Consider the following 57671-nt stretch of genomic DNA (forward strand, 5'->3'; position numbering starts at 1 on the left):
ATACAGCAGGTTGGTTTCGTAGTTCATTTCACTGTTCTGGTATTGGCTAAGTCCATAATAATCCTGCTCTAATCCTCCGGTACCCTTCCGGCTATCGGAGTTTCCAACGTTTGAATAGCGCCTTACATAAGCATTCCATTTCAACCCTTTGATCAGTTCTACGTTAATTCCAATATTTGCTGAAAGGCGTTGTCTTTTAGCAGTTTGGTAACTATTAGCTGCTACGAACCAAGGGTTGTCCCAATATTGAGGAGTAGTTATCTCTGTCAGGTCACCCGACCCATTTGGATCACCAATATTCCATGAATTAACACGTCCGTCAGGGGCGTAATAATTATTTTTCATGTCTTTTATATCCAATTGACGCTGAAACCATTGATTCATTCCTTGTAGGATATTCAGACCATCATTTCTGTATGTCTCAAATGGTTGACCTACACGATCATCATATGAAAACTGAATATCGGATGAAAAACTAATTTTTTTACTTAAATCATAAGAGCCGTTCAAACCAACCTGATGCAGCATTCTCTTTGTATTCTGCTGAACAAGAGTGCGGTCCTGATTATTATAAGATAGTCTAACATTATAGTTAGTACCATTGCTGGCTAATGCCACAGAATTACTAATAGTACGCCCTGTTTTGAAGAAATCCTTGATGTTATTGGGGTGAGCTGTTATAGCCTCAGTTTTTCCGAAACGTGGCTCACCTGCGTACCAGCTATACCAAGGGCGATATTGCGTAGTACCATCGATTTTTGGTCCCCAACTTTCATCAGCACCATATTCCAAGATATTTTGACCATCCCATGCAGCCCATTCTGCAGGGTGAATGGTTGGATCGTATACAAATTTGTACCAGCCCGCATTATCCATATAACCGCCTCCATAAGGAGCATTAGCGGCAGAGCTATAACCACCGGCGTACTCATTCTGATATTTTGGTATCATCGAAATATTCTCAAAACTTACACCGGTTTTAACTTCAACAGAAGTACCCTGACCTCTTTTCCCTTTTTTAGAAGTCAGCATGATAACACCGGCGGTTGCTCTCTGACCATAAAGGGCCGTAGCAGCGCCGCCCTTCAGTACCGATACATCTTCGATGTTATCCATATTAATGGTTTCCTGGCCTACAATATTTCCATCAAGAACGAATAATGGATTTGCCAGCCCCAAACCTTTCGGACCACGGATAACGACAGTAGCGTTATCAAAAGAAGAAGAGGGGGAACCATACAATTTAACACCTGCTACTTTACCGGCTAATGCGGAACTTACGTCAACACCATTTGAAAAAGTCAGGTTCTCGCCTGAAACTGATTGCTGGGCAAAACCAAGTGCTTTCTTTTCCCTTTTTACACCAAGGGCAGTAACGACTACTTCATCCAGTACACCTGTTTTTTGCATTGTGATTGCTACAGAATTACCTGATCCGACTGTAGCCTGAGTTGAAGAAACACCAGTGGCAGTAACAACTAATACGTCACCGGTAGCAGCATTGATTTTGTAAAACCCATTTTCATCAGCAACGACACCTTTAGAAGTGCCTTTAATAAGAATTGATGCAAAAGGAATGGGAACTCCTTTATCATCCGTGATTTGGCCGGTAATTACCCGGCTCTGTCCAAACGCTATTGCCGCAAAAAGCAATAGCATCCCAAGCAGTGATGCGAGTTTTCTCATGTTAATTGATTGTTGTTTAGTTTTTTAAAACAGTGAAATTCAATGGAAAATAATGTGATTCCGAAATTGAATCGTTAGAAGAGACATCTTAACCATGAATTTTGCTGCGCCAAAATAACCTTTTTTTTAACAAATCATTACCGCCATTAATAAAAAAATAACTTTTTGATTCAGATTAAAATAGTATCAGTCTTTATATAATCTACAATTCTAATATTACCTGGCATACTATTTTTTCCACAAACCGTATTAAGAGTGTAGTTGAGATATTGGGAAATAAAAACGGCTGTTTTTAAAACAGCCGTTAAAAAAACTAAGCAATTTGTCCTAGCTAAAATTTATCAAACCATAGTTTTGTTTCTTTTTCATCCCCGCCAATTGCATCAGCCGCAGCTTTGTAATTTGTGGTATTTACATTTTGCTCATTTACGGGATAGGGGTAACGTACAGGGATGACCTGGGGATCGGCATCAGCAGCAGGCAGCAGTTGCGGATAATCGAGCCGTCTCCATTCAATCCAGGCTTCAAAACCACGATTATAAAGGGCTATCCATTTTTGCACGCCGATGCTTTCTTTCCAGTTGGCGGGATTAAATATAACTGTGGGTTGTGCCAGGTAGGCGGTTGCCTGGGCCTCTGTACCACCCCAGTCAAGTATTGAAGCAGTAATAGCATTGTTATAATGGGTAACTGCGGTTCCTCCAACTGCAAACCCTCTTTGAATTGCTTCTGCCAACAAGAATTCAACTTCTGCGTAATCCAATAGTGTAGCGGGAAAATCTGGTGCTACAATAGCTTCGTCGGGTTTTGAAAAAGCTGAATAGCTACCTGCCACTCCCGGGTCAAGACCTGAATAAACACCAGATCCGTCCACGGTGAAATATAAAGGAATCCGGGGATCACTCCTGTCTTTCATTTCTTCGACGATAGTAGTGGCAGCGACAAAATCCTGACGCCCGCTTTGAACCAGGTCCACCCAGATCGGATTGGTATTGGGCGGGGCTCCCTGGTATGCAAATTTTGCGTTATCGTCATTTGAAGTAAATACACCCGATGTAACTGCTGACTCAACAACTGTTTTTGCTTTGGCCGCATCCACATCGGCAATGGTCATCCCCATTTTTAATTTCAGGGAATTCCCGAATTTTTTCCATAAAGCAACATCCCCTCCGTATATAATATCCGCTGAGCCGAAACTTTCGCCGGCTACATCCAGGTTGCCAACAGCAGCATCCAGTCTTGTCAACAAGTCGCTATAAGCTGTTGCTGCATCATCATAAACAGGGAATGGATTGTCTATATCCAGGGCCTGGCTGTAAGGAATATTTCCATAAGTAGTAACGAGGTAATAAAAAGCATATATCTGCATAATTTCGGTGATCGCCAATTGATTTTTCTGAAGCGTGGCATCAGGAACATCCGATGGTATTAAGTTTTTTGCTTCCTGGAAGTCACGCAATGCATCCCGGAACAAGGCGTTCCAAACTGCATCATTAATCTCCCTCGTAGCAAGGTCATAATTACTTTCATCAGTATAGGTGGTCTCTTGCCAATACTGTGTAATCAATCTGAATATGTTTAAATTAACATTTGACGAGGTCATTGTATTTGCGAATGCCCTTTGTGCATTGGTAAAAAATGCATAAGAGGGAGAAGTAGATGGATTTTTTGGATCGACATTCAAACTTGTCAGTTCCTTGGTGCAACCCGCTGCCATCAAAAAAATAACAGCAAGGTAGATGAGTATTTTTTTCATGGTCATTTTTTTAAAAATTCAGCTTTAAGTTTAGCGTAAAGGTTCTTATGGTTGGATAAGATCCACTTTGGTACCCTTGTAAATTGCCGGCACTTAAGTTATCTTCAGGGTCCGCATATGGAAGATCTTTATCAATGATCCAGAGATTTCTTCCGATCAAAGACACATCAATACCCTTAAACGGTTTGAGTTTTGATATTAAATCTTTTGGCAGCGAATAATTAATTGTTGCCTCCCGGAGTTTCACATAGCCTGCATCATAAACGAAAGCTTTTGCCGGCATCCTTCTTGGTCCATAACCGCCATAGGTTCCATAATTAGTATTACTAACACGGATATCATTGGGCTTGCCATCTTCTTTCACTCCGGGCAGGATAACACCTCCTCCATCTGCAAGAGGACTGCGTGAAGGATTACCTAAGTCATTTAAACCAGCCGTTTCGGGATAAAGTCCTGAGCCCATTCCGTAATACAAATCAAGAGAGAATACATCTCCGCCTTTTTTCATGTCGATTAGAAAACTCAATGACAAGTTTTTATAGCGAAGTGAATTGTTAATACCTCCTACCCAATCCGGGTTTGGATCTCCAATCACTTCATTGGAAGTAAGCGACTTCACATAACGTCCGTTTGCTCCCACCGTTTTTTGTCCATTTGTATAAACAAAATTTTCTCCACGAATTGTTCCAAAAGCTTCGTTAAGCGTAGCATTCAGCGATATACCACCCTGGAAATCCGCCAACACCAGGTTATCTGCTCCTTCAAAAAGCTCAGTCACTTTGTTTCTGTTCCTCGCCCAGTTAATATTTACATTCCAGGAAAAGTCTTTTGTTGAAACAGGCGATCCGTTCAAGGATACTTCTATCCCCTTATTTTCAATCGTTCCTGCGTTCAGGAATTTTGAGTTATAGCCTGTAGCTGTGGATACCACTACAGCGGTTAACAAGTCAACAGTTTCTGCGTTGTAATAGCTAACGTCAAACCCAACACGATTATTGATAAAAGCCATCTCTAAACCAGCTTCATAGCTATTTGTTCGCTCAGGCACCAGGGCTGCATTGTTTTTTGTTCCCACTACTGAAGACTGAGGGTTGCCGCTAAAAGGTGGTATAAATGCGTATACATCATGAACGGAATACACGGGAGCATCGTTACCTACCTCTGCGTAATTAGCCCGAAGCTTGCCATAGGAAAGCCACTTTGCTGCAGGCAGCAATTTTGAAAATACAAAGCCGATGGAGCCTGATGGATAGTAGTAGACATTATTCCCTTTAGGCAAAGTGGATGAAGCATCCCTTCTTATGGTTCCATCTAACGTGATCATGTCACGCCAGGTAAAAGTAGCGCCGGCAAATACGCCCTGCACTTCTCTCCTTAAGTCAAATTCTTCAGGGGCGTTCGGTGTATTTAATGAATTGGTTAAACTGTACACTTTTGGCACAATCAGTCCACCATTGGTTTCCACCCTGATTGTTGAGGTATGTTCTTTTCTGAGGGCAGCACCCAGCACCCCTTTGATGTTAATATCTGTTGTAATATCCTTGTCTACATTCGCCAACAAATTGTATAGTGCTTCTCTCACCGAACGGTTAAACCTTATATAGCCTGACGGAGCGTCAAGCCTGCTATCAGTAACACTTCCTACAGCCACCCTTTCTTCCTGTATTTCATCATACGCATCTAATGATGCTCTACCGGAAATAGCTAACCAATCGGTTATTTTATAATTGGCATTTACATTTCCAAAATACCGGTTTCGATCATCAGTTGGATAGTTTTCGTTTAGTGTAAAATAAACATTGTTCCAATATATCGGTGTAAGATTACCAGGATCCGACCAGTTCCAGGTTATATTTTTTCTTTCCCTGAAGTAGGCTGCTTTTTGTTCTTTTATGTCGACATTGGTTTGCCACCATTGGCGGAAACTCATCATCTGGTTTACACTTGATTCATAACCGGTACCATACCTGCCCTTTCCTTTGATATTTGAGAAATTTATAGTGGCGCCGGCGGTAAGTTTATCTGTGACTTTATAGGTGCCTCCTAAGTTTATAAGGTTTTTACTGATCTTGCTAAGAGGGATAATTCCCTGGTCGTCGTTTCGGGTGTAACCCAGCTTAAAAGTTCCTTTATCGGAAGCTCCATCTATAAAAATACTCTGGTTGGATGAAAAAGATTTTTCAAAAAACTCAACAGGATCATTGGCTGCTGCTACCCAGGGTCTTTGTTTTCCAAAATTAACAGAGGATGGATCAAAGGCATCCCATTGATATACCATTAAGTTGGGATCAAACCTCCCACCATAAGAGGCGTCTTCGCTTAACGGTGCCACAAGGTCTTCCGTACCATCACCGTCAATATCCCTGAATAAAAACTGGTGAGTAGGATCTTCATAAAACAGGCCATATCCTCCACCATATTCTTTCTGGTATTTTGGAAAAGTTTTTTTATCAACGGCACCTACGGAGAAACCAGAATTAACGGTAATACCCAATCCTCTTACTGCTTTTTTAGTGGTTATCAAAATTACGCCATTGGCACCCTGTGATCCATACAAGGCGCTGGCTGCGGCCCCTTTTAAAACAGTAATTGATTCTATGTCATCAGGATTAATATCCGCGGCGGCGCTACCAAAATCGTAGCCTCCCCTACCTGTACGCTGATTCCGGGTGTTTGTGATGGCATTATTGAAAGGAACACCATCGACTACGAATAAAGCCTGGCTGCTTTGCGTAATAGATTTGGTTCCCCTGATAACAACATTCGTAGATCCTCCCAGCGTATTGTTTTGCTTTACATCCAACCCTGCCACTTTACCGGAAAGATTTTGTACAAAGTTGTTTGTTCGGGTTTTTGATACCTCATCGCCCCTTATTTGCTGGGCGGCAAAGGGAACCTGGTTCCTGGTCCTCCTTAAACCCAATGCTGTTACTACTACTTCCTGTAAACTTCCCTGTGGTTGTAATGTAACCGTTAGCGTAGTAGAAGTTCCCAATTTTACCTCCTGTTCGGCAAAACTGGCAGAACTTACCAGGAGTGATTCACCCGGCTTAACGTCTATTGAAAAATTACCGTTGACATCTGCGGCCACGCCGGTATTGGTTCCTTTAACGGTAATGTTGGCAAATGGGACGGGGTCACCCTTACTATCCTTTACCTGCCCCGTAACTGTTCGTGTTTGAGCAAATGCCAATGCATTAAATAGCATCAACACTGCTATCAGCGATGCAATTTTTCTCATGTGAACTAAATTTTAGGTTTACAACAATTTTAAAAACTCTCATAGGTTACGGAGAGCGTAGTCGTGTGTACGGGTTGTTGTAATTCCAAGTGATGAGAAAGGCCAGTACTAAATAATATAATACCTTTTAATATGCTAATTGAAGGTGGACAATTAGGTCAGCGGAAAGCCGGTTATTGAATGATAAGACCGCTAATTAGACAGGAGCGAAACTGGGATTGCTGCATCAGAAATTGACGCATTTTTAACATCTGCCCAAAATTGCAGTTTCTAAAGCCTTTAAAATGAATTAAAACAGATACCTGGCCTGCACCTTAATTTCAGTTTTTCTGTTGCCGGAAATCTCATCCAGACCGGTTCCAATAGATTCTTTGTCAGGATAAATAGTTTGGGCGAAACGGAGCCAAAAGGATAGCTTTTTGGTCAGGTCATGGCTTAAGGCCAGGTAGTACCTGTAACCTTTGTCGTAAAAAACAGGAATAGAATAGCTATACAAAACATCATTTTCATAAGCGTATAATCTTGCGTTATAACTATCTGTTTCAAAGTATTGCAACCGAATTATTCCTGAAAAAGGTTTCATCATGGGCCTGTAAATAGCATCCAGGAATGTCAGAAACCCTCTTTCTTTCCCGCTTTTCTGATTGTACCAGATCACTTCAACCCTGCTCCTAAGTGCAAATGACGGGTTTAGCTTAAAACTCATTTGCGTTCGCCAATTCTTCTTCGGTATACTGACCAGGAAATTGGTTACAGTACTATTATCTGGTTGATTCAATTGGCGGGTTTCATTTCTAAATCTCGAATAGATTTCCAACTGTTTATTGGGCGTGTAAGTTATTTGCGCTAAAAAATCTTTTCCGGAACTAGATGCATCTACCAAATATTTAAGCCAGGGAAATTTATACAGGTCGGCGTAAGCATCCAGGCGCCAGGCCGAAGACGGCCGGATAGTAATGCCCATATATAATCCATTTTCATTTGTCGGATAAACATTTTCTGTAAATGCGTTAGCATTCACAGCCTGGTAGTCTTTTGCAATAAGCCTATGTACCAAAGAAAGATCAACCCGTGAATCAACGCTTATCAACGCCCCGTTCAAAAAAGCTTTATGAAAGTTTTTATCGACGGCCGCTTCCCCGAAAAAATGAATGTTGTGCCAGGTGTAACTATAATCGATACTTACGTTACTCCAGTTGTCGCCATTAATTGCATACAAATTGTACGGCTCATCTCTTTTTTGCAGAGGCAGAGAAAATTGATAACGAACAGCATTGACGCCAATATGCCAGCGATTACCAATATATTTTAAGTTACCCCCAAAGGAAGTTTGCCGTACGCTGTTTTTATCCGCCACTTCCGCCTCGGTCCGGTGATATCCTGACATTTGAAAAGACGAAATATAATTGCCAAAACCGACCGTGTCGTTAACAAAGTTGGCACTTAACTTTCGCATGGAAGCAAATACTGTTGCTTCGACATTATTTTTTCGAATGGTAACGCCGGCGCCACGTTGAAAATTAAATTCACCCGCCGAACTATAGGGTCGTAAAACAGCCGATTGCCGTTTCACGCCCATTACATCCACACTTTTTTTGAAAGCGAGGCTTTGCCATTGAATTAATCCTTGTCCCATATTAACGGTAAAATCTCCCAGCGCTAATGACTGTATAATTCCAATTTTTCGGGCAAATAAATGAATGGAATAAAAATCAAATCCTTTGTTTTGGGAACCTCTGAAAAATTGTTCACCAGCATCCTTATCACCGACAATACCATACTGCAAAAGATTTTTATAGTTGTAGCGATATCGAACGAATAGCCGGCTACGATCACCCTGGTATTTTGTTCCGGTGCCAGCTTCATCAAAGCCTTTTGCTTTCTCCATTGTTTGTGAATAGCGGAAAAGAAAACTATTTTTTCCATTTTTGAAGCGATCCTTAACATCATCCTTAAAGGGCACAATGGATGTCACCGTGACAAAAGGCAATAATTTCCGGATAGTATTTATATCCCAGGTGGGGATGGCTTGTAATTCATAAATATTCACGAACCTTCCAAATACTCTTCTATAGGAGAGCAGATTGTCGATTTGCAGATCCGTTAAAATTCTTAAATCTCTTAAGTCAATCATCCCCGCATCATTCAGGTTGAGCGGGTTTTTTCTAAAATGTTCCAATTGTTGCAGATAAGAATCATCTTCTGGTTCAGTTTGTTCGGCATCAGCCAGGTTTTCTAATTGTTGTTCGGCAGAAGGCGGAATATCCTGGGCAAGGCAAGTGAAAAGTGAAAAGTGAAAAGCAACCAGTATGACACAAACCTTTTTCAATTTTCATTCTTTTTAAAATTGAATAACAGTAATAAACCGGGAGAAATTCCCAATTGAGGATGATAAGCAGTTGTAACATCCACCCGAAATAGTTTCCATGATAATCCGACTCCCATCCACGCAGCAGATGTTGCCGTCGAAGCTCCTAATCTCGCTAGTAACTGCGGTATGAATTTATATTGCACTCCGGCATTGACATTGACAGGCTGGTCTTCTTCTTTTTCAATAGCTGCACTGAAAAAAAACTTATCAGATGCATCATAGCCGAAGCCAATGGTGTAAACCGACGCCAGTTTCTCCTGTTGATCCTTGCCGAACTTCCCACCAACAGGATTGTTGATATGAATGCCGGCATTCAGTCTTTCTGAGACATGCAGTATTGTTCCTATTTCAAAACTTATAGCTGAAGCATTGCCATAACCGGCGATGTTCAAGCCGTTATAATTAAACTGGGCGCCAATATCAATTTTACTTCCTAACTGCCTGGCATATGCTAAGCCAACTTGTGATTCATTATAGACAGTTGATCCAAAGTAGCTTGCTTTCACGCCAAAATTGCCCGATACAGTTGGCAAACCGGCCGCAGCGACATAATTACTCAATTCATTTAACAAAAATCTTTTTTCACCATATACTCCTGCCGCTCCCGATTTTAGTTGGGCTAGTGAAGCCTGGTTGGCTGTAAAAGAGAAAACATCATGATTATTTTGACTATAAGCGCCCAATCCAACATAGCTCGCAGCAACCGGACGCCGCAATGTTTGACTATTGCTCTTAAGTATGATAAACAACGAGAACAGGAACAGGCAGGTGGATGGAATTTTCATCTGTAAGATTTGGTATTAGAAAAATACTAAATCAAAATAATCCAAACAATCCTCAGGCATAATTTAAAGCCGGTGTTTATTTGAGTGAATTAAGGTTCGGACTGAAACTTTGTGTAGGTTTGCGCCATGCAAATTTTAGACGGGAAAAAAGCCGCCCAGGCCATAAAAAATGATCTCAAAATTGATGTCGCTCAACGGGCAAATGAAGGGAAAAAAGTCCCCCACCTTGCCGCAATTTTAGTAGGAAATAATGGCGCCAGTGAAACCTATGTAGCCGCCAAAGTGAAAGCCTGTGAAGAAACTGGTTTTAAATCAACTCTCATTCGGTTTGAAGACGGTATTTCTGAAAACAAACTGTTGGAAAAAATTGAAGAATTGAACTCAGACCCGGATATTGATGGCATATTGGTGCAACTTCCTTTACCAAAACATATTTCCGATGAAAATGTGATTAATGCAATCAATCCCGATAAGGACGTCGATGGTTTTCACCCGGCAAATGTTGGAAAAATGGTGCAGGGCTTGGCGTCATTTATACCTGCAACGCCCTATGGCATCATGCTGTTGCTGGACTACTACAAAATTCACACAAAGGGGAAACATGCTATTGTGATAGGCCGTAGCAACATCGTGGGGAGACCCATGAGTATTTTATTAAGTGGTAACAGCAATCCAGGAAATTGTACAGTTACAATTTGTCACTCTCAAACAAAAAATCTGCAGGAACTTTGCCTGCAAGGCGACATTATTGTAGCTGCGTTGGGAAGACCCGAATTTGTAAAAGCTGATATGGTGAAGGATGGTGCTGTCGTAATTGATGTGGGAATAACCCGGGTAGAAGACAGTTCCCGGAAGAGCGGGTTTAAGCTGAAAGGTGATGTGGACTATGAGGCAGTAGCACCCAAGTGCTCGTGGATTACTCCTGTACCCGGAGGTGTTGGTCCCATGACAATAGCGGCATTGATGAAGAATACCTACCAGTCCTGTATACGTAAGAACTAGTGCAAATGATGGAAGTGGTGGATAATATTAAAACAAAGACCCTATCGTTACCGGTAATGGAGCATTTCTATACCCTGCAGGGTGAGGGATATTACCAGGGCAGGGCAGCCTATTTTATCCGGCTGGGTGGATGTGATGTAGGTTGCGTATGGTGTGATGTAAAAGAAAGCTGGGATGCGGATAAGCATCCGGTTATTGAAATCGATTTTCTTATAAAGGAAATAAAAAAGACACCCGCACAAATAGTGGTAATAACAGGCGGGGAGCCGTTGTTGCATAACCTGGACGCATTAACCAGCGAATTAAAAAATGCAGGATTACAAACGAATATAGAAACCTCGGGGTCATCGCCATTGAGTGGAAAATGGGATTGGATCTGTTTATCTCCGAAAAAATTTAAGGGACCGTTATCCGAAGTCATAAATGTCGCCAGCGAATTGAAAATCATTGTCTATAACAAATCCGACTTTGCGTGGGCCGAAAAATATGCAGCAATAGTACCGGCTGCCTGTAAACTATACCTGCAACCCGAATGGACCAAAGCCGATCAAATGACTCCATTGATTGTCGATTACATTAAGGCGCATCCCCAATGGGAACTAAGTTTGCAGATACACAAGTATATTAATGTGCCGTAATATAGCCACAATCAAACGTCCCGCTGCAGCAACACTATTGATTCTCAATCCAATAATAATTGAGTAGATTCGTTATTCCTTTGAAGAATTCGACTATGCAAAAACTGATCACATTTATCTTCATCTCCTTTTTGTTTTTCACAGCGTCAGCTCAATACAATCCTGATAAAGTAAATAAAAAAGCCATTGTCCTTTATAACCAGGCGATGCAAAGAGCCCAGGATGGCAACCTGACCCATGCAGCAGGATTATTGTTACAATGCATAGAAATAGATAATAAATACCTGGATGCCTATTTATCCCTGGCAGGCGTATATGGCCAGCTAAGAAATTATAAAGCTAGTGTTGAATATTACGAGAAAGCCTTCCCCCAGGATACGAACTATACTATCGAATATAAACTCCCTTACTCTATTAATCTTGCGGGCCTCGGTGAATTTGAAAAGGCATTAAATGCCATCAACGAGTTATTAGAAAAAGATCCACCCAAAAATTCTACTTCCTTAAAAGCGGCAGAATACCGGAAGCGTTGCTTTCAATTTGCAGTTGACTATGCACGAAAAAATGCAAATAAAAACTATGTATTTGCTCCGCAAAATATGGGTACCTCTATTAATACTTCGGAATCCGAGTATTTTCCTTCGATGACCATTGATGGTAAAGAATTTGTTTTTACCAGGAGGCTGAATGGAGCCAATGAAGATTTTTTTACCAGTAAAAAGGATAGCGCCGACTGGCAAAAAGCGAAATCAATGGAAGGAAATGTCAACACAGGTCAGAATGAAGGCGCACAAAATATTTCGCAGGATGGACAATGGCTGGTGTTTACCGGTTGCAATCGCCCTGATGGTTTTGGCAGTTGCGATATCTATATTTCTTATCTCGAAAAAGGAGGTTGGAGCGAAGCGATCAACCTGGGTGGCTGGCTAAATTCCGATCAATGGGAATCACAACCCTGCTTATCCCCTGACAAACGTGATCTTTATTTTGCCAGTCGCAGGCAGGGCGGATTTGGCGGTAGCGATATTTATGTTTCGCATTTACAAGCCGATGGAAAATGGGGTGAACCCGAAAACCTGGGTGAAGGGATCAACACAAGCGGCGACGAACAATGTCCCTTCATGCATGCTGATAACCAAACTTTGTACTTCACTTCTAACTATTGGCCCGGCTATGGCGATGATGATCTTTTTTATGTACGGAAAGGACCAGGCGGTGACTGGAGCAAACCTATAAACCTTGGTTATCCCATTAATACTATCAGTCGTGAGGGAACATTGTTTATTGACGCCAATGGAAAAACTGCTTATTATGCCAGCGACCGGAACGACAGCAAAGGTGGCCTTGATATTTACAGTTTTGAATTGCGTGAAGATGTTCGTCCCCATAAAACGCTTTGGGTAAAGGGCAATGTCTTCGACAAAAAAACGACAAAAGGTTTGCCTTCGACAGTTGAACTGATTGATATCGCTACTAAACAGACCATTTCGAAAGTGCAAACAGATGAACAGGGAAATTATCTTGTTACCTTACCCGTAGGAAAAGATTATGCTTTTAACGTTAACCGGAAAGGTTATTTGTTTTACTCAGACAATTTCTTTTTAAGTCAACGACCGGTTGACTCCATTTATCAAAAAAATATTCCTCTTCAGCCAATTGAAGTAAATGCGTCAGTTGTGTTAAACAATATTTTCTTTGATGTAAACAAATTTGATCTTAAACCAGAATCCCAGGCTGAGCTGGACAAGATCATACAATTAATGAACGATAATCCAACACTAAAAATCCAGATTTCGGGGCATACTGATAATGTTGGAAAACCGGCTGAGAATATCACACTATCAAACAACCGGGCCAAAACAGTGGTCGCTTACCTCATTAACAAACGAATCAGCCCTCAGCGACTTACTTTCAAAGGTTTTGGAGAATCACAGCCAGTGGCTGATAATAAAACGGAAGAAGGAAGAGCAAAGAACAGGCGAACAGAAATGAAAGTAGTGGCTCAGTAATTTTTCAAATCAAAAGCAATTGTTTTGATTAATGATTATTGTCGCAAAAAATTATATTTGATGCAGACAATAACATTATGGCTGAATTGCTTTTCCAACTTGCATTAACACTTGTTCCAAATATCGGACCTGTACAGGCCAAGATCCTGTTGCAGCATTTTGATGTGCAGGAAATTTTCAAAGCAAAAAAATCCCAGTTAGAGAAACTGGAAGGTATCGGCTCCGTCAGAGCCGAATCCATCAAATCATTTGCTGATTTTTCGAAGGCGGAAGAAGAAATAGCTTTTATTGAAAAATACAAGATCAAAGCACTTTTTATTGCTGACAAAGGTTACCCGGAAAGATTGTTGAATTGTTACGACTCTCCCACTCTTTTATTCTATAAGGGCGAAGCCGATCTAAATCATAAAAAAATTATTTCCATTATCGGCACAAGAAACCATACTGATTATGGAAAGCAAATAACAGAAACATTAATCGAAGAATTGATCGAACAGGATGTGATGGTCATTAGTGGCCTTGCTTATGGCATTGATGCGATTGCGCATAAGGCAGCACTAAAAAATAATCTCCGAACCATCGGTGTGCTGGCGCATGGTTTAGACCAGGTTTATCCATTGCAACATACCGGTCTTGCGAAGGAAATGATTAAAGCTGGCGGCGGTTTGCTGACTGAATTCAGAAGTAAAACCAAACCTGACAAGCATAATTTTCCTACCCGCAATCGTATTGTAGCCGGGCTTAGTGATGCAACAATTGTAATTGAAACCGGGGCAAAAGGCGGAAGTATGATAACGGCTGAATTGGCGAATAATTATAACAAAGATGTGTTTGCATTTCCCGGCAAAGTAACCGATGCAAAGAGTGCTGGCTGTAACTATCTTATCAAAAATAACAAAGCTATCCTGCTTACCGATGCGCTGGAACTGATTGAATTGATGGGCTGGGATGAAGTATCATCCCGGTCTGCAAAGCCCAAAAAACAGAAGGAACTATTTATTGAGCTGAACGATGATGAAAAAGTAATCATTGGCATTTTGCGGGAAAAAGAACAAGTTCATATTGATGAAATAAACCTGAAAAGCGGCTTGAGCAGCAGTTCGGTCGCTGCCGCCATCCTCAATCTTGAATTGCAAAACGTGGTACTGTCTTTACCAGGCAAAGTGTATCAGATTGCCTGAAAGTTTTTCTGGAGGCAACGTAATTAGCTGTTTTATTGTCAATACATAAGCCCGATTTTTACTATTTTACGCCTCTCAATTATGCCAGTGAAGCCAGGACATGTACTGCTTACAATCATTATCCTTTGTCTCTATGGATCTACCGCCTTAGGACAAGATTGTACTACCCTGGGACAAACTCCCAAAACCGCTTTCCCGGTCTGCGGTACCACGACTTTTGAACAGAATAATGTGCCTATCTGCAGCACGGCCAGTTTATTTGTTCCGGGTTGCTCGGGAAGCGGAGGTGCCAATTATGCAAATAAAAATCCGTTCTGGTATAAATTTACTTGTTATGCATCCGGCACTTTGGGCTTTATCATAACTCCGAAAGACCTGGCAGACGACTACGACTGGCAACTTTATGATGTAACTGGTCTGGACCCTGACGAAGTTTTTAGCAATCAAACCATAATTGTTAGCGGTAACTGGGCTGGCAATCCCGGTACAACAGGTACTTCAACAAACGGCAGCGCCACCATTCAATGTGCATCATCTTATACAGGCAATGAACCGAGATTTGCCAAAATGCCAAACCTCATTGCGGGACATGAATATATTTTATTGGTAAGCCACTTTACAGATTCACAAAGTGGTTATTCATTATCATTTGGCGGTGGCACTGCGGTTATAACAGATCCCACAGAACCCCACTTACAAAAGGCAACACCTTCTTGTGATGGTAGCAAGATCGTTCTTAAGTTAAACAAAAAAATGCGCTGTAATAGCCTCACCGCTTCTGGCAGTGAATTCAGTATTGTACCTGCCGTGACCACGGTGGTTTCTGCTGTTGCAGCCAACTGTTCATCATCATTTGACTTTGATGAAATAACACTCACCCTGGCTGGGCCGCTCACCACCGGCGACTATAAACTCGTTATCAATGACGGGCCTGATGATAATACTCTCCTTGACAACTGTGAAAGAGCAATTCCTGTTGCCGAACCAACACCGTTTAGTTTTTTCATCCCACAACCGATCCCCATTGACAGCGTTGGTGCTGCAGGTTGTGCACCGAATTCCATCAAATTGCATTTCAGCAAAAAAATTGATTGCAGCACAATTGCAGCTGATGGAACAAACTTTTCAATAACCGGCCCAACCCCAGTCAATATTACTGGTGCTATGGGCAATAATTGCACAGACGGATTAAGTGATATTATCATCGTCACATTTGATCAACCCATTTACACACAAGGATCATATACAGTAATACCGAAACTAAGTGTTAATGGAGGCGCTGTAAGAGATGAATGCGGCAAGATCATTCAGCCACTTCCGGTTTCATTCACCACAGCTGATACAGTATCCGCTGCATTTACCTATATCAATGAAATGGGATGCAGGAAGGATACACTGACATTTTCACATGATGGCGCACATGGGGTAACAAAATGGAATTGGTTATTTAATGGCACCGAAACCGCCACTAGCCGTTCGCACAGTTTAATTTTTCCGGCTACCAGTACAAACACCATCCAACTGATTGTTACAAATAATATTTGCAGCGATACTTCTGCTATTACACTCACTTTAGACAATGAAGTGACAGCTAACTTTCAGATGCCTGACATCATTTGTCCTGAAGATCCGTTGATCATGGAAAATACAAGCACGGGGCTTATTGATACCTGGAGATGGAATTTTGGTCTGTTAAGAACAAGTAATTTGCAAACACCCGATCCATATTATTTTCCCAATACCAATATTGAAACTACATATATAATTAAACTAGTTGCATCCAATACCCCGATAGGATGCAGTGACAGTATCAGTAAACCGATCAGGGTACTTAACAATTGCTTCATAGCCGTTCCCACTGCCTTCACACCAAACGGTGATGGTTTGAATGACTTTCTTTATCCTACCAATGCCATCAAAGCAGATAATCTGCAGTTCAAAGTTTATAACCGGTGGGGACAATTGGTATTTTCTTCACGAAACTGGCAGGAAAAATGGAACGGAAAGATCGGAGGCCTGCTACAGGCTACCGGCGTATATGTTTGGTTTTTGGAATATACTCATCGCGACACGGGGAAAAAAGTTTTTCAGAAAGGAACAACAACACTCATCAGGTAAGGTGAGTAGTGTAATGCATTTACTATCTATTTCCAATTATTGATTGTAATTAATTTTCGGGAAGAAAAACGCTCCAATTGACTTTTGCTCATGGGATTTACAACCTCACAATTCAGTGCTTACTACAAAAATTTGGCATGTAATCGGCCACTGCCCTATCTTTGCACATGGCAACAAGAATTTCCCCCGCTCAGAAGAGCAAATCCCCTAAATTTTTTGGTGAAGGTCTAACGTTCGATGATGTATTGTTGATGCCCGGCTATAGCCAGGTACTACCCCGTGATGTAGAAATAAAAACCCGTCTGACAAAAGAGATCTCGTTAAATGTTCCTCTCTTATCCGCAGCAATGGATACAGTAACAGAGGCTTCCCTGGCTACTGCATTGGCCCGTGAAGGAGGTCTTGGAATTTTGCATAAAAACATGAGCATCGAGAAGCAGGCAGGCCAGGTGAGAAAAGTAAAGCGAAGCGAAAGTGGTTTGATATTGGATCCAATCACCTTACTGGAGAACGCAACGATCGGCGATGCCCTGAAGCTGATGCGTGAAAATAAAATCGGCGGTATCCCCATTATTGATGCAACAGGCAAACTCACGGGTATCTTAACCAACCGGGATCTGCGTTTTGAAACAGATGCGAAGATGAAGGTAAGCGAGGTAATGACCTCAGAAAATTTGATCACCGCTCCCGAAGGAACTGACCTGAAAAAAGCTGAAAAAATATTACGCCAATATAAAATTGAAAAGCTGCCTGTTGTTGATAAAACAGGAAAGCTCATTGGTCTTATTACCTATCGTGACATACTGCAACTTTATAGCTTTCCCAATGCATTAAAGGATCAGTTTGGAAGGTTGCTGGTTGGCGCCGGTGTAGGTATCACTAAAGACTTTTTAGATCGTGTGGCTGCATTACAGCAAGTGGGTGCTGACATCATCGCATTGGATAGTGCACACGGGCACAGTAAAGGGGTAATCGATGCATTAAAAATGGTAAAAAAGAATTTTAAAAAAATAAATGTAATAGCTGGAAATGTGGGAACTGCTGCCGGTGCAAAAGCATTAGCTGATGCTGGTGCAGATGCGGTGAAAGTTGGTATTGGACCCGGCTCAATTTGTACCACGCGGATCGTTGCCGGCGCAGGTGTGCCGCAGTTGACGGCTATCATGGAAGCACATTCTGTGCTCAAACAAAAAAACATTCCATTGATTGCAGACGGTGGTATTCGCTATACAGGTGATATGGTAAAAGCCCTGGCAGCAGGGGCCGATTGTATAATGATGGGAAGTATTTTTGCCGGTACGGAAGAAAGTCCGGGTGAAACAATTATCTACGAAGGAAGAAAATTCAAAGAATACCGTGGCATGGGTTCATTGGGCGCTATGGCAACCGGTAGCAGCGATCGTTACTTCCAGGATCCTGAAGATGATGTAAAAAAATTCGTACCGGAAGGTATAGAAGGACGTGTGGCTTATAAAGGAACGCTGAAGGAAGTAGTATATCAGTATGTAGGTGGTCTTCGGGCCGGTATGGGTTATTGCGGTGCTAATAGCATTACCGATTTAAAGAATGCAACCTTTGTAAAGATCACCAACGCCGGTATGCGTGAAAGTCATGCACACGATATAGAAATTACAAAAGAAGCTCCCAACTACAGCAGGAAATAAGTTTAAAGTTTAAAAGTTCACAAGTTCATGCAAAGAATAGCGGTCGACATGGATGGTGTTTTATCCGACACTGTTGAGCAATTTATCACATGGGAAGAAAGAGAAAGCGGCATCAGGAAGACGGTAGAAGAAATAATGGGTATTCCCGAACTCGCCGCTTTCCCCAATTCAAAAAAGCACCTGCATACCAGGGATTTTTTCCGTACCGCTTTAGTAATTAAAGACAGCCAGAATGTATTGACGCGGCTGAATGAAAAGTATGAAGTTTTTATAGTATCGGCTGCGACTGAATTTCCATTGAGCCTCACTGAAAAACAAGCCTGGTTAAATGAGCACTTTCCCTTTATCACCTGGCAGCAAATGGTTTTCTGCGGATCAAAAGAAATTGTGAAAGCTGATATAATGATCGATGATCATTTTAAGAATCTTGATTTTTTCAAAGGCCACACCAGCATACTATTTACACAGCCGCACAATGCACATGCAGACAATGGACGTCACAGACGGGTGTATAGCTGGCAGGAAATAGCGCAAATGTTATTATAAAGGCATAAGCCTTTGATTTATTTGCACTGCAAGTCACAAAAACTATTTTTACAGAAATAAACTTTTGTGAAACGTTTTTCCAATTCCCTTACCGCTCTTTCAGGAAGTCTTCTATTGTGGGCTGCATGGCCCACGTCGCCGGTGACAATTTTAATCTTCGTTGCGTGGGTGCCACTATTATGGATTGAAGATAATAGCGACAATTGGAAAAAATTCTTTGGTCTTACTTACCTTCAAATGCTCATCTGGAATATTACTACGACCTGGTGGATATGGTATGCCAGTCCAGCCGGCGCCATTGGAGCATTTATTGCCAATAGTCTTATCATGTGCGTGCCCTGGTTGCTATTCTATTTCAGCAAGAGACAATTTGGCCAATGGATAGGATATGGTTCATTAATTATTTTCTGGCTGACATTTGAGTATATTCATCACAACTGGGATTTAAGCTGGCCCTGGCTCACATTAGGTAATTCATTTTCTACTCATCCCGAATGGGTGCAATGGTATCAATACACCGGCACTACCGGTGGTAGTCTCTGGATATTGCTCACCAATATCATTGCCTACTCCATTCTTTCGCAATACAGTAAAGGAGGAAAAACAAAGGGCTATTATATCACCCTGGCATTTTGGATTGTCTTAATAACTGTACCTATACTATTTTCAAGAATTATTCTGAGCAAGGAGAAAAAAATTGCGGGCGAAGAAATAGCGTCCGCTAAAAAAAATGTGGTGATTGTCCAACCTAATATTGATCCTTATACTGAAAAATTCACGGGTTCCATCGAATCGCAGATCCAGAAACTGGTGGTCCTATCTGAAAAACAAATTGATAAAAATACTTCCCTGGTTGTTTGGCCCGAAACGGCGATCCCGGCACAAGTGTGGGAAGACCAGATAAAGACTAATTTCTTTTATTATCCTGTGTGGTCCTTTCTTCACCGGCATCCATTTGTAAGTTTACTAACGGGCATTGATAGTTATAAAAATTATGGCCCTGATAAAAAGAAAGCGCCAAAGACAGCAAGGTTTGAACCTACCAGCCAAACCTATTACGATGCCTTTAATACGGCTGCCTTCTTTGAAGAAGATACCAGTATCCAGTTATACCATAAAGCAAAACTGGTTCCGGGGGTAGAAACGCTGCCCTCCTTTCTAAATTTCATGGGCAAATGGTTTGAAGATTTTGGCGGCATAAGTGGTACGCTTGGCAGAGATTCAGAAAGAAAAGTTTTTGTGCCGTGGGATAATCATTTTAAAGCCGCACCTATTATTTGTTACGAAAGTATCTATAGCGATTACATCACAGAATATGTACGGAAGGGCGCTAATATTTTAACGATCATTACCAACGATGGATGGTGGCGCAACACACCGGGTTACAAACAACATATGAGTTACGCCAGGCTGCGTGCCATTGAAACAAGAAAATGGATAGCGAGAAGTGCCAATACCGGCATCAGTTGCTTTATTGACCCGCTGGGCAATGTTATCAACCCTCAGCCATGGGATACAGAAGCCTCCATAAAAATGACAATCCCTGTTGATAGCAGGCAAACATTTTTTGTAAGACATGGAGATATTCTTTCACGTGCGGCAACCGTTGTTGCAATTTTGTTATTGTTGTTGACGATAGCCGTACCCATTTTCAGCAGGATTAAAAAATAAGTGGCCATTACTTCAAATCATCTTTTATGAACAAAGAAATAATCGTCCGTGATAAAAAAGTCTTTTATAGATTATTTGGTAAAGGACAGCCAGTGGTGTTGATCCATGGCTTTGGTGAACACGGTGACGTATGGCAGCGCCAGGTTGATTTTTTAAAAGATGAATTTTTATTAATTGTTCCGGACCTGCCAGGCAGCGGCCAGTCAGGTATGCTTGAGGATATGAGTATGGAAGGACTGGCAGAAATTGTCAAACTTGTTATCGACGCAGAAGCGTTAGATCTGCCCCTGGTAATGATCGGCCATAGCATGGGTGGATACATTACTTTAGCGTTTGCAAAGAAGTTCCCCCAATACCTGAAAGCTTTTGGATTGTTTCATTCAACGGCCTATGCTGATAGCGAAGAAAAAAAGGCCACCCGCAAAAAAGGAATTGAGTTCATTAATAAAAATGGGGCATTTACTTTTCTCCAAAGCACCACACCTAATCTATTTTCGCCCTTTACCAAAGACCAAACACCGCAAATAGTCGACGAATTTATAGGTGGCCTGAACAACTTTTCTGCCCCTGCACTCGTTTCTTACTACGAAGCCATGATGGACAGACCGGACACAACAGACTTATTGAAAACCACATCATTGCCGGTGCTATTTGTCATCGGTGAGCACGACAATGCCATTCCCTTCCAGGATAGCCTGGCACTAACACACCTTCCCGAAAAATCGTATATTCATATTTTGCATCAATCGGGGCATATGGGCATGCTGGAAGAAACCACAAAAAGCAATATTATACTTAAGGAGTTCTTACATGATATGAACCGCCCCTGATCCAATCCATGAAACGTCTACTACTTATATTAGCCACCTTTTTTTTATCCAAAATTTCATGGGCGGAGCATATTACCGGTGGTGAAATGTATTACAGCTTTACCGGTATGACAGCAGATGGGCTGTATCGTTATCATGTTACTTTAAAGTTATACAGGGATTGCTTTTCAGCGGGAGCGCAACTTGATGATAATGCCGCTATCGGTATTTTCAACAGGACGACCAATACTCTTGTATATAATCAACGTATTCCGAAGGCCAAAACGGAAAGGCTTCAGCTTAAGACGCCCGGACCGTGTATTACCAATGCGCCAACAGTTTGTTATGAAGTTGGATATTATGAGTTTGACATTTCCCTCCCCGCATCCGAAAGAGGTTATACCATTGCTTATCAGCGTTGCTGCCGGATTAACGGCATCAGCAACCTGACTTCATCAGGGGGCCAGGGTGCTACTTATACGGCTGACATACCAGGTACAAATGTTGTAGTCGATGCCCCAAAAAATAATAGTGCAAAATTTATCGGAGAGGATACTGTTATTGTTTGCGGTGGCTATCCTTTCACCTATAGTTTTGCGGCGGTAGATGAAGATCCGAGTGATGTGCTTCGTTACGAATTTTGTAATGCTTACCTGGGTGGCGGCCAAACCGGAAATGATGGGGGTCCTAATACGCCAGCACCCAATCCACCGGTTGGACCTCCCTATTCATCAGTCAGGTATAGCTTTCCCTTTAGTAGTACGGCTCCGTTGGGGCAAAGTGTTACCATTGACCCTAACACTGGTCTGATCTCCGGAAAATCTCCCGTCGAAGGAATCTACGTTGTGACGGTTTGTGTAAGTGAAATAAGGGACGGAAAAGTTATAGCTGTTCAGCGAAAAGATCTGCAAATAAAAGCCGGTGGATGTGATATTGCCAAAGCACAATTGAATCCTGAATACATTTCCTGCGATGGCTTCACACTCACTTTTAATAATCTTAGCAGTAGTCCTATGATCAATTCGTATTACTGGGAATTTGGAGACCCTGGAAGCGGAGCAGCTAATAACTCATCAACTTTAAAAACCCCGACACATACTTACTCCACAGCTGGCGATTATACAATTAAATTAGTCACGAATCGTAACCAGGAATGTTCGGATTCCACTACGGCCATCGTGCGGGTATGGCCCGGCTTTTTCCCTGCATTTAATTCTGATGGGATCTGTCTTACTAACCCTGTGTTGTTTACTGACCGAACCACCACTAATTACGGTGTTGTAGACAAATGGAACTGGAATTTTGGTGACAATACAACCAATGCTGACACATCTACGACAAAAAATCCAAACTGGACTTTTGCGGACACCGGCACCAAGAATGTTCAACTGATAGTCGGTAATAGCAAAGGTTGTCTCGATACTTTAATAAAAACAATGCGGGTGATAACGAAGCCACCCATTACACTGGCTTTTCGCGATACACTGATATGCGTGCCTGATAATTTGCAGTTACAGGCATCCGGCACAGGTGTTTTTAGCTGGACACCGGCAACGTCAATGATTAATTCCAATACAGCTACGCCGACTGTTAACCCTACCACCACCACTACCTATACGGTAGAATTGAATGAACAGGGATGTATTAACACGGACACCGTCCGGGTACGTGTGGTAAGGTTCGTTACACTTAATCCTATGCCGGACACGGTTATCTGCCGAACTGATTCAGTGAAGCTAAATGTTATGAGCGACGGTCTTCAGTACCAATGGACGTCCACACCTGCATCTGGCATCAGTGATCCAACAACACAAAATCCAACTGTATTACCAGTTACCGCCTCAACAAGCTATGAAGTGTTGGCAAGAATTGGAAGCTGTTCCGAAACGGCAAATATTATTGTCAGAACGGTGCCATACCCGGTTGCTAATGCGGGGCCTGATTCAATTATCTGCTATAATACCCCGGCTTACCTCCACGGCTCGCATGATGGTACTTCATTCACGTGGTCTCCCGTCAACTCTTTATCTAATCCGAATAGTTTAAATCCGATTGCTTATCCTTTCGGTACAACAGCCTATATACTTTCTTCCCATGATAACAAAGGTTGTCCTAAACCCGGATATGATACCGTGTTGATAAATGTATTACCTAAAATAGTTCCTTTCGCAGGCAATGACACCATGGTGGTGATCGGCCAACCATTACAGTTAAATGCAGAGGGAGGTGCCCGGTATCTATGGTCACCGTCAACCGGACTTAACAGCAACTCTATAAAAAATCCTGTTGCCACCTATGAACAGGTTGATACAATCCGGTATACCGTCGAGGTTTTTAATGAAGCAGGCTGTTCCGATTCTGCGTTCGTAACAGTAAAAATTTTTAAAACAATCCCCTACGTTTTTGTTCCCACCGCCTTTACGCCTAACGGGGATGGATTAAATGACGTGATCCGGCCTATTGCAGTAGGTGTTCAGCAAATCAAATACTTCCGCATCTTCAATCGCTGGGGACAAATGATATTTAGTACTACTACCAATGAACAGGGATGGGATGGAAAAATTAGCGGCGTACTCCAGGGCAGCAATGTATTCGTATGGATGGTAAGTGCTATCGATTATCTCGGCAAACCCATATTTCTAAAAGGCACGGTTACACTTATCAGGTAAAGCTTTAAGAAGTTTCAGCAGTTCAATTGGTTTAAGACGTTCAATGTTCACTCCTGCTGCCCCATTAAACCCTTAAACTTTCTTAACTTGCCGCATGCCAAAGATTGTTTTTATCACGGGAGCTACCTCTGGTTTTGGAAAAGCCTGCGCTGAAAAATTTGCTGCAAATGGTTATGACCTGATACTAAACGGCCGGCGTGAAGATCGCTTGCAGGAGCTGTGCAATTCTCTCGAAAGAAAATATAATATCGCCGGGCTGCTTCTGCCTTTCGATGTCAGAAATGAAAAAGAAGTTTTCGATGCTATTGCGGGACTTCCCGTAGAATGGAAAAAAATTGACGTTTTGGTTAACAATGCCGGCCTGGCCCTTGGCCGCGATTATTTTGAAGAAGCTGATTTGGAAGATTGGAATACCATGGTAGATACCAACGTAAAAGGTTTCATGTATGTGGCAAAAGCGGTTTCCCAATTGATGGCGTCACACAAAGAGGGACATATCATCAACATGGGCTCTGTTGCCGGTAAACAGGTGTATGAAAAAGGAAATGTGTATTGTGCTACCAAATATGCGGTAGATGCACTCAACCAGGCGATGCGAATTGATTTGCTGCGGCATAACATAAAGGTAACTGCCATTCACCCGGGAGCTGCGGAAACAGAATTTGCGATGGTTCGTTTTAAAGGTGACCAGCCTACAGCAAAAAGTGTTTACGACGGAATAAAACCTTTATCTGCCAATGATGTGGCCGATGTAATTTACTATTGCACAACGCTGCCGCCGCATGTTTGTATAAACGACCTGGTGATCACCTGTACACAACAGGCCGACGCTCTTTATTTCTTCAGAAACAAACCTGTTTAGGGGAATCCACTGATTTAAGAATTTATTAGGAACATTACTACTGATCTTTCCGTCGCTGCCTGATTACTGGTCTCAAATTTGCCGTGGTTTTACGAGGAAAATGCCCTTAAATGAGATCATTTCTACTCACAAATTATTAACTCCTGAAATTGCATTGTATTTTTATTGCAATCCAATTTCCCTATGCATCCCACTATGATTAAGACATTTTCCTTAGCACTGATAGCCACCATTTGCAGCCTGTTTTCATTTGCCCAGGATATAAAACTGCAATCTTGTGAAGATGGCCTGATAAGCAAACAGGTTGATAGTCTCAAAACTCTTTATGGAAAAGATGGCTTTGTTTTATTGAAAGAAGCATCCATTGCTATGGAAAGTGAATTTGAAATGCCTGTTATTGTTCCCCTTACGCAAGGCAGCTGGTATCAATTTGTTTTTATTGGCGACTACACATCCAGGTTATATGAAGTGAGGATGTTTGACTGGGACGAAAAGCAGGTAGTGTTTCAACAAAAAAGATGGGGCGATGTAGATGGCAACGTTATATCTTACTCATATATCCCCAAGTTGTCTGAATTTCATATGATGAAACCGGTGCAGGTCAACAAGAAGAAAAAGAAAAATCTTTGTGGCTATGTTATGTTGTTTCGTAAAAATGTGCCGGCAAACGACAGCGCCAGCATAGGACAAAAACTTTAATAGTCCTTACGACTCATCCTATCATTAATGGCCTATTCCAAAATATAGGACCCCGGCATCTTCAACTTTCTTCTTATCGACTCTATTTCTGCCATCCACGAAAAATTTAGTCCCGGATTTTGACAACTTCGCAAAATTAATTTCTCTGTACGCGGCATGCATGGTGACCAGGAACACCACTTCCACATTGTTGTCGTAAATATCAACGGCAGGTCTTAAGCCTTTTGCTTTAATTTCTTCCGGTGAAAATTCAGTATCGTGTACCCAAACTTCGAAACCGTCTCTGAGCAAGGTTTCATGAAGGAGGTAGGTAGTACTCAATGCATCCTCTTTTACATTGGGCCGAAACCCCAGGCCGAGAATCAGCGCCTTTTTGCTCTGGACTTTCCCTTTGACCAATGAGACTGCATAGTCAGCCATCCCGTTATTAATCAAACGCGACTGCTTAGCCAGTGTAAAATCCAAACCGGTCTTACTAAAATTATCAATCAAAAAATAGGGATACACCGGTGTGCAATGACCACCTACTCCGATACCCGGTTGTAATAAATTTGCTTCGCCATCTGTATTGATCAATGGCAGCAGTTTTACAAAGTCAATGCCAGCTGCATCAGCAAATCCCGCCAGTTGATTAGATAAGGCAATATTGACGTCACGATAAATCATGCCGGCCAGTTTAAGCATTTCTGCGGATTCAACCGTCTCAAGCTTTTGGAGCAATGCTTTATCAAAAAAATGTAAGTACGCATTATAGGCGCCTTCAGTCGCCTCCTGGTTAACGCCCGCAATAACCTTGGGAACTCTTTTTAATTGTTCCATCATAGTGCCGCTTTTGATTCTTTCCGGGCTATGTGCCAATAAAAAATCCTCTCCGTGTTTTTTTCCTTTTGACTCTATAACGGGTAATACATTTTGACGGGTGAATCCTACAGGAACGGAGGTCTCAATAATTATTGGAAGTTTTTGTCCGGCGTAACTAGCTATTTTGCCAATGGCTTCCAAAAAAGGGGCATCCTGGATTTTTTGGCGTTCATCAATAAGAAGCGGAATGGTAATGATGATACAATCACTGCCTTTTATGATTGAATAATCATGACTAAGGATGAGATCATTTTTTTTATGCGCCGCTGTCAGAATATCTTTTAAACCCGGCTCCTTGGTTTCATAGGTGTTGTGTTGAAATGTTTCCAACAGCTCCGGGTTGATGTCTATGGCAATAACACGAATATGATGTTGCAGAATATTAGCCGCAATAGCCTGTCCTATTTTCCCAAATCCAATTACAGCGATTGTCTTCATTTTTCAGCAGCAGGATTTTTAAAATTGCCTTACAATTTTAGCAGGGTTACCTATGACCAATGTGTTGGCGGGCACATCTTTCGTAACCACCGATCCCGCACCAATCATAGCATTCTCACCAATAGTGATGCCGCAAAGAATGGTAGCATTGCTTCCAATGGATGCGCCTTTTTTCACAAAGGTGTCTATAACCTGCCAGTCAGCGGCAGCTTTTTGTTTTCCGTCTTCTGTAGTTGCCCGTGGATACCGATCGTTAACAAACATCACACCATGCCCGATAAAAACATTATCCCCAATATGAACACCTTCACACAAAAAACTATGACTTGAAATTTTACAATTCTTTCCGATGTCTACTCCTTTTTGAATCTCGACAAAAGCTCCAACCTTAGTTTGATCGCCGATAGTGCAACCATATGCATTTACAAAGTCAAATATCCGCACATTCTCACCTACTGTAATATCCACTAAACTTTGCTTATCATTATTTATTGTAATTTTTTTCATCTGTACATCTCCTATTGCTTTTCTGCTCGAAAATTTTTATGGCTCATTTCATTATTGGTTTATTTTAACTTCTTTTCCCTTTCCCTTTATGGACTGTTGCGACGCTTCTAAAATTTTTACTACTTCCAATCCCAGCATTGCATTTGAAACAGGTTCTTTTTTACTAACTATTGACTGAATGAAATCACGGGCAACACCTACTAACGCTTCTTCACCGGAAAGCTTCGGAATATAAATATCCCCGGCACGATAATCAACCAGGATTCTATTTTTATCTTCATCGGTTTTGTATTCATAGCCTGTGTCATATACTCTTACTTTTTCCGATGGTTCAATATCATTGTATAAAATCATTTTCTTATCTCCCCCAATCAATGTTTGTCGCACCTTAACAGGCGAGGTCCAGGAAGAATTGATGTGAGCAATAAAGTTGGAACTATAGTTGATAGTCATGTAGGCAATGTTCTCCACGCCGTTATGAGTATGAGAAATGCCCGTGGCGTTTACACTTTCCGGAGTTTCATTGATCAGGTAAAGAAGCATTGAAATATCATGTGCCGCAAGATCCCACAATACATTTATATCGAACTGAAATAATCCGAGGTTTATGCGGGATGAATCAAAATAACGGGGCTGCCCCAACACACCTGAATCAATCAACTCTTTTATTTTTTTAACGGCACCTGTATAAAGAAACGTGTGATCCACCATTATACTAAGATCCTTTTGCTTAGCAATGTCAATCAATTCATGCGCCTCTGCAGCTGTTGCTGTCATTGGCTTTTCTATCAGCACATGCTTACCACTCTGCAAAGCTTTTTTTGCCAGCTCAAAATGGGTAGAGACAGGGGTAGCAATTACTATTGCATTGATAGACGTGTCATTGATAATATCTTCAGACCGGCCTGTACAATGAACCGAGGGAAACATCTTCCTGGCAACACCTAATCTTTCAATACGGCTGTCGGCAATAGCCTTCACCATACAATCACTCAAAAAGAAATTTCTTACAATGTTAGGTCCCCAATAACCATATCCTATAACGCCAATATTTATACTTGCCATTGTATTGCTTACCAGAAGGTTAAAATTGGAGCTAAAAATAAGCCGAAACCTCTTATTCCGCCTTTAAAAATCACTGAAGATTATTGTGCCAACGATATCCTTACCTGCAAGCCGCCCCTGGTATTGGTGATCGGGAATGCATTACTGATCTTGGGAATGTTGCGGGTTTGATCAAAGTAGAACTTCAGACTTACCCGATTATTTAAAATATAGTCAATAGACGGTCTAATACTTATCACTTTCTGCCCGGCTGTTCCAAAAGAAGTTCCCTGGTCCAGCTTACTATTTGCAGTAGCATCATCACGCAAGCTGAAGTCGAAACGGAAGGTTACATCATTATCGAGCTTCATTCCTTTTTTACCAATCTTGACATTTTTCAGCAACGGTAAACCCTTCTTCCGATAGTTGAACCCGAAGGTCATTTCTGTCGAGCGATTTTCTGCTAATTGATAATCGATCAGGCTCAAACTCAATGTTCTTGATTTCCTGAATTCCGTACGGATGGATAACTGGTTGGTAAAAGTCAGGTCTACCTCGATCAATGGATCAAAGCTTTCCTGGATGGTAATATTAGGGACAAGGAAATAAGGCACATAACCCGTTAACGTATCAAAGAAATAAGGATAGCCAACTCTAAACGGATCCTGGAATAAAAGAGCCGTATTAAAGCTATTCATACTTAAAGTGCTATGATACCCGTGTTTAATATTAACGTTGGAAAATATCTTGTCAAGGCCCGCTATTCTTGATAAACCATTATAGCTTACTGTCCAGTTAGGTTTCGGCATCAGTGATTTAAATGGATTTGACCGGATATTCGGATTATTGTTTTTAAATAATGAAACTGTATTGGGATCTTTCTTTCCATAAGCAGCGAGGAAAGATGGGATCACTACTTCCTGCGCATAGCGGCCATAACCTTCGTAGTAACCATTAGCATCGGTATTACCACTTTGATAAGGATTGAGCTTCGCCAGGCGTTGTGAAAGCAACAGCCTGTTTGCCTCAAACTGTTTAAATGTTTCGGATGTTACGTTCGGATCAAACTTGGTAAACATCGTTTGGTAAGAAATATAGCTGATGCTAAAGCTTCCTAATGCATAAGGATTTAGCCTTGCCAGACCTGCACTGCCTGTTGTATCCTTATAAAGCTCAGAATAGTTCTTGCTGAATGATTTATCCAGGTTTAAATCGATATTAAGGTCACGGAATGGACTTACCTGGGCAGTTATGTTCAGTCGCTGGCTATAACGTTGCTGGATCATCGCTGATACCAACGAATCTCTTGACAACAATCCCTTCGCTCCAAAACGATTGATCCAGTTGGTATCGGGTTGGTATCCGAAAATAAATCCAAAACCAGGTTCGCCGCTCTTCAGATTTTGACCCAATACTTTGGTACTATCCATATAGCCCGGCAGCGTTGTTCCAAAATCTTCGTTGTATTGTATACCCACTCTCTTTAATGAAGTAGCGATTCCTCCCACTGCTCTGACAATTCCGTTTAATTCCGGAAGTTCATTTCTTCTTTGTTCTTTTAGCTTTCTTCTTTCTTCTCTTTCCTTTCTGCGGGCTTCACGTTTTGCCTTTCTCAATTCTTTAGCAGACATATTAGCCTTTAACGAATCCGGTATTTCGAATTTAGGTTTTACGGGCTTGTTATCGACCTTTTTTGTGTCCTTCAGACCTGCGGTATCCTTTGATTTTTTATTACCTGTTGGCGCTGTGTTCACGGCTCTTAAGAACCTTGACTTACTATACAATTGTTCAAAGTTCAGCTCACTGGCAATGGTTCTTGTTTGTGTATTGGCAAGTGTGTTACCAAGACTCTTGGCCAGCAATGACGCCGCTAACCAGTTATATTGAGTAGTGTAGGTAACTCTTAAAGTTGTCCAGTCAAGCAAAGGAATTTTTTGTGTAGGCACGGTATAAGATAAACTTGCCTGCTGCGCATATTGGGTATTACGACCGCCGTTGAATACATTTTTCCTAACAGAGTCTTTTTTCTCTTTTGTATCAATGCGACCAAAAGGTTCATCGATGCGGGCATAATTGGTAGCCGTAAAATCGAGAGTGATCGATTTGGTAAGACCCCATTGCAAAATATAGTACCGGTCGAAAGTGAAGTATTTGTCGTAAGTCTCAGGTATTTTATATGGACCACCACCTACATTACGCGGCCTTGTAGCACCAAACTGGCGGAAAATATCGGCCCTGAACGATAACTGTGAAGGCACATAGTTGAAGTTAATGTCTTTTACCAATGCCATCCATTTCGATCTTGATTTCAGATTTTTAAATGGCTCCAGGTACTTTGGCTGCGGTGCATAGTTATAACCCACTGCACCACGGGTGCGCCGCATTTCATAATTATCAATAAGTGGGTTTTGCTGCTGGGTTTCTATATAAGAATAGTTAAGATCAAAATTGGTGACACTCCAAATCTTAGGTTGTTTACCATCTGTCTTTACTTTTTTGACATTGGTGAAGTTCACTGTCTTGATAGTAGTGATATCCTGCGCATCCCTCCGGATAGAATCTTGATCAGCTTTGTCTGGCGTAGCATTGATTTTATCCTTGAGTTTTATATCCAGGTCATAGGGATCATACTCCGGTGTGCTGGTGATGCGGCTAATACCCGCATATACGGGTATCTGGATGCCTAATTGTTTAGGCAATAATTTACCAGCATCGATGTTAGCGGAAAGGTCAAAAGTATAAAGGTCTTCACGGCTGCGCTGATTCACTCTTTGTTCCAATGTACCAAATCCTCGACTGCGGGCTGTACCGGCTAATGTCAGGCTACCAAGATCAGCCAACTTTAAATCAACACGACCTAATGCCGCCCATCCACCTTTTTCGTCAAGATTGGAAAAACGAAGTTCATTAAACCAAACTTCAGCGCAGGCTGTCGGAAGATTGGTGTTTTCAACAGCCAGCATCATGCCTTTTACTTCACCCAGGTTGGGGTTGCCGATCACTGCATATGTTCTACCATCGGCCAAAACTTCACTATAATGAACTGAAGGGGGCGCACCTTGTTGATTGCGGCGTGATTTAAGCCGGCTCAATTCCTGCAGATCAAAATCAAGGTTATTTTGCTCGGGCCAAATTCTCAAGCTATCCGTTTCACCCCAGGCTGTTTTTTTCAATGGAATTCTTACTTCGTAATAGTTGCCCTGGAAATCATTTCCTATCCTGACGATTGCCGTCAATGAATTATCCTGTATAGCCGCGTCACTGCCACTTCCCTCAGCATGAACGAACATCCGCATTTTTCCATATTGGCGCATATCCATATTCATGGTCTTGAATACAGCACGGGATTCTTTATTAGGTAAGTTGCACAGTTGCATGCTTAGGGCCTGCTCATTCAAAAACAACTGAACATTGTTATTGCTCAACTGTTGCTGTCTTTCAATACCGGGCGGACTTACATATCTTATCGGTTCACGTTGATCATTCTCCTCCAGGTTAACAGCCAGGGTATTTACAACCACGGGATCGTTTGATGGAAGATTTACGTATTGACCCGTTGTATCAATTTTATACTGGAACTGACGCCATTGATTTCTTACCAATTCGATCTTTCCAAAACGCATAACCACCGAATCATCAAAATCAGTTAAGAACATTCGAATAAAGCGTATTGACTTGAAATCTGGAATATTACCAACCTTGGTTTCAAATTCAGAAACCGGGATACGGAACAGGTACCATCTTTCTGTTCTGCTGGACTGATCAGGCAGAGTCACCTGCACATTTCTTACATCGGTAATAAAATTAGTACCGGGTGTCATGAAAGGTTTGATGTCAACTTTATATTGGAAATATTCTTCTGCTTCATTCAATGTATTATCACGATTCAATTCCTCTGCATCGGGATACTGCGTAAAGGCATTTACAAACTGGCTATTGTTATTAGATATCGGCGAGTTGCCATTCGGATTGTTGATGTCTTTATACCTTGCAAGAATGCCCGCATTTGCTGCGTCATAGCTGGCATCACGATAAGGTTTGAAATTATCAGCCGATGGATCGTTCAATGCTTTGGCATAAGCCGTCGGTGCAGTCGCCTGCAGGTTGCTTAAATAAGTACTGAATTTTGTTTTTTCCTCATCATCGGTCAATCCATCAAACCCGACATCCTGGTATTGCCTGTCGCTGGGTTCATTGCTGAACGCATTGGTTATTTGCAAAGGATTGGAAGGCACTTTACCCCAAACTGTATTGTTATCTACCTGCGCATTGTTGGTAGGCGTTGGTAAGCCATTTTCATATTGACGCTTCCCATCTTTTAATACATCCTCAGAAATGGTACCGAGGTTGAAATATAGTTTACCACCACTGCTCGCTGTATTTAAAATATAAGGATCCTGCATCCAGAATTCGATATACTCGATGTTGCTGGTCTCAAAGTCCGTTTGATCTATATTACGCATGATACCACCCCAAGCTTGTTTAGGATTGACCAAACGGCCTTCCGCATTGATGCGGCCTCCCCTGTACTCATAGTTATAGGGACCTTTCTCTTTGGGGTAATAAGCGAGGTCAAAGGTGGTTAACAATCCTTGGCCAAAATCGGTAGTTCGTTGCGGAAAAATTTCTCTTTGCAAAACCTGTCTTGTTTCAGGCTTCGATAATTCAGCAGGATTGTTGCGTAGCGGATTATTGGTATTGTTCCTTTCCTGTAAAACAGGTTCAATATTATACCAGGCTAGTTTCGCCCGGTTGTAACCACTGGCCAAATCATTGGTCAATCCAGATTCCGGAAATAGCGGCGACACTCCACCTGGTCCATTATTACCCTGAGGTACCGATGCCAGGTTCCAACTGATGAGCGGAAAACGAAGATCAATGCCTGAACGGGTGCCTTCAAAGTCATCAATAAACACCTGCCCTGCACTTCCCTTTCCAATCTGTGGAGCATGCCCCGGTTGCAGCATTGCTGCTTCTGCATAGGCCGATACTGATGACGTTTCCTGTGAGTTGTAAAAAGGTAATTTATTCAACCATTTGGTAAGTCTTGGCCAATCACTTTTATAATCTACATCCAAACCATACATGGTGTTGCGAATCGGATCATCACCATACGATTGTTTTACAAAAAATGGTCTTTCACCTAATCTTGCAATCGTTCCACCGAGGGTTAATTTTTTATTGGCAAAATAATCAAGGCGCAGGCCCATATAATTTCGCTGCTGTATACCAAAGGCTGCCTGGTTTTCATATTGGATGTTAACCGGCACACCTGAACTAATGATAGATTGGTTGATAACCCTTAGCGTTCCAAGGTCATAGTTGATTTCATAATCAATATTTTCCTGTAGCAGCTGGCCGCCTGCTGTCACAGTAACGGAGCCACGCGGTATATTAAATCCTAACTGGAAGTCACCGGTCGAAGAAGTTTTTGATTTACCATTTATTTCAAAGCGATTTAGGTTAGCGTAGGTTTGGGCAATGGCTTTGATGGTATCGTATAGCGGGTAATACAAATATTTGCTGCGTTCTACCTGCGATGGATACACATAATCGAGATCGTGACCGAAAGGTTCCAGCACCGGGAAGATAATCCGGCTCATGGATGATAAAATGGTGAAGCCTTCTATAAAGTCGAATATACCATCGGGTTGGGGATCATTCTGATTGTTTAACCGATCAAGATTTACCTGCGAGATCAATGGCTGTCCCTGGTACTGCGGCAATACATCAGCTGGTGGCAAATATCTTTTTTCACCCAGGCTTGGCTCTTCATATAAAACGTCCAGTTTGAAATCCGTTCGTTCCAATTGGCCATAACCAACGGAATAAACGTTTTTCATCATCAGGTCCCAAATGGGAAGATTGGTACGTTGTGAAGTCGCTTTTAATAGTTTTAAGAATAATACTTTTTGTGTTGTTCCGGAGACATCAGGCGGAATATCCTGTGAAAACTCACCCACCTGGTACACTCTACCATTATAGGTGTACTGAAATGCCACACCCAATACCTCATCGGGTTGCAAAGGTTGTTGCAGAGAAAGAAAACCAATTTGCGGGTTGTAGTAATACTCGGATGGTGAGAGTTTACGGGCAAAGGTTTTTTCGAAATCCTGCACCGGCAAAAAGCCCATGCCTGTTAAAACACCCTGCACCAAAGTAGAGTTACGGGAGTTGGGATTAGAAAGGATGTTATCATAAATATTATTCGCCCGGTTCTGAGGCAGGGCATTCGGATTACCCGGAGGACCATGAAAGGGGTTGCCCTCACCTAAGTCCATTAAGGCAACAATATCTCTTACATTTGTATCGGCCCGGTTACGATTGGTCACCCACACTTCCATTCTTAATATTTGCACAGCTGAATTCACAACCGGCAAATTGCTCATGGCTTTGTTGTAATTATTGCGGAAATATTGAGCCAACAGGAAGTGCCGGTTTTCTTCGTATTCATCAGCCTTTAATGAAAATGCCTGCATAGCTGAACCGCCCTGCATATCCAGTGATTGGCGTTGTGCTCTTTGATTGGCCAACACACCGGTAACGAAAAGTTTTCCAAACTGCAATTGAGTTTTGATACCAAACAATGATTGTGCACCAGGGATCAATGTCCCTTTGGAGGTAAAGTTTACATTTCCCAACTGAAACTGCTTGATGATCTCATCGTCCTTACCCTGGTAGTTAAGGTTGAGCTGGTTTTCAAATTCAAAATTCGCCAGTGTGTTATAGTTAATCGGCAATTTTAATTTGTCCCCAATATTTGCATCCACCTGCAACTGAGCATTCATATTAAAATCAAGCCCGCCGTTTCTTCTTGCCCGCTCAGGCAGAGTGGGGTTTTTAATATTCTGTCCCTGGTAGCCTGCAAGCAGATCAACATAACCGGAAGGTTTAATATCGATCTTTCCAACACCGACTATCCGGTTAAACCATCCTTTCTGCGTAGTAAATTTTGGTTTGAAAAGGCGGCGGTTCATCTCGGAGAGCATATCCGCTCTTTTTCTGAAATAAGCATTTTCGTCTTTCTTGCCTTGCAAGCGCAAAAACTCGTCACGACCAAAAGAAACAGGTGTGCGATAGTTCTTACCACCGATTTTTTCAATGACATAATACTCCCCGGTCAACGGATCATATTCAACATTTCTTTTAATGAAGGCCGTGTCCTTTAAGTCGAAAGTATTGCGATTGGGATTAGTATACGGATCGCCATATCGATCCGTCAGCGGATAACGCAACGTGTCTTTACGGGATGTGTCCTGCACATTGGAAACAGGGTTTTGAAAATAACGGGCATTCGCATGACCCGATACAATCAATAGGATGATGGCAGACACTATCACCTTACGGAAGATATGAACAGTATTGGCGTTCAAGTTTTTCTCAGAATCAATTAGTCCAGAAAATAATAGGTTATCAGAGGTTACGCAACGCCTTTTTGATCAACTCCTCTACTGGCAAGCCTGGTTCAGATGCCAGCACTTTTTTTACAGCCTGTTCGGCAGCTGAACGGGTGATTCCCAAAGCCGTCAGTGCATTAAACGCATCCTGATGCAAAGTATTGCTTTTCAATGGTGAAATATTTGCTTCAATCGGATGCTTGGCTAGCTTATCTTTTAGTTCCAATACTATTCTTTCAGCGGATTTTTTGCCAATGCCTTTTATACTTTCCAGGGTCCTGATATCGGATTGTACAATGGCCGTGGCCAATTCATCTGGTTTCATGTACGACAGCATCATCCGGGCAGTAGAAGCACCAATGCCCGACACACTGGTGAGTTGCTGAAACATTTCCTTTTCAGCCATTTCAAAAAATCCGAATAATAAATGCGCATCCTCCCTAATAATAAGGATAGTATGCAATAAACCTTTTTCTAAATCCTGGATGCGGGTATAGGTGTTAAGGGTAACCTGCACTTCGTATCCAACGCCGTTTACTTCAATATAAACTTGGGAGGGAGTTTTGCGTACAAATTCACCTTTCAGGTAAGCTATCATGGCTGCGAAAATAAGAGAATTAACAATAAGCAATATGCAATTGGCAATCAACACTTGACGGCCGGGAAGCTAGACCTTTGCCTATTGCTAATTGCCTGTTGCCCCGTACCTTTGAGCACTTTTAGTTGAAAAACTCACTACATGACAAGCAAAAAGATTACTGCTGCAATTACCGCTGTCGGCGGCTATGTTCCCGAAGATAAACTCACCAATTTCGACCTGGAAAAAATGGTAGACACCAATGATGAATGGATACGTACAAGAACAGGCATTGTGGAACGAAGAATATTAAAAGGAGAAGGAAAAGCTACTTCTGATATGGTGGTGCCGGCTGTAAAACAACTTTTGGAAAAACGAGGCATCAGCCCGATGGAAATAGATTGCCTGATAGTGGCTACCGTTACACCTGATATGGTTTTTCCTGCCACGGCCAATATAGCCTGCGATAAATTGGGCGCTAAAAATGCATGGGGTTTTGACGTATCGGCAGCATGCTCCGGATTTTTATATGCACTTACACTGGGTGCATCATTAATCGAAAGTGGCCGATATAAAAAAGTGATAGTGGTAGGCGCCGATAAGATGAGTGCTATCATTGATTATACAGATCGAAATACCTGTGTTTTGTTTGGCGATGGCGCCGGCGCCGTATTGCTGGAACCCAACCATGAAGGTTACGGAATATTGGACAGTTTATTAAAAAGTGACGGTTCAGGTGCTGAGTTTTTACACATGAAAGCGGGGGGCTCTTTAAAACCTGCGAGCATTGAAACCGTAAATAACCGGGAACATTTTGCCTACCAGGACGGTCAACCCGTTTTCAAGGCGGCGGTAAAAGGAATGGCTGATGTAAGTGCTGAATTATTAGAAAGAAATAAACTTACCGGAGACGACATTGCCTGGCTGGTGCCACACCAGGCTAACCTGCGCATCATTGACGCTACAGCCAATCGGATTGGTTTATCCAGGGAAAAAGTAATGATCAACATACAGAAATACGGCAACACCACGGCCGCTACTATACCACTCTGCCTTTGGGACTGGAAACATGAAATAAATAAGGGCGACAATATTGTATTAGCTGCATTTGGTGGTGGGTTTACCTGGGGGGCAACGCTGGTGAAGTGGGAGTATTAATAACTTTCACATTCGACCATTTCATATTTTTAGTGTTGCATTAATTGATTTACAAGTATTAGTTATAAAATCAAAACAGCCGAAATTACTTCCGGCTGTTTTGATTCTTCCTTATAAAGTGTCGTGCCTATTTTGCCACAATCATCTTTTTGCTTATTACAAAAGGCTTACCATTTGCATCTATCGCCAGCAGGCGATATAGATAAATACCCGCCGCTAGTTTTGTCGCATCAACCCTTGCCTGGTGGTAACCGGCACTCATATTTCCTTCCGTTAGCTGTGCCACTTTTTGACCAAGTTGATTGTATACTGAAAGACTTACATGTGCATCCACAGGAAGCTCGTAACGGATGGTACTAATCGTACTGAAAGGGTTCGGATAATTTTGCGCCATTATGTACTCTTTTACCTCCGTATTTTTCGTTATCAGTTGAGAAGACGACGACCTGGTAGCAATCTGGCATGGGCCTGATTCAGTATATACCGGCCCGTTATCAACAGCTGTCACACCACTCTGGCTGATAGGCGCTACGGCTTTAACCGTCGCCGTGGCCGTATTACCATTAACATCTGTTACCTTCAAATGTATGGTATATACCCTGCCATTACCACCGTCCATTCGTTCACGTCGCAACTCAACAGACTTGCAATTGGATGCAATCTTCATATCATCTGTCGTATTGCCGTCCGCATTACCCGGCGCATTTTCGGCTTCATCACTGGTAACATGAGTGATGACCACATTCGCAACAAGGATGTTTCCGCAATTATCGGTTACCGAGCTAACACATTGCGATACCGTTATCTTCTGGTATTTATGATTAGGCGACCACAAAAGAACAATTGGGTTAGGATTAGTATTAATAACCGGCGCCTGGTCATCAGTAACAGTCACGGTAAATGAACAATTGTCGGTTCCTTCGCTATTTGTCGCTGTGCAATTCACCGTCGTTGTTCCAACCGGGAAGGTATAAGGAGAGGTAATTGTTGTTGATCCGATTTTGTATACAATTGTTGGTGATGGAATACCTGTTGCGGTTGCAGCAAACGAAACCGACGCATCACACTCACCTGACGCTGCTGCTGTCGTGATATTGGAAGGACAGGTTATAACCGGCGGCTCAGTGCATCCTGTTGCAGCAATGATGCTCACCGGGTTTGAGCTGTAAATGCTTACACAACTTGAATTTTGATACCTTACATAGATATTATAATCACCCGGGGCCAACAGGTCAAATGTATTGGATGTTCCCCACTCGCCGGCATTAAGCCTATACTCTAAAGTTCCCGAAGAACCTGTAGCATTTACCACGATAGTTCCGGTTGGTACGGCACAGGTTGGTTGTGTAACTGTTGGTGCGGTGACTACCGGGAAAGTGCTCACCGTTATCGAGCCAGTTGTTGATACATTTCCACAGCCCCCTGTAAGCGTTACCGTATAGTTAAACGTTCCTCCTACCGTTGGACTGCCGCTGATCGTTACCACATTGGCCAGCCATGAGCCGTTTACACCTGCTGGCAAACCAGTAACGCTGGCACCTGTGGCGCCGGTGGTAGCATAAGTAATATCGGTAATTGTAGCATTGTCACATACCGCCTGCGCATCGGTGCCTGCAGCAGAAGTAAGTGAAATGGAATTATTCGATGCGATGGATACCGTTACCTCTGCACAAGTGGTGGTGTTACAGGTGCCACTATACCGTACATAATAGGTGGTCGTACTTGTTGGAGAAACAGTGATGGCATCACCCGTTCCTGCCGGAGTGCCATCACATGAACCGGTGAACCATTCTGTTGTGGCGCCAGTTCCTTTGGTTCCGCCAGCTACAGTTAAAATAGTGCTGCCTCCATTACAGATGGTTGTAGTACCGGTGGCGCCGGTTGGTGCAACGGATAGTTGATTAACTGTCACAACCTGGGTTGGCCCATCAGTACTTGCGGGGCAAGGTGCAGTCGTATTCTCAATCCGCACCCAATAAGTGGTGGTGCTCGTTGGTGATACTGTAAGCGTTGAAGAAGTTTCTCCTGTTAATGGCGAAGTTCCCACTATACTGCCTGTGCCCCACTGGTAATTGGCACCGGCTCCTAAAGTACCTCCTATAGCTGTTAATATAGTGGAGCTTCCATTACATATTGTTGTTGTTCCGGCAATGCTGGTTGGTGCAACGGAAGGCTGGTTAACCGCTACCTCTTGTGTAACACCACCAGTGTTGGCAGTACAGGGTGCTGCCGTATTCTCAATCCGCACCCAATAAGTGGTAGTGCTGGTTGGTGACACTGTGAGCGTTGAAGAGGTTTCCCCAACTAATGGTGAAGTGCCCACTATGCTGCCTGTTCCCCATTGGTAGTTTGCTCCTGTACCTAAAGTGCCTCCTACAGCTGTTAAAGTAGTGGAGCTTCCATTACATATCGTGCTTGTTCCGGTAATACTGGTTGGTGCAACGGAAGGCTGGTTAACTGTTACCACCTGGGTAACTCCGCTGGTGTTTGGATCACAAGGAGCAGCCGTGTTTTCAATCCGCACCCAATAAGTGGTAGTGATGGTTGGTGACACTGTAAGCGTTGAAGAGGTTTCCCCCGCTAATGGCGAAGTTCCCACCACACTGCCTGTTCCCCACTGGTAATTTGCACCTGTGCCTAAAGTTCCTCCTACGGCTGTTAATGTGGTTGAGCCCGGATTACAATAAATTGTTGTCCCGGAAATGCTGGATGGTGCAATTGATGGAATATTCACTGTTAGCGTTGCACTACTGGAATTTGCTGTTCCGCAATGATTGCTGGCTTCTACATTATAGTTGGTCAAAGCATCGCCTAATTGAACATTAGTGATGGTTAAAGTGGCGGTATTAGCGCCTGAAACGGTAGAGCCGGAAGCCTGGAGACCATCCACCAATGCTGTTGTACCGATACGCCAATGAATAGTTGGCGGAGGCGTCCCTGTAATAGTTGACGTAAATGTAGCTGTACCGCCAACGCAAGCAGTCGTATTGACGGGGTTGGTAACTATTGGTAATGTATTGACGGTAATATTTGCCCTGGCGGGTGAGGTTTCTGATGCGGGCACATTGTCCACCTGGGTGTTTACTGTTGCAGTACCCCCTGTTCCGTTTGAAGTAAACAGAGCAGTTGCAGTTCCGCTCGCCTGAATAGTTGATTGTTGGGACGAAAGACTTCCCAGTGTTTGGCTCCAGGTAACAGGTAATCCAATTAACACCGGCAGGTTTGCCAATAGAATGGCTTCGCCTGCTGAATTGGAAAGGAAACTGGTGGTAACGGTCGTGGTATTACCCAGCCCGGCCGTTGTATTACAAATTGGATTAGGGGAGGCTGTGGTCTTCAATTGTAGCCATTTGGTGAGCGTCATTGTACCGCCTGCTGCCAGGGCTGTTGCATCATTCGTACCCGGGCCGGTATTTACACCCCACCAGTTATTATCTGCTATCGTTGTATTAACAGTAGATCCACCGGTTTGAGCAATAACATTCGCCAAAGGCGGATTGCTGGTATTAGCACAAGTATTACCAATAAACCGGTTGTATCGTAATGTTAAAGCACCGTTGGTATTAAGAACAGCCCCGGCATGGCTGGTGGGATTTAATGCCTGGTTATTTAAAAAGGTATTTTTCTCTACTGTATATGTTCCTCCGTTACCACCTCCTGTCGTGCTTAATGCTCCGCCATCACCACCGGTAATAGTAGTCTTGTTACTTGTAAAAATAGAGCCTGTAATTAAAACGATACCCAGCCCATTATAGCTAACAGCGCCGCCCGCACCACCTGCAGTATTATTGGTAAACGTGCAATTGGTAATCGTAAGATTATGGGAAGCGAGACCGGAACTTTGTGAAATGGCACCACCATTAGCAGTTGCGGAATTTAAATCAAACAAACAATTTGTTAATGTAGTTACATCGCTCGGTCTGCCCGCAAGAATAGCACCGCCGCTTACAGGTGCTGAGGCAACACCACCGGTTATTTTTACACCTGAAATGTTTAAGGTGATATTCCCCCCACCTGCAACAGTAGAATTCGGATGAGCATCTATAATTCTGTCCGCACCGGTTGTCTGGGAAATAATAGTACTAGCTGGTCCGGCGCCGTTTATACTTACAGTCTTGGTACCCGTTGCAGGAGCAAGCAGATCCAAATCGCCAATAGCAGCGTTAGGGGCACCAGCTGTTTCTCCGGTACCGGCAATACTCAGAATTAATATTGCAGCCGGAAGTGAAATGGTAATATTCGAACCGGATGGTTCCCCATTTGTAGCCATGACTGCTTCCCGTAAACTGATCAACCCATCCGCTCCAGGAGCACCTGTCAACGTCGCGATGTTGGTGGTATTTCCATCCACCACATCATTGGTAGTGGTAACAACAATGGTTTGCGAAAAAACGGTCTGGCTTATTATACAAAAAATTAAGCCAATTATATTTTTAACAGCCCACGATTTCTTTTGCCTGTTAGTTTTAGCGTTGTAAATCTGAAACATAATTTATACCTGTTTTAGTTCGGTGATGAATTGTTTTGTGTTGATTTCAGCAAAACGGCAATTAACAGATTTGGATTCCTATGCGTGAGAAGTATTGTTTCCATTTTTCCATTATGTTCTTGGCGGGAATACTCCCTGCAAAGCGATACAATAATAAAAGGTCAGGTACGGCATCATATTATTATGCGGTTGGAAGCTCCCGGTAATACCGGCAGCGCCGGGGTTCATGACAGCATTGGGAGTACCTGCCTTGTACCAAAATATATCCCTGTCTGCACCCGGGCCCGATGATACATTACTGGCAGGAGAAGCTAAAGAACCATCACCGTTATTTGCTCTCATGGTATGGCTATGGGAAGGAATCTCCGATTCAAGTAATGTTACCGTTTCCGATCCTCCCGTTTCACCAAGATCGTGCAAGGATAAACCAGGCCCCTGCCCGGGGTGCATAGGTGCGCTGCCCTGCAAGTTGGGAAGGGCAAAATTGCTTTTCCCGTCACCACCATACGTGGTACCCAGCAAAGAAAACAACGCCGTATTCTGTGATAGGGGCATTAACTGTCCATCACACCATGCCCAGCCCTTGGGAGGGAAGTTGAAAGGAAAGATTCTGATTTCTGCTACAAATGGATCCGCCATATGCTTAAAAATTTATTAGTTAGGAGAAGGAAATATTCCCTGCAGGGCAATACAAAAATTTAATGTTAAAAAAGGTTGCATGTTCAGGTGAGCTTGGCTACCCCCAACCGGTAACACAATTCCGGGGTCCATCGTTGTATTGGCACTTTGATGAAACCCGGCAAAGGAGCCGCCACTTGCCCAATAGTTGGTGGCAGAAACATATTGCTCATCTGCCGTTGTATTAGCTATTACGTTAACATTATGGGAATGAGAGGGCAGTTCCGCAATAGTTAAAGTATGTGCCTGTTCACCCGCCCGTTCACCAAGTGTATGACCGTTGCCAACATGAATAGGTACGCGGCCACGTAAATCTGGCAATGCAAAGTTTACCCTGCCATCCCCGCCAAAAGTTGTTCCGAGTAAGGAAAACAATGCCTGGTTCTGATTTATTGGTAATAACTGCCCATTACAGAATGCCCATCCTTTTGGTGGGAAATTGAAAGACATGATTCTTATTTCAGATAAAAAAGGTTCGGCCATTGTATGAAAATTTATTTTATAATAGTTGTGTATTCAATTTAGCTGGATCAGGTCTGTGATGGAAAAATTCCAAAGAGTGAAATGATAAAGTCCACACAGAGATAAGGCTGAAAATTTGTATGCGGCTGATTTCCCCCGGTTGCTGCCAGGGTATTTGCCGCTAAATTAGTATTGGCTGTTCCCGGACCTGAATATTGTAAAAGTGATGTTTGTGCAGCCCAAAAATTATTGGCGGGGTCTGTACTGCTGGCATTGCCGGAATTGGCCGCGGGCACATGGACATGTGAAGGGATCTGTTGAACGGTTAATGTAATTTCTTCAGCCCCTCCCGTTTCTGCTAGAATAAAACCATTGCCCTGGTGAATTGGCACCCTGCCTCTTAAATCAGGCAAAGCAAAAGTGGATTGCCCATCACCACCATAAGTAGTACCAATTAACTGGAAGAGAGTTTCATTTTCAGAAATAGCAAGCAATTGCCCGTCACAAAACATCCATCCTGCGGGCGCAAAATTGCCTGCAAACATTCTTATTTCACCAACGTAGGGTTGTGCCATAAAAATAAAGCGGTTATTTATTAATTAATAGAATGCACGTTCTATTGCTATACGTGTAAAATGATTCCAGGCGATGGCATAATATGCCCGCATGATCACAACTAAACTGTTAATCCCATCACTTGCCTAACAGAGGGGGTGCGGAAAAATACAAGCTGCACAGAATGCTGAAGATTTTTATTAGGTAACGGTTTGCAAAACCAGAGCTGTATAACCAAATAAGTTGAGTAACCAGAGAAGGAGTTTCTTAAAGGATAATTAACTATACTACTTAAAATAGTTTTTAAATCTACTTTTTCTATTTAATAATTACAAATTTTATTTTATCATTTTTTCTTTTTCATGCTTTATACATTTTTTGTCAAAAATATAAGCATGAAATGAATTAAAGGTTTTCACTTAAGCTATTTCAAAACGGTTACCAGGCAAAATGCCTAACTGATTCAAACGGCTGGCCATCAAAAAGCCTTCGACAGCATATATCATTTTTACAATAATTGCTTCGCCATGAAGAGTGGAAACAATCATCCCATTTTCTTCAAACGCAATAATATAACCAGGTTCCTTATAAAGAGATGGATTTGCCGTTAATTTTTCTGCTTCGAGCAATCGAATTACCTGGTTATTTATTTTGGTAACGGCGCCCTTATTCCAGGGGTTGCACGCATTGATCAATGCAATAATGGATGAGGCATCCATGTCTTCCCAGTCAATTGTGATATCTGCTTCAGTCTGTTTTTCAAAATACCTGACCTTTCCTTCATCCTGCTTTTTTGAATGGATGTTTACATCCATATTCATCATTTTTATCAAAATATCAATTTGTGCCACCGCAAGATGCGACAGTTTAGTGGTTAACATTCCATGTGTATCTGTTATAGCTAGTGGCACTCTTTCTTTCATCACGATGGGCCCGGTGTCTATGCCTTCATCCAATTGATGAATAGTTACACCTGCAAACTTTTCCTGGTTTTTTATTTGCTGAAAAATAGGATCTACTCCCCCGTACCCCGGCAGTAGTCCCGGATGAACATTGTAAAATCCTCTTCCCGCTAAAGAATATACAGATGCCGGAATTTTATAACTAAAAGTCATTACTAACCCAAGATTAATCCGATTTTGCCCGATGGCATCTTCCAGTTGCCCCGCAAACCTTTCTTTTGTCAATATTAAAATCGGAATCCCTGTATTTTTTAATACCTCCTGCGTTTGCTCAATCATTTCTTCGCAGTGGGCAGGGATAGCCACGGCTTTTAATTGGTTAAAAAAAAATAATTGCTGCATAACTGGTAATGCAAACCGGTTTGCGCAAAGGAGTATGACCCGTAGTTCATTCATTAATAACAGAGATAGGTATTAGTCCAGCCTGATGTAGCTCCTTCAATCGGCTCCTTTACAAATGTTTCCCACTCTGGCTGTGAATGTTCAACGCTTTGAATTTCTATTTTATCTGAATGTGGGTTGACAGAGCATTTAATAGCCGGTGCTACAAAATAATTTGTTTCATCATCGAGTCGCATCTCACCTCTTGGGCTATTTATTTTCATTTTTTTTAGTTCTCCGGCAATGGATGCGCCGTCGATAAAATTGTTTTGACAATGCTGAAAAACCTGTTGCAATATCAATGCAGTCTCCCAACCCAATAGAGAAAAGACAGTAGGGGATCTTTTTGTTTGCTGAAGGTAGCTTTCAATGAAAACCTGGTTGCCTTTATTTTCCAACAAGGGATGCCAGGGTATATATCCCTCTATAGCAAACTCAAACCCCTTCCCTATCCGCTCAAGAGCTTTTGATTCCAGCATCATGGGAGAAACCAAAAGATGTAAACTTCCGGCATCAGCAAAATTATTTAACAGGGAATAAAAAAGGGAAGCGGGCAATGAATCAAATACACAAAGCAAAATGTTTGTCGTTGTATCTGATGATAAATAATCTGTCAATTGTTTTATCTCAAATGAATCATCGTAGCGCTGGTTGTTGACATAGTTAAAAGTGATGTTGCCACCTGATTTTACGAAGCTCTTCACCATGGCTGTGGTATGAAGGTAACCACAATCATAAAATGCAGTAGCCATCAGCGCATTTCTTTTGTTTAATTGTTCAGTCCGTTTACCACTTAACCAGCATAAAAAACCATGTTGTAGTGTAAGGTTTATAATATTGGGCTGGGGCACCCAGTTCAGCGGATAATTGGCGCCCGGATTAACGATTATGACCAACCTACCCGACGTATATAACAAAGGTTTTAGTATTTCCAAAACCCGCAGGTCAACATAGGCTACCAGCACATCCGTCTCTTCCAGTATCAATAGCTTTTCCGCTTTTTCATAGACTTCTTTTTCATTGCCTCCAAACCCGATGCTTTCAGAAAAAAGCTGTATACCATCAGTCAATTGGTGTTGTTTCAGCGCTGTTTTTATCCCTTCCATAAAATCCTGCATCATACCGGGATGTGCTTTTGAACGCGGATACAGAATTCCAATTTTCATCAATAAAAAGTATTTAACGGAAAAATGATTTTGAACAGTAACCCGTATTTATCAAATGATACGGTCTTTAAAAAAAAGAATAATTTTTCATATTTAATAAAATACTTTTCGTACTATTATAGTAGCATCCGTCTTTCCCCGTGTTAATATCATACCTCACTTTCGTTCCCTCATAAGAATTATCTCTATTTTTTTAACGACTGAATTAAATCAGAAAACCTTTGATATGAAAAGCAGAAGATACTTTTTGAAACAGGGTACTTTAGCTACTACGGCTATGCTGGTGGCAAAACCATTTATGTCGTTTGGCGAGACAGGCTCGTTCCTTTTTTCTGAAAGAGGATCAGGCGGCAATGTGATGTTGTTGCATACCAATGACCTTCACAATCATCTGGCGCCGTTGAACCATGATGTCTATTCCGGTTTGGGCGGCTTTGAAAAAACAGCCAGTGTTATTTCCAGCATAAAGCAAGAGCATAAGAATGTCCTGCTGCTGGATGCCGGTGATATTTTTTGCGGCAACAGCCATCACCAAACCGAGCAGGAGACAACCTTGCAAATGATGGGGTCTGCGGGATATGATGCAGTATTACTTGGTAACCGGGATTATGAAACCGGCATAGATTATTTACAGGAAAAATTGGCTAAAAATAATATCCCTCTTGTTGCAAGCAATTATTCTTACAAGGCCGGCTGGTTAAAAAACACTCAGCAGCCTTATAAAATCGTTAGGAAAGGAAACATAAAAATTGGCATTGTTGGGGCAGGTATTGATATGAAAGGATTGGCCCCTGTAAGCGGTTCTGTACAATATAACGACCCGTTAAAAAAAGTTAGCGCCATTGCGACAATGCTTAAGCAGGAAGAAAAGTGTCAATTGGTCGTATGCCTTTCACATCTTGGTTATAAAAACAAAAATGCCGTTGATGATATTACGCTGGCAGCCCAATCAGAAAATATCGACATAATTATTGGTGGGCACTCCCACACTTTTATGCAGGCTCCTCAAATCGTTTTGAACAAGCAGCAGCAAGAGGTAATCATCAATCATGCGGGTTATGGAGGAACGGTATTGGGCACTATGACCATTTCTTTTGATGAACATGGAATTAAAAGCAAGGTCAGCTTTAATAACCTTATGGTTGGTACGGAAAATAATAAATGGATTCAAAAAATCCTCTTCCCTGTTGAGCTAAGAAAAGCCGATAAAAATATAAAAATATTTCACCCGTTGGCAGGTTTTGTTAACGGGCTTTTTTATCCAGCCGGTTTTCTTTCCATATAATAATGGCGGCCATTGGTTTTAATATGCACAAATCCTAAACGCCGGTAAAGTTGTAATGCGGGATTCCCTGGTTCTACGTGAAGGGATATCTTTTTTTGAACGGCTCCTGATCTTTTTATTAATTCATGCAACAGGTATGTTCCGATGCCTTTGTTCCTGAATGATGGGAGCACTATAATATCAATCAAGCGTATTTCATTCTCGTTTTCCCAAACAAAAAACCTGCCGGCGGGTTTTCTTTTCCAAATGATTATTTGATAGGACGCTCCCGGGTAGTTTTTTTTATATTCGGCTAGCTGAGCCGTTGACTGCATGCTGACAAATGCCTGCTTCTGGGATTCCGGCCAGTTGGTTAAATTCAACTCGTCTTCCCGTGTAGTTCGATAAATTGTTTCAATAAGCAATTTGTCCTTTTCTTCTACCAACTTTAATTGCAGCATTTATAAAAAATGTTCGTTCGAAAAGACGATAATTATATCTAAAATATATAAAAGAGTGTTGCTAAGTTCGTAATATTCTAAAGTTTCCCTTTCCCTAAAAAATTGTTGCTTTCATTCGCTACATTAAGTATCAAATCTTAAACTGCTTGCAACGCACAACCTTTTTCCAGTGACATTGTTAACGAGATTAGATTACTTATTTTTGAAATCCAATTTCATCTTTTAATACCGGGTCAAAAAATTATAATGAACAAAAAACCTCCGTTAACCGGCTTCAGCTCCCTCTCCATTCATGCTGGTCACCAACAAGATCCTACCTATTCTCATCTTGTCCCTATTTATGCAACCAGCACTTTTGTTTATGATGATGCGGAACAAGGCATGCGTCGTTTTAGCGGACAGGAAGAAGGTTATATTTACAGCCGATGGGGCAATCCTACGTTTACCGAAGCGGAACTTAAAATAGCCGCAATGGAAAGTTTTGGGATAAAGGATAAAAATGGAGAACCCCTACAGCTAAAAGCTTTGTTACACGCTTCGGGTATGGCAGCCATCTCCACCCTTTTTCTTATGAACCTAAAAGCGGGTGACAAAGTACTTACTCATTATTCTTTGTATGGCGGTACTGAAGAAATTCTCCGTAACGTTCTTCCTTCATTTGGAGTAGAACCGATAATCGCCGATTTGCGGGACAGCAATAAAGCCGCTGAAGCATTAAAAGCAGATCCTGCTATAAAAATGCTATACATTGAAACACCTGCTAATCCTACTATTCAATGCGTAGATATTGAAGTCCTTTCCAATATCGCAAAACAATACAACTGCATTGTGGCCTGCGATAATACATTTGCCACGCCTTACCTGCAACAACCTTTTCGTTATAATATAGATTTTGTCGTTCATTCTACTACTAAATTTTTAAACGGCCACGGCACTGCTATCGGTGGAGTATTACTAGGAAAAGATCTGGCATTGATGAAGTCAAAGGGTAATACAATGCGTAAAACACTGGGTGGCAGTAGCAATCCTTTTGATACATTTTTGCTTATTAATGGCATGAAAACGCTGGAAATACGAATGGATCGGCATTGCAGCAATGCGATGGAAGTAGCCAATTTTCTCGATAAACATCCGGCTGTTGCCAAAGTGAATTATAACGGATTAAAACATCACCCCGATCATGCCGTTGCCGTAAAACAGATGAAGCATCCCGGCGCCATGATGAGTTTCGAGCTAAAAAAAGGTTTCCAGGGCGGCGTGGACTTCATGAATAAATTACAAATGTGTACCCGCACGGTATCATTAGGTACCTGCGATACCTTGCTTTGTCATCCTGCTTCGATGACTCATTTCAGTGTGCCAAAAGAAGCAAGAGAGAAATATGGTATTACCGACGGATTGATACGGATGAGTGTTGGCATTGAAAACCTGGAGGATATTATAGCCGATCTTGATCAGGCATTCTGAGAACCACAGATTAGTTGGATTAAAAAGATTTTTAGGAAAAAAAGATTCTTATCATTAATAAATAAGACAAGAGTAAAATGGAAGTCACAATTCGAAGAGCAGTTAAACAGGATTGCCCGAGATTACTGGAATTGGTGCATGAACTAGCCGTGTATGAAAAAGCACCAAATGAAGTCACTGTAACACTGGAGCATTTTGAAGAAAGCGGATTTGGAAAAAATCCTGTATGGTGGGCTTTTGTAGCTGAAGAAGATGGGATCATCCAGGGCTTTGCACTTTATTATATTCGCTATTCTACCTGGAAGGGCCAGCGAATGTATTTGGAAGATATTTTGGTTACCGAAAAAATGCGTGGGAAGGGATTGGGCAAGTTGTTATTTGATCGGCTGATTGAAGAAGCGAAAGAAAAAAACCTATCAGCCATTGTTTGGCAGGTGCTGGAGTGGAATGAACCAGCGATCAATTTTTACAAAAAGTATAATGCGAGCTTTGATGCTGAATGGGTAAATTGCTCTATCAATGTCTGATTATCGATTTAATTGGGTGTAATCGCCCGATTAATCTCCAGGAGCATTATCTAACTCACCCCGTCAGTTGTCATTGTCTTATCTATTTTCATCACCAACCCCTGCAATACTTTTCCCGGCCCCGCTTCGGTGAATTTTGAAGCTCCGTCTGCAATCATTGATTGAACACTTTGCGTCCATCTGACAGGACCAGTGAGTTGATCGATCAGGTTTCGCTTTATTTCTTCTTTGTCAAATACAGCCCGAGCCGCCACATTTTGATAAACCGAACAGGTTGGGTTGTGAAAATCAGTTGATTCAATAGCTGCTTGTAATTCTTCTTTTGCAGGCTCCATCAACGAGGAATGAAACGCACCGCCAACAGGCAAAACCAATGCTCTTTTTGCTCCTGCTGTTTTCAATCTTTCGCAGGCTATTTCTACTCCCCTTATTGAACCGCTTATTACCAACTGACCAGGGCAATTATAATTTGCGGCAACAACCACCTCGCCAGTTTCTTTTTGAACTTCCGCACAAATCGTTTCTACTTTATCATCAGCAAGCCCGAGTATAGCGGCCATTGTAGAAGGATTTAACTCACAAGCCCTTTGCATGGCTTTAGCCCGGATAGCTACCAATTGTAAGGCGTTATCAAAACTTAAAACACCATTAGCCACCAACGCAGAAAACTCTCCCAACGAATGACCAGCTACCATGTCCGGCTTCGCATTATCAATACTTTTAAAAGCAATAATTGAATGTAAAAAAACTGCCGGCTGGGTTACGTTTGTTTGTTTCAGATCTTCCTCGCTACCATTAAACATGATATCAGAAATGCGAAAGCCCAACACTTCATTAGCCTGTTCAAACAATTTTTTAGCAAAAACACTGTTGTTATAATGCTCCCTGGCCATTCCTGGAAACTGTGAGCCCTGACCGGGAAAAACATATGCATGCTTCATATTAAGGTAGTTATTAAAACAAAAATGCCACAAAGGTTTTAAGAAAAAAAATCTTTGTAGCACAATAACCAAGTATTTCCAATAAAACTATTAAACCTGAAGTCATCCTTTTATCTGCGACTGAGATCGGATGAAATAAGCTTCAAAAATTCTGTTCGGGTTGAATTTTTTTGAAATTCCCCATCAAATGCCGAAGTAGTTGTCACAGAATTCTGTTTTTGAACTCCTCTCATCATCATGCACAAATGCTGGGCCTCAATAACAACGGCCACCCCCAACGGGTTAAGCGTTTCCTTGATCGCATTCATGACCTCAACCGTGAGCCGTTCCTGTACCTGCAACCGTCGTGCATATACATCCACTACCCTTGCCACCTTGCTCAGCCCCGTGATCCATCCATTGGGTATATAGGCCACATGCGCCCTTCCAAAAAAAGGAAGCATATGATGTTCGCACATGCTGTATATCTCAATATCCTTAACCACAATCATCTCGCTAATCTGCTCATGAAATTTAGCCGAGTTGAGAATAGCACGGGCATCGGACTGATAACCCTGGGTCATATACTGCATGGCCTTGGCCAATCGTTCGGGAGTTTTATGAAGACCTTCACGCTGGGGATCTTCACCAAGAAACCCTAAAACTTTGCGATAGCTATCTATCAAACCTGAAGTTGTTTCCTCATCGTAATGTTCTGTTCTTTTATATGCCATATTGCTGGTTTGAACTTATTTTATGAAAATACAGCAACATTATTTATACCGGGTATTCAACAAAATTCCTGGGAGTTTCGTATAACCTTACCTGCAAGTCCATTTTTTTATCAATATGCGGACGCAATAACCGGTAAATAATAATTACAATATTTTCAGCTGTTGGATTTAGATTTTTGAATTCTTCTGTATCGAGGTTAAGGTTTTTGTGATCAAAACGGGAATGTATTTCTCTTTTTATCAGGTCAGAAAGTGTTTTCATGTCCATCACATAGCCAGTATCAGTGTCCGGCTCCCCCACTACTTTTACTTCCAGTTCGTAGTTATGGCCATGATAATTGGGCAACGCACATTTTCCAAACACTTCGTCATTTTTCGCATCGTCCCAGCCGGGATTATATAGCCGATGCGCCGCATTAAAATGCTCCCTTCGGAAAACAGCTACCTTGTTGCTCATACTTTCAATTTACGAAATTACATATAGGGTAACGTTTCAACTATGCAAAGGTTGAGTTATTCATTAACCCCCGAAATACTCGACATAAATACGTGGGGTTTCATACAGCCGTATGCAATGAAGTTTTATTGTCTGTGGCAGATGCGGGGTTAATTGCTCCCAAATTGCAATGGCGAGGTTTTCAGTACTGCACATTTTTCCCTGCATAAACTCCACATCTACATTTAGGTTGCGATGATCCACTTTTTCTATCACATGTTCCTTAATGATATTGCTGAGTTTTTTTACATCAAACACGAAACCGGTATCCGGATCCGGATCGCCTTTAACCGTTACATGCAAATCATAATTGTGACCATGCCAGTTTTCGTTGGCACATTTGCCAAACACCTCCTCATTCTTCTCATAACTCCAGGTTGGATTATACAGTTTGTGTGCGGCGTTGAAATGTTCGTTTCTTGTTAAGTAAACCATGCTTCACTTATTATTTTCCTCTCAGCATTGGGCGGAGGAGTGGATGAGGCCATGCCATTTGGCAGGCAGGCGCAAAGGTAAGCGAATTTGACTTTCAGAAAGTTCGATTAGAAAGCTTGAGTTTATCCTAATTTGGCAGTATAAAAATACCTTGTATATGAAAAAGACCTGCTTACTGCTTATCCTGCTACTCATCATGGCAGGCATTACTACTGCTCAAAATATGGTGATGAAGATAGACGGTGTTCCCGGAGAAAGCCCGGCTGCTAAGTTCAAAGATAAAACAGAGCTATTAGCGTTTATACTGGAAGGCACTTCTCCGCAAGCAATCGCAACAGGTGGTGGAATGGCCGCAGGCAAACGCAGCTACAAACCTGTGATAATACTTAAGCAATCGGGAGCTGCCAGTCCTGTACTTTTTCAAAACTTCTATATGGGCCGGGTGATCAAAGATGTGGCTATTGAGTTTTATAAACAGGACAGAACAGGCGTTCAAACATTAGATTATGTTATTACTTTAAGGAACGTAAATATCAGCGGCTTCAAACAATTCTCAAGCCTCGTTAAGAATGAAAAATTTAATGTTCCTGGAAATGCCATACTCTATGATGAAATAGAATTTAGTTTCCGGGAAATCGTAGTTGACCATAAAAGATCGGGAGTAATCGTGCAGGATAATTTGCTACGCTAAGCATATTAATTTATCAATACCTTTGCCCTGCCAGTTGAATCAAACTGGCATTTTTGTTATCATGACCTGTCTATTGGTAGCCGCCACGAGTTTTGAGATTTCGCCTTTTATCGAATCTTACAGGAATTCAACCAATCAATTTCCCGGCAAACATGAACTGGACATTTTAATAACGGGTATAGGCTTGACTGCAAGTACCTACTCAACTACAAAACAAATAAACCTTAAAAGACCTGATCTTGTTATACAAGCAGGTATTGCCGGCTGTTTTGACAGAAACGTTCCTTTGGCTTCTGTTTTTATTGTCAGGCAAGACAGGATTGCTGATCTCGGGGTGGTGGAAAAAAATGAATTCAGAAGTTTGTTTGATTCAGGTCTTATACCCGCCAATCACTATCCATATACAAATGGGTGGCTCGTTAATAAAAGTGAGGCTTTAAAAAAAACAAAGCTGAAGAAAGTAAAAGCGATTTCAGTAAATGAAATAAGTACCCAAAAAAGGCGAATTAAATTTTTTGAAGAAAGTTTTGATCCGGTATTGGAATCTATGGAGGGAGCGGCTCTCCATCATGTGTGCTTGATGGAAAAAATTGAATTCGTTCAACTCAGGAGTGTGTCCAACTATGTCGGTGAAAGGAATAAAAAAAACTGGAAGTTTGAGGCCTCTATTAACACCCTCAACGTTGAATTAGCAGATCTATTAAAAATATCCGGTGTGCTCTGATTAACATTGATGAAAAATTACAACTTAGAATAACTATGAAACTGACGCTTGGTTTTTCTCCCTGTCCGAATGATACTTTTATTTTTGATGCCTTAGTTAATAACAAAATTGATACGGAAGGCCTGGAATTTGAAGTGGTATTGGAAGATGTTGAAACACTCAATCAATGGGCTTTAGAAGGAAAACTGGATATTACTAAATTGAGTTTCCCCGCTTTTTTTCAGTCGTTAGATAATTACACACTACTTAGTTCCGGTAGTGCGTTGGGAAAGGGAGTTGGCCCCCTTCTGATTTCAAAAAAACAAACGGAAATCGATAGCAAACAGGTTGCGACCAGTTCAATAGCCATACCTGGCTTAAATACTACGGCCAATTTACTATTGAGTTTCGCTTTCCCTGATGCTACAAATAAAAGGCCCATGATTTTCTCCGCTATTGAAAACGCTGTTCTGACGGGAGAGGCAGACCTCGGAGTTATAATTCATGAAAACAGGTTTACCTACCATGAAAAAGGCCTGCATAAAGTGCTGGATCTTGGAAATTATTGGGAAGAAAAAATTAAAATGCCAATTCCATTAGGTGGCATTGCCATTAGTCAATCTATAAAAAGGTCAATAGCCCTGCAAATAAATAAGCTGATCAGACAAAGCCTTGAATATGCCTTTTCAAATTATCCGTTTGTAAGTGATTTTGTAAAACAACATTCACAGGAGATGAGCGAAGAAGTCATGAGAAAACATATTGACTTGTATGTAAACAACTATTCATTGGACCTGGGTAATGATGGCAGGGAAGCGATCCGGACGCTTTTTAATGTTTACCAAAAAACAAATGGCATTGTCGGAAGCAGCGGTGAAGAAGTACTATTTCTTTGATGCCAGAATTATCTATTTCAAAATTGCTCCCAGGTGTTTCTGAAAAATACCGGAAGAAATTTTATTAGTATAGGTTTTATCTCTAAATCGCTTTACCCATTTGATCCCGGAAATAGCATTCGTTAAAAAAACTTCATCTGCCGAGGAAAGATCTTCAACTGACAGGCCGGCTTCTTCAATAACCAGGTTCACCCCGCTTCCCTTAAAATTATCAAGCAAAAATTTTCGCATCACACCGTTTACACATCCCTCACTTAATGAAGGTGTCTTTAATTTGTCACCTTTTACAATAAAGATGTTGGCGACAGAGCTATCAGCGATGCGGTCGTGTACATTCAAAACGATTGCATCATTCAACTGATTCTCTTTTGCATGCAGGGCCGCCATAACATAGGGCAAAAAATTGGCTGACTTAATAGTTGAAAACTTGTCACAACTCTTTCTAATATCAGGACATATATCGATGACCAATCCATTTTCATTTAAGTAATTGAACGAATTATTTAATGGCCAGCATTCAATAAGATACTGTAAATCGTCGAGGCTTTCGTTTATACCTCCATTTCCCCGAAAAACCGAAAATCTCACCCGGGCCAACTCATCACATCTGTTTTTTGCACACAGCGAAACTACCTCTTGCCTTATTTTATCCCGTGTAAACAATGATGGGATTTTAAAGTGCATCATTGCCAAACTTTGAAATAATCTTTCAAAGTGATAAGCCTCTAAGGAAATTTTTTTATTGACCACTTTGATTGTCTCAAATAAACCATCTCCATATCGGTAGCTTCTGTTATCAGCCAGCAGTAAAGGGTCTGAGCCTGTCACCATTTTCCCATTCAGGCATATATAGTTCATGGGCTGAAAGTAAAATAAAAATGGTCATCCCGCAAAAGAGATGACCTATAAGCAATTAGTCAGAGATGCAATTATGCTTGTTCTACCAAACCGGCTTTTACGGCATACATTACCAGACCTGCCATAGATTTTGTTCCGGTCTTTGTTTTTAATTTATCACGGATTGCTTCCACAGTGCGGGGACTCAGGTCTACTATATCAGCAATTTCTTTTGTACTTTTTTCGTCGCACATTAACTTCAAAATAGTTATTTCTTTGTCCGTCAGCTGCACGTCTTGTGGCATAGATGATTCGGCTGTACGTTTTGTACGAAGTCCGCTCAACAAAGCTTTATTAGTAAGATCATTGAAAAAGAAATCCTGTTCATATACGGCTCTGATGGCATCGTAGATCATTTCGGATCCTGATTCCTTTGTCAGGTAGGAATTGGCTCCGATTTCCATCATTCTTGAAATAACAGAATGATCATTATGCATCGAAAGCATAATTACTTTCACACCCGGATAAAGTTTCTTTATCTCCGGCAATGTTGTTAAACCATCCATAATTGGCATTTGGATGTCCAGCAAAACTACATCAGGTTGAATGTGCCGTAAAAGGTTAAGTAATTGCATGCCGTTCTCGGCTTCTGCGACCATTTGAATATCTTTCCTGCTTGACAGTGAAGTTTTTACACCAGTACGGAAAAGAGCATGATCATCAGCAATGGCTACTTTGATTAAAGAGTTAGATTCGGGGTTTTTCATGGATCAATTTAAATTTGTAAAGCTATAGGGTTTGGTACTTGTTCTATGAGTGCAAGTTGAAAAATTCCTGCAATATATACCATAGTAGAAGTACTTGATTTCAAATTTGTGGAAAGTACCAGTAGGACTTCTACCCGAATTGATACGAAAAACAACTATGCATTAATGTGGTCTATTTACTATTCTTACCGTAAAAGCCGACAAGATTAAATTGAGAAGTTGTGCTCTTGTCCACAGTACACTGTGGATATATTTTTGTCTAAGAAAGTTGATTATATCGGAAGATCGTTTCCTATCATCCAATGTCCAAACCGTCCAGAAAAGTCATTCCCGATCCTTTGAAAAACCCTGAACGATTCTCCCTTGCTAATCAACTTTCTGTTTTTATAATTATCAACCTGTTTTTTGATCCGTTCTTTTATGGAAAACTGTCAAACTAAAACCGGAAGCCATTGGCCTTTTCCTATTATTACTCAAACGCATAATAAATTTTTCTTTCATAACAGTAACGTTCAGAGCCCCTTCGAGAGAAGGGGTTTCTTTTTAAAATATCAGTCATATTATTGCGAAAAGTAATGGCCCCTGCTGTCCCAAGTCAGAGGGATCACCTATTTATTTATAAAGCTGGGTGTAAAATGCCGTATAGGCCTTGCAATGGTCGCTATACGAAATGGTGTTGTGGATTTTAAGTGAGAAACAACTACAGGTACACTTTACACTTCATATCTTCTCAGCCACGATATAAGCCCTAGAGTCACCTAAATTAAACTTTTTTCGCCCAGGTACACTATATATTTCTTTCAAACTGAAGCCGGCCTGCATTAACATCGCTTCCATTTCGGCAACTGAAAAAATATAATCGATTGCTGTTTTGGTTTCGGTATCGCCGTTTGGAGCAATGATGGTGGATTCTGTTTCTATACGGGTGGGGTGAAAAAGATATTTGGAAGCATTAAGAAATTTCAATTCATCAACAGTCGTCCACGAATTTTCTTTAAAATGCTTAATGGCGATTTCGGTCAATGACCATGTATTGATAAAAAGGTGGCCTTTCTTTTTCAGGTTTGCGGCAATGGAAGATAATAAACGGG

Annotated in this window: 43 protein-coding genes (2 of these 43 cut by a window edge); 19 read left to right on the plus strand and 24 right to left on the minus strand. The window is 41.7% G+C overall.

Going from position 1 to position 57671, the window contains the following annotated elements:
- The 5 genes from ACFEL9_RS02680 to ACFEL9_RS02700 all read right to left on the minus strand — a co-directional run.
- Positions 1 to 1686: the 5' portion of a SusC/RagA family TonB-linked outer membrane protein gene (locus ACFEL9_RS02680; protein ID WP_385885899.1), read on the minus strand. Its footprint begins 1515 nt before the window's first position; the window shows 1686 of its 3201 coding nt (coding positions 1-1686); its start codon is at positions 1684 to 1686; the stop codon falls past the left edge of the window.
- Between the two features lie 331 nt (positions 1687 to 2017).
- Positions 2018 to 3442: a SusD/RagB family nutrient-binding outer membrane lipoprotein gene (locus tag ACFEL9_RS02685; RefSeq protein ID WP_385885901.1), complete on the minus strand. Its 1425-nt coding sequence runs from the start codon at positions 3440 to 3442 to the stop codon at positions 2018 to 2020.
- Between the two features lie 10 nt (positions 3443 to 3452).
- Positions 3453 to 6683, minus strand: a complete 3231-nt coding sequence (locus ACFEL9_RS02690; RefSeq protein ID WP_385885903.1) for a SusC/RagA family TonB-linked outer membrane protein — start codon at positions 6681 to 6683, stop codon at positions 3453 to 3455.
- Between the two features lie 289 nt (positions 6684 to 6972).
- Positions 6973 to 9012: a ComEA family DNA-binding protein gene (locus ACFEL9_RS02695; protein ID WP_385885904.1), complete on the minus strand. Its 2040-nt coding sequence runs from the start codon at positions 9010 to 9012 to the stop codon at positions 6973 to 6975.
- Entirely contained in the window at positions 9009 to 9839 is an 831-nt protein-coding gene (locus tag ACFEL9_RS02700) for a hypothetical protein (RefSeq protein ID WP_385885906.1), read from the minus strand. The genes ACFEL9_RS02695 and ACFEL9_RS02700 overlap by 4 nt, the downstream gene beginning before the upstream one ends.
- 126 nt (positions 9840 to 9965) lie before the next feature.
- Between ACFEL9_RS02700 and folD the strand changes: the two genes are divergently transcribed.
- The 12 genes from folD to ACFEL9_RS02760 all read left to right on the plus strand — a co-directional run bounded on the left by folD (position 9966) and on the right by ACFEL9_RS02760 (position 25707).
- A complete protein-coding gene (gene folD, locus ACFEL9_RS02705) occupies positions 9966 to 10841 on the plus strand; it encodes a bifunctional methylenetetrahydrofolate dehydrogenase/methenyltetrahydrofolate cyclohydrolase FolD (protein WP_385885908.1) in 876 nt (291 codons plus the stop codon).
- Between the two features lie 5 nt (positions 10842 to 10846).
- Positions 10847 to 11479, plus strand: a complete 633-nt coding sequence (locus ACFEL9_RS02710) for a 7-carboxy-7-deazaguanine synthase QueE (protein ID WP_385885910.1) — start codon at positions 10847 to 10849, stop codon at positions 11477 to 11479.
- A gap of 95 nt (positions 11480 to 11574) precedes the next feature.
- Complete coding sequence (locus tag ACFEL9_RS02715; RefSeq protein WP_385885912.1) at positions 11575 to 13488, plus strand: OmpA family protein; 1914 nt, start codon at positions 11575 to 11577, stop codon at positions 13486 to 13488.
- Between the two features lie 77 nt (positions 13489 to 13565).
- The gene (dprA, locus tag ACFEL9_RS02720) at positions 13566 to 14669 is read left to right on the plus strand and encodes a DNA-processing protein DprA (RefSeq protein ID WP_385885914.1); all 1104 of its coding nucleotides are present in this window, start codon (positions 13566 to 13568) and stop codon (positions 14667 to 14669) included.
- Between the two features lie 81 nt (positions 14670 to 14750).
- Positions 14751 to 16787, plus strand: coding sequence for a T9SS type B sorting domain-containing protein (locus ACFEL9_RS02725; RefSeq protein ID WP_385885916.1), 2037 nt, complete (start codon positions 14751 to 14753; stop codon positions 16785 to 16787).
- 167 nt (positions 16788 to 16954) lie between these two features.
- Positions 16955 to 18451: an IMP dehydrogenase gene (gene guaB / locus ACFEL9_RS02730; RefSeq protein WP_385885918.1), complete on the plus strand. Its 1497-nt coding sequence runs from the start codon at positions 16955 to 16957 to the stop codon at positions 18449 to 18451.
- Positions 18452 to 18478: 27 nt separating this feature from the next.
- The gene (locus tag ACFEL9_RS02735; RefSeq protein ID WP_385885919.1) at positions 18479 to 18997 is read left to right on the plus strand and encodes a 5' nucleotidase, NT5C type; all 519 of its coding nucleotides are present in this window, start codon (positions 18479 to 18481) and stop codon (positions 18995 to 18997) included.
- A gap of 66 nt (positions 18998 to 19063) precedes the next feature.
- Positions 19064 to 20668 carry an apolipoprotein N-acyltransferase gene (lnt, locus tag ACFEL9_RS02740; protein WP_385885921.1) on the plus strand — a complete coding sequence of 535 codons (1605 nt, stop codon included), beginning with the start codon at positions 19064 to 19066 and terminating at the stop codon, positions 20666 to 20668.
- Positions 20669 to 20694: 26 nt separating this feature from the next.
- Positions 20695 to 21498: an alpha/beta fold hydrolase gene (locus ACFEL9_RS02745; RefSeq protein ID WP_385885923.1), complete on the plus strand. Its 804-nt coding sequence runs from the start codon at positions 20695 to 20697 to the stop codon at positions 21496 to 21498.
- 8 nt (positions 21499 to 21506) lie between these two features.
- The gene (locus ACFEL9_RS02750) at positions 21507 to 24146 is read left to right on the plus strand and encodes a PKD domain-containing protein (protein ID WP_385885925.1); all 2640 of its coding nucleotides are present in this window, start codon (positions 21507 to 21509) and stop codon (positions 24144 to 24146) included.
- Between the two features lie 94 nt (positions 24147 to 24240).
- Complete coding sequence (locus ACFEL9_RS02755) at positions 24241 to 25008, plus strand: SDR family NAD(P)-dependent oxidoreductase (protein ID WP_385885927.1); 768 nt, start codon at positions 24241 to 24243, stop codon at positions 25006 to 25008.
- Between the two features lie 195 nt (positions 25009 to 25203).
- A complete protein-coding gene (locus ACFEL9_RS02760) occupies positions 25204 to 25707 on the plus strand; it encodes a hypothetical protein (protein ID WP_385885928.1) in 504 nt (167 codons plus the stop codon).
- A 24-nt stretch (positions 25708 to 25731) separates the two neighbouring features.
- Here ACFEL9_RS02760 and ACFEL9_RS02765 read toward each other — a convergent pair whose 3' ends face one another.
- The 5 genes from ACFEL9_RS02765 to ruvA form a co-directional block, all read right to left on the minus strand.
- On the minus strand, positions 25732 to 27006 hold the full coding sequence (locus tag ACFEL9_RS02765) for a nucleotide sugar dehydrogenase (protein ID WP_385885930.1): 1275 nt from the start codon (positions 27004 to 27006) through the stop codon (positions 25732 to 25734).
- A gap of 18 nt (positions 27007 to 27024) precedes the next feature.
- Positions 27025 to 27513, minus strand: a complete 489-nt coding sequence (locus tag ACFEL9_RS02770; RefSeq protein WP_385885931.1) for an acyltransferase — start codon at positions 27511 to 27513, stop codon at positions 27025 to 27027.
- A 51-nt stretch (positions 27514 to 27564) separates the two neighbouring features.
- Positions 27565 to 28578: a Gfo/Idh/MocA family protein gene (locus ACFEL9_RS02775; RefSeq protein ID WP_385885933.1), complete on the minus strand. Its 1014-nt coding sequence runs from the start codon at positions 28576 to 28578 to the stop codon at positions 27565 to 27567.
- Positions 28579 to 28658: 80 nt separating this feature from the next.
- A complete protein-coding gene (gene sov / locus ACFEL9_RS02780) occupies positions 28659 to 35930 on the minus strand; it encodes a T9SS outer membrane translocon Sov/SprA (protein WP_385885934.1) in 7272 nt (2423 codons plus the stop codon).
- Positions 35931 to 35970: 40 nt separating this feature from the next.
- Positions 35971 to 36552, minus strand: coding sequence for a Holliday junction branch migration protein RuvA (gene ruvA / locus ACFEL9_RS02785; RefSeq protein ID WP_385885936.1), 582 nt, complete (start codon positions 36550 to 36552; stop codon positions 35971 to 35973).
- A gap of 141 nt (positions 36553 to 36693) precedes the next feature.
- On the opposite strand from ruvA, the gene ACFEL9_RS02790 reads away from it, so the two are divergent.
- Entirely contained in the window at positions 36694 to 37689 is a 996-nt protein-coding gene (locus ACFEL9_RS02790; RefSeq protein ID WP_385885937.1) for a beta-ketoacyl-ACP synthase III, read from the plus strand.
- Between the two features lie 127 nt (positions 37690 to 37816).
- Here ACFEL9_RS02790 and ACFEL9_RS02795 read toward each other — a convergent pair whose 3' ends face one another.
- The 6 genes from ACFEL9_RS02795 to ACFEL9_RS02820 all read right to left on the minus strand — a co-directional run bounded on the left by ACFEL9_RS02795 (position 37817) and on the right by ACFEL9_RS02820 (position 46382).
- Positions 37817 to 42178, minus strand: a complete 4362-nt coding sequence (locus ACFEL9_RS02795) for an Ig-like domain-containing protein (RefSeq protein ID WP_385885939.1) — start codon at positions 42176 to 42178, stop codon at positions 37817 to 37819.
- 111 nt (positions 42179 to 42289) lie between these two features.
- Positions 42290 to 42817 carry a phage tail protein gene (locus ACFEL9_RS02800; RefSeq protein WP_385885941.1) on the minus strand — a complete coding sequence of 176 codons (528 nt, stop codon included), beginning with the start codon at positions 42815 to 42817 and terminating at the stop codon, positions 42290 to 42292.
- A 15-nt stretch (positions 42818 to 42832) separates the two neighbouring features.
- Positions 42833 to 43306: a phage tail protein gene (locus tag ACFEL9_RS02805; protein WP_385885943.1), complete on the minus strand. Its 474-nt coding sequence runs from the start codon at positions 43304 to 43306 to the stop codon at positions 42833 to 42835.
- 80 nt (positions 43307 to 43386) lie between these two features.
- Positions 43387 to 43893, minus strand: a complete 507-nt coding sequence (locus ACFEL9_RS02810) for a phage tail protein (protein ID WP_385885945.1) — start codon at positions 43891 to 43893, stop codon at positions 43387 to 43389.
- A 399-nt stretch (positions 43894 to 44292) separates the two neighbouring features.
- Complete coding sequence (locus ACFEL9_RS02815) at positions 44293 to 45177, minus strand: methionyl-tRNA formyltransferase (RefSeq protein ID WP_385885947.1); 885 nt, start codon at positions 45175 to 45177, stop codon at positions 44293 to 44295.
- Between the two features lie 53 nt (positions 45178 to 45230).
- Complete coding sequence (locus ACFEL9_RS02820; protein WP_385885949.1) at positions 45231 to 46382, minus strand: ABC transporter substrate-binding protein; 1152 nt, start codon at positions 46380 to 46382, stop codon at positions 45231 to 45233.
- A gap of 226 nt (positions 46383 to 46608) precedes the next feature.
- Between ACFEL9_RS02820 and ACFEL9_RS02825 the strand changes: the two genes are divergently transcribed.
- Complete coding sequence (locus ACFEL9_RS02825) at positions 46609 to 47667, plus strand: metallophosphoesterase (RefSeq protein ID WP_385885950.1); 1059 nt, start codon at positions 46609 to 46611, stop codon at positions 47665 to 47667.
- Here ACFEL9_RS02825 and ACFEL9_RS02830 read toward each other — a convergent pair.
- Positions 47640 to 48107 (minus strand): GNAT family N-acetyltransferase, encoded by a 468-nt coding sequence (locus ACFEL9_RS02830; protein WP_385885952.1) that lies wholly within the window; start codon positions 48105 to 48107, stop codon positions 47640 to 47642. The two genes, ACFEL9_RS02825 and ACFEL9_RS02830, sit on opposite strands and share 28 nt — an antisense overlap.
- 246 nt (positions 48108 to 48353) lie before the next feature.
- Here ACFEL9_RS02830 and ACFEL9_RS02835 point away from each other — a divergent pair, with 246 nt between their 5' ends.
- Positions 48354 to 49574, plus strand: a complete 1221-nt coding sequence (locus ACFEL9_RS02835) for a trans-sulfuration enzyme family protein (protein ID WP_385885953.1) — start codon at positions 48354 to 48356, stop codon at positions 49572 to 49574.
- A 77-nt stretch (positions 49575 to 49651) separates the two neighbouring features.
- The gene (locus ACFEL9_RS02840) at positions 49652 to 50101 is read left to right on the plus strand and encodes a GNAT family N-acetyltransferase (protein WP_385885954.1); all 450 of its coding nucleotides are present in this window, start codon (positions 49652 to 49654) and stop codon (positions 50099 to 50101) included.
- A 50-nt stretch (positions 50102 to 50151) separates the two neighbouring features.
- Here the strand turns inward: ACFEL9_RS02840 and fabD are convergent, their stop codons facing one another.
- The 4 genes from fabD to ACFEL9_RS02860 all read right to left on the minus strand — a co-directional run bounded on the left by fabD (position 50152) and on the right by ACFEL9_RS02860 (position 52686).
- On the minus strand, positions 50152 to 51042 hold the full coding sequence (gene fabD, locus ACFEL9_RS02845) for an ACP S-malonyltransferase (RefSeq protein ID WP_385885955.1): 891 nt from the start codon (positions 51040 to 51042) through the stop codon (positions 50152 to 50154).
- Between the two features lie 110 nt (positions 51043 to 51152).
- Positions 51153 to 51755 carry a GTP cyclohydrolase I FolE gene (folE, locus tag ACFEL9_RS02850; protein WP_385885956.1) on the minus strand — a complete coding sequence of 201 codons (603 nt, stop codon included), beginning with the start codon at positions 51753 to 51755 and terminating at the stop codon, positions 51153 to 51155.
- A gap of 43 nt (positions 51756 to 51798) precedes the next feature.
- The gene (locus ACFEL9_RS02855; RefSeq protein ID WP_385885957.1) at positions 51799 to 52212 is read right to left on the minus strand and encodes a 6-pyruvoyl trahydropterin synthase family protein; all 414 of its coding nucleotides are present in this window, start codon (positions 52210 to 52212) and stop codon (positions 51799 to 51801) included.
- Positions 52213 to 52275: 63 nt separating this feature from the next.
- The gene (locus ACFEL9_RS02860) at positions 52276 to 52686 is read right to left on the minus strand and encodes a 6-pyruvoyl trahydropterin synthase family protein (RefSeq protein ID WP_385885959.1); all 411 of its coding nucleotides are present in this window, start codon (positions 52684 to 52686) and stop codon (positions 52276 to 52278) included.
- A 157-nt stretch (positions 52687 to 52843) separates the two neighbouring features.
- On the opposite strand from ACFEL9_RS02860, the gene ACFEL9_RS02865 reads away from it, so the two are divergent.
- The 3 genes from ACFEL9_RS02865 (at position 52844) to ACFEL9_RS02875 (ending at position 54976) form a co-directional block, all read left to right on the plus strand.
- Positions 52844 to 53377 (plus strand): type VI secretion system tube protein Hcp, encoded by a 534-nt coding sequence (locus tag ACFEL9_RS02865; protein WP_385885961.1) that lies wholly within the window; start codon positions 52844 to 52846, stop codon positions 53375 to 53377.
- Between the two features lie 61 nt (positions 53378 to 53438).
- Positions 53439 to 54101, plus strand: a complete 663-nt coding sequence (gene mqnB / locus ACFEL9_RS02870; RefSeq protein WP_385885963.1) for a futalosine hydrolase — start codon at positions 53439 to 53441, stop codon at positions 54099 to 54101.
- A 35-nt stretch (positions 54102 to 54136) separates the two neighbouring features.
- Complete coding sequence (locus tag ACFEL9_RS02875; RefSeq protein ID WP_385885965.1) at positions 54137 to 54976, plus strand: 1,4-dihydroxy-6-naphtoate synthase; 840 nt, start codon at positions 54137 to 54139, stop codon at positions 54974 to 54976.
- Between the two features lie 12 nt (positions 54977 to 54988).
- Here ACFEL9_RS02875 and ACFEL9_RS02880 read toward each other — a convergent pair whose 3' ends face one another.
- The 3 genes from ACFEL9_RS02880 to ACFEL9_RS02890 all read right to left on the minus strand — a co-directional run.
- Positions 54989 to 55834, minus strand: a complete 846-nt coding sequence (locus ACFEL9_RS02880; RefSeq protein WP_385885966.1) for an aminotransferase class IV — start codon at positions 55832 to 55834, stop codon at positions 54989 to 54991.
- A gap of 71 nt (positions 55835 to 55905) precedes the next feature.
- Positions 55906 to 56580 carry a response regulator transcription factor gene (locus ACFEL9_RS02885; protein WP_276500465.1) on the minus strand — a complete coding sequence of 225 codons (675 nt, stop codon included), beginning with the start codon at positions 56578 to 56580 and terminating at the stop codon, positions 55906 to 55908.
- 720 nt (positions 56581 to 57300) lie between these two features.
- On the minus strand, positions 57301 to 57671 hold the end of the coding sequence (locus ACFEL9_RS02890) for a class I SAM-dependent methyltransferase (protein ID WP_385885968.1). It continues 373 nt past the right edge of the window; 371 of the gene's 744 nt are visible here — the last part of the coding sequence; its start codon lies beyond the right edge, outside the window; the stop codon is at positions 57301 to 57303.

It is taken from the genome of Terrimonas alba (assembly GCF_042434975.1).
Lineage (GTDB): Bacteria > Bacteroidota > Bacteroidia > Chitinophagales > Chitinophagaceae > Terrimonas_B > Terrimonas_B alba.

What these genes read in the sequence shown, in the direction of transcription:
- ACFEL9_RS02685 (WP_385885901.1), bottom strand. Translation starts at nt 3,442, where the DNA reads ATGAAAAAAATACTCATCTACCTTGCTGTTATTTTTTTGATGGCAGCG.
- ACFEL9_RS02690 (WP_385885903.1), bottom strand. Translation starts at nt 6,683, where the DNA reads ATGAGAAAAATTGCATCGCTGATAGCAGTGTTGATGCTATTTAATGCA.
- ACFEL9_RS02700 (WP_385885906.1), bottom strand. Translation starts at nt 9,839, where the DNA reads ATGAAAATTCCATCCACCTGCCTGTTCCTGTTCTCGTTGTTTATCATA.
- folD (WP_385885908.1), top strand. Translation starts at nt 9,966, where the DNA reads ATGCAAATTTTAGACGGGAAAAAAGCCGCCCAGGCCATAAAAAATGAT.
- ACFEL9_RS02710 (WP_385885910.1), top strand. Translation starts at nt 10,847, where the DNA reads ATGATGGAAGTGGTGGATAATATTAAAACAAAGACCCTATCGTTACCG.
- ACFEL9_RS02715 (WP_385885912.1), top strand. Translation starts at nt 11,575, where the DNA reads ATGCAAAAACTGATCACATTTATCTTCATCTCCTTTTTGTTTTTCACA.
- dprA (WP_385885914.1), top strand. Translation starts at nt 13,566, where the DNA reads ATGGCTGAATTGCTTTTCCAACTTGCATTAACACTTGTTCCAAATATC.
- ACFEL9_RS02725 (WP_385885916.1), top strand. Translation starts at nt 14,751, where the DNA reads ATGCCAGTGAAGCCAGGACATGTACTGCTTACAATCATTATCCTTTGT.
- guaB (WP_385885918.1), top strand. Translation starts at nt 16,955, where the DNA reads ATGGCAACAAGAATTTCCCCCGCTCAGAAGAGCAAATCCCCTAAATTT.
- ACFEL9_RS02735 (WP_385885919.1), top strand. Translation starts at nt 18,479, where the DNA reads ATGCAAAGAATAGCGGTCGACATGGATGGTGTTTTATCCGACACTGTT.
- ACFEL9_RS02745 (WP_385885923.1), top strand. Translation starts at nt 20,695, where the DNA reads ATGAACAAAGAAATAATCGTCCGTGATAAAAAAGTCTTTTATAGATTA.
- ACFEL9_RS02750 (WP_385885925.1), top strand. Translation starts at nt 21,507, where the DNA reads ATGAAACGTCTACTACTTATATTAGCCACCTTTTTTTTATCCAAAATT.
- ACFEL9_RS02755 (WP_385885927.1), top strand. Translation starts at nt 24,241, where the DNA reads ATGCCAAAGATTGTTTTTATCACGGGAGCTACCTCTGGTTTTGGAAAA.
- ACFEL9_RS02760 (WP_385885928.1), top strand. Translation starts at nt 25,204, where the DNA reads ATGATTAAGACATTTTCCTTAGCACTGATAGCCACCATTTGCAGCCTG.
- ACFEL9_RS02765 (WP_385885930.1), bottom strand. Translation starts at nt 27,006, where the DNA reads ATGAAGACAATCGCTGTAATTGGATTTGGGAAAATAGGACAGGCTATT.
- ACFEL9_RS02770 (WP_385885931.1), bottom strand. Translation starts at nt 27,513, where the DNA reads ATGAAAAAAATTACAATAAATAATGATAAGCAAAGTTTAGTGGATATT.
- ACFEL9_RS02775 (WP_385885933.1), bottom strand. Translation starts at nt 28,578, where the DNA reads ATGGCAAGTATAAATATTGGCGTTATAGGATATGGTTATTGGGGACCT.
- ruvA (WP_385885936.1), bottom strand. Translation starts at nt 36,552, where the DNA reads ATGATAGCTTACCTGAAAGGTGAATTTGTACGCAAAACTCCCTCCCAA.
- ACFEL9_RS02790 (WP_385885937.1), top strand. Translation starts at nt 36,694, where the DNA reads ATGACAAGCAAAAAGATTACTGCTGCAATTACCGCTGTCGGCGGCTAT.
- ACFEL9_RS02795 (WP_385885939.1), bottom strand. Translation starts at nt 42,178, where the DNA reads ATGTTTCAGATTTACAACGCTAAAACTAACAGGCAAAAGAAATCGTGG.
- ACFEL9_RS02800 (WP_385885941.1), bottom strand. Translation starts at nt 42,817, where the DNA reads ATGGCGGATCCATTTGTAGCAGAAATCAGAATCTTTCCTTTCAACTTC.
- ACFEL9_RS02805 (WP_385885943.1), bottom strand. Translation starts at nt 43,306, where the DNA reads ATGTCTTTCAATTTCCCACCAAAAGGATGGGCATTCTGTAATGGGCAG.
- ACFEL9_RS02810 (WP_385885945.1), bottom strand. Translation starts at nt 43,893, where the DNA reads ATGGCACAACCCTACGTTGGTGAAATAAGAATGTTTGCAGGCAATTTT.
- ACFEL9_RS02815 (WP_385885947.1), bottom strand. Translation starts at nt 45,177, where the DNA reads ATGCAGCAATTATTTTTTTTTAACCAATTAAAAGCCGTGGCTATCCCT.
- ACFEL9_RS02820 (WP_385885949.1), bottom strand. Translation starts at nt 46,382, where the DNA reads ATGAAAATTGGAATTCTGTATCCGCGTTCAAAAGCACATCCCGGTATG.
- ACFEL9_RS02825 (WP_385885950.1), top strand. Translation starts at nt 46,609, where the DNA reads ATGAAAAGCAGAAGATACTTTTTGAAACAGGGTACTTTAGCTACTACG.
- ACFEL9_RS02830 (WP_385885952.1), bottom strand. Translation starts at nt 48,107, where the DNA reads ATGCTGCAATTAAAGTTGGTAGAAGAAAAGGACAAATTGCTTATTGAA.
- ACFEL9_RS02835 (WP_385885953.1), top strand. Translation starts at nt 48,354, where the DNA reads ATGAACAAAAAACCTCCGTTAACCGGCTTCAGCTCCCTCTCCATTCAT.
- ACFEL9_RS02840 (WP_385885954.1), top strand. Translation starts at nt 49,652, where the DNA reads ATGGAAGTCACAATTCGAAGAGCAGTTAAACAGGATTGCCCGAGATTA.
- fabD (WP_385885955.1), bottom strand. Translation starts at nt 51,042, where the DNA reads ATGAAGCATGCATATGTTTTTCCCGGTCAGGGCTCACAGTTTCCAGGA.
- folE (WP_385885956.1), bottom strand. Translation starts at nt 51,755, where the DNA reads ATGGCATATAAAAGAACAGAACATTACGATGAGGAAACAACTTCAGGT.
- ACFEL9_RS02855 (WP_385885957.1), bottom strand. Translation starts at nt 52,212, where the DNA reads ATGAGCAACAAGGTAGCTGTTTTCCGAAGGGAGCATTTTAATGCGGCG.
- ACFEL9_RS02860 (WP_385885959.1), bottom strand. Translation starts at nt 52,686, where the DNA reads ATGGTTTACTTAACAAGAAACGAACATTTCAACGCCGCACACAAACTG.
- ACFEL9_RS02865 (WP_385885961.1), top strand. Translation starts at nt 52,844, where the DNA reads ATGAAAAAGACCTGCTTACTGCTTATCCTGCTACTCATCATGGCAGGC.
- mqnB (WP_385885963.1), top strand. Translation starts at nt 53,439, where the DNA reads ATGACCTGTCTATTGGTAGCCGCCACGAGTTTTGAGATTTCGCCTTTT.
- ACFEL9_RS02875 (WP_385885965.1), top strand. Translation starts at nt 54,137, where the DNA reads ATGAAACTGACGCTTGGTTTTTCTCCCTGTCCGAATGATACTTTTATT.
- ACFEL9_RS02880 (WP_385885966.1), bottom strand. Translation starts at nt 55,834, where the DNA reads ATGAACTATATATGCCTGAATGGGAAAATGGTGACAGGCTCAGACCCT.
- ACFEL9_RS02885 (WP_276500465.1), bottom strand. Translation starts at nt 56,580, where the DNA reads ATGAAAAACCCCGAATCTAACTCTTTAATCAAAGTAGCCATTGCTGAT.